This is a genomic window from Inquilinus sp. CAU 1745, from assembly GCF_039839375.1.
GTDB lineage: Bacteria > Pseudomonadota > Alphaproteobacteria > DSM-16000 > Inquilinaceae > JBDOQU01.
The window spans coordinates 1-56,612 of sequence record NZ_JBDOQU010000014.1; the positions used below are offsets into that span (position 1 = coordinate 1).

54 protein-coding genes and 1 tRNA gene (1 of these 55 running past the window's edge) are annotated in these 56,612 nt (G+C 62.9%); 44 read left to right on the plus strand and 11 right to left on the minus strand.

Features of this window, described 5'->3' with window-relative positions:
• Window positions 1–46 precede the first annotated feature (46 nt).
• Window positions 47–123 (plus strand) — tRNA-Met (locus AAFN89_RS15425).
• Here AAFN89_RS15425 and AAFN89_RS15430 read toward each other — a convergent pair.
• The 4 genes from AAFN89_RS15430 to AAFN89_RS15445 all read right to left on the minus strand — a co-directional run bounded on the left by AAFN89_RS15430 (window position 80) and on the right by AAFN89_RS15445 (window position 3,082).
• A complete protein-coding gene (locus tag AAFN89_RS15430; RefSeq protein ID WP_347540138.1) occupies window positions 80–1,777 on the minus strand; it encodes a recombinase family protein in 1,698 nt (565 codons plus the stop codon). The two genes, AAFN89_RS15425 and AAFN89_RS15430, sit on opposite strands and share 44 nt — an antisense overlap.
• A 40-nt stretch (window positions 1,778–1,817) precedes the next feature.
• Window positions 1,818–2,006 carry a type II toxin-antitoxin system prevent-host-death family antitoxin gene (locus tag AAFN89_RS15435; RefSeq protein WP_347540000.1) on the minus strand — a complete coding sequence of 63 codons (189 nt, stop codon included), beginning with the start codon at window positions 2,004–2,006 and terminating at the stop codon, window positions 1,818–1,820.
• Between the two features lie 70 nt (window positions 2,007–2,076).
• Window positions 2,077–2,271, minus strand: a complete 195-nt coding sequence (locus AAFN89_RS15440; RefSeq protein WP_347540001.1) for a hypothetical protein — start codon at window positions 2,269–2,271, stop codon at window positions 2,077–2,079.
• A 196-nt stretch (window positions 2,272–2,467) separates the two neighbouring features.
• Window positions 2,468–3,082: a hypothetical protein gene (locus AAFN89_RS15445; RefSeq protein ID WP_347540002.1), complete on the minus strand. Its 615-nt coding sequence runs from the start codon at window positions 3,080–3,082 to the stop codon at window positions 2,468–2,470.
• A gap of 364 nt (window positions 3,083–3,446) precedes the next feature.
• On the opposite strand from AAFN89_RS15445, the gene AAFN89_RS15450 reads away from it, so the two are divergent.
• The 3 genes from AAFN89_RS15450 (at window position 3,447) to AAFN89_RS15460 (ending at window position 10,014) form a co-directional block, all read left to right on the plus strand.
• Window positions 3,447–6,029: a PD-(D/E)XK nuclease family protein gene (locus AAFN89_RS15450; protein WP_347540004.1), complete on the plus strand. Its 2,583-nt coding sequence runs from the start codon at window positions 3,447–3,449 to the stop codon at window positions 6,027–6,029.
• A 1-nt stretch (window position 6,030) separates the two neighbouring features.
• Window positions 6,031–9,486: a UvrD-helicase domain-containing protein gene (locus AAFN89_RS15455; RefSeq protein ID WP_347540005.1), complete on the plus strand. Its 3,456-nt coding sequence runs from the start codon at window positions 6,031–6,033 to the stop codon at window positions 9,484–9,486.
• Window positions 9,487–9,783: 297 nt separating this feature from the next.
• Window positions 9,784–10,014 carry a hypothetical protein gene (locus AAFN89_RS15460; RefSeq protein WP_347540006.1) on the plus strand — a complete coding sequence of 77 codons (231 nt, stop codon included), beginning with the start codon at window positions 9,784–9,786 and terminating at the stop codon, window positions 10,012–10,014.
• A 64-nt stretch (window positions 10,015–10,078) separates the two neighbouring features.
• On the opposite strand, the gene AAFN89_RS15465 is transcribed toward AAFN89_RS15460, so the two are convergent.
• The 4 genes from AAFN89_RS15465 to AAFN89_RS15480 all read right to left on the minus strand — a co-directional run bounded on the left by AAFN89_RS15465 (window position 10,079) and on the right by AAFN89_RS15480 (window position 16,648).
• Window positions 10,079–12,241: a hypothetical protein gene (locus AAFN89_RS15465; protein ID WP_347540007.1), complete on the minus strand. Its 2,163-nt coding sequence runs from the start codon at window positions 12,239–12,241 to the stop codon at window positions 10,079–10,081.
• A 324-nt stretch (window positions 12,242–12,565) separates the two neighbouring features.
• On the minus strand, window positions 12,566–15,274 hold the full coding sequence (locus AAFN89_RS15470; RefSeq protein ID WP_347540008.1) for an AAA family ATPase: 2,709 nt from the start codon (window positions 15,272–15,274) through the stop codon (window positions 12,566–12,568).
• Entirely contained in the window at window positions 15,271–16,413 is a 1,143-nt protein-coding gene (locus AAFN89_RS15475; protein ID WP_347540010.1) for a metallophosphoesterase, read from the minus strand. Before AAFN89_RS15475 ends, AAFN89_RS15470 begins: the two co-directional genes overlap by 4 nt.
• 31 nt (window positions 16,414–16,444) lie before the next feature.
• Window positions 16,445–16,648, minus strand: a complete 204-nt coding sequence (locus AAFN89_RS15480) for a type II toxin-antitoxin system Phd/YefM family antitoxin (protein ID WP_347540011.1) — start codon at window positions 16,646–16,648, stop codon at window positions 16,445–16,447.
• Between the two features lie 455 nt (window positions 16,649–17,103).
• Here AAFN89_RS15480 and AAFN89_RS15485 point away from each other — a divergent pair, with 455 nt between their 5' ends.
• From AAFN89_RS15485 to AAFN89_RS15550, 14 genes are all read left to right on the plus strand, one after another.
• The gene (locus tag AAFN89_RS15485; protein ID WP_347540013.1) at window positions 17,104–18,066 is read left to right on the plus strand and encodes a zincin-like metallopeptidase domain-containing protein; all 963 of its coding nucleotides are present in this window, start codon (window positions 17,104–17,106) and stop codon (window positions 18,064–18,066) included.
• Window positions 18,063–18,458, plus strand: coding sequence for a DUF2958 domain-containing protein (locus AAFN89_RS15490; RefSeq protein ID WP_347540015.1), 396 nt, complete (start codon window positions 18,063–18,065; stop codon window positions 18,456–18,458). The genes AAFN89_RS15485 and AAFN89_RS15490 overlap by 4 nt, the downstream gene beginning before the upstream one ends.
• A 125-nt stretch (window positions 18,459–18,583) precedes the next feature.
• Entirely contained in the window at window positions 18,584–20,713 is a 2,130-nt protein-coding gene (locus tag AAFN89_RS15495; RefSeq protein WP_347540016.1) for a ParB/RepB/Spo0J family partition protein, read from the plus strand.
• Between the two features lie 59 nt (window positions 20,714–20,772).
• Window positions 20,773–20,994: a hypothetical protein gene (locus AAFN89_RS15500; RefSeq protein WP_347540017.1), complete on the plus strand. Its 222-nt coding sequence runs from the start codon at window positions 20,773–20,775 to the stop codon at window positions 20,992–20,994.
• 64 nt (window positions 20,995–21,058) lie between these two features.
• On the plus strand, window positions 21,059–21,358 hold the full coding sequence (locus tag AAFN89_RS15505; protein ID WP_347540018.1) for a hypothetical protein: 300 nt from the start codon (window positions 21,059–21,061) through the stop codon (window positions 21,356–21,358).
• A gap of 416 nt (window positions 21,359–21,774) precedes the next feature.
• A complete protein-coding gene (locus AAFN89_RS15510) occupies window positions 21,775–21,939 on the plus strand; it encodes a hypothetical protein (RefSeq protein ID WP_347540019.1) in 165 nt (54 codons plus the stop codon).
• 197 nt (window positions 21,940–22,136) lie between these two features.
• On the plus strand, window positions 22,137–22,685 hold the full coding sequence (locus tag AAFN89_RS15515) for a hypothetical protein (RefSeq protein ID WP_347540020.1): 549 nt from the start codon (window positions 22,137–22,139) through the stop codon (window positions 22,683–22,685).
• 66 nt (window positions 22,686–22,751) lie between these two features.
• A complete protein-coding gene (locus AAFN89_RS15520) occupies window positions 22,752–23,396 on the plus strand; it encodes an antitoxin of toxin-antitoxin stability system (protein ID WP_347540021.1) in 645 nt (214 codons plus the stop codon).
• 147 nt (window positions 23,397–23,543) lie between these two features.
• The gene (locus AAFN89_RS15525; protein WP_347540022.1) at window positions 23,544–27,854 is read left to right on the plus strand and encodes a strawberry notch-like NTP hydrolase domain-containing protein; all 4,311 of its coding nucleotides are present in this window, start codon (window positions 23,544–23,546) and stop codon (window positions 27,852–27,854) included.
• Window positions 27,854–28,900, plus strand: a complete 1,047-nt coding sequence (locus AAFN89_RS15530) for a toprim domain-containing protein (protein ID WP_347540023.1) — start codon at window positions 27,854–27,856, stop codon at window positions 28,898–28,900. Before AAFN89_RS15525 ends, AAFN89_RS15530 begins: the two co-directional genes overlap by 1 nt.
• 304 nt (window positions 28,901–29,204) lie before the next feature.
• On the plus strand, window positions 29,205–30,131 hold the full coding sequence (locus AAFN89_RS15535; protein WP_347540024.1) for a DUF2493 domain-containing protein: 927 nt from the start codon (window positions 29,205–29,207) through the stop codon (window positions 30,129–30,131).
• Between the two features lie 147 nt (window positions 30,132–30,278).
• Window positions 30,279–30,716, plus strand: coding sequence for a hypothetical protein (locus AAFN89_RS15540; protein WP_347540025.1), 438 nt, complete (start codon window positions 30,279–30,281; stop codon window positions 30,714–30,716).
• Window positions 30,717–31,266: 550 nt separating this feature from the next.
• Window positions 31,267–31,590: a DUF736 domain-containing protein gene (locus AAFN89_RS15545; protein ID WP_137387915.1), complete on the plus strand. Its 324-nt coding sequence runs from the start codon at window positions 31,267–31,269 to the stop codon at window positions 31,588–31,590.
• Window positions 31,591–32,159: 569 nt separating this feature from the next.
• Window positions 32,160–32,834, plus strand: a complete 675-nt coding sequence (locus AAFN89_RS15550; RefSeq protein WP_347540026.1) for a DUF2285 domain-containing protein — start codon at window positions 32,160–32,162, stop codon at window positions 32,832–32,834.
• A gap of 165 nt (window positions 32,835–32,999) precedes the next feature.
• Here AAFN89_RS15550 and AAFN89_RS15555 read toward each other — a convergent pair whose 3' ends face one another.
• Entirely contained in the window at window positions 33,000–33,767 is a 768-nt protein-coding gene (locus AAFN89_RS15555) for a VOC family protein (protein ID WP_347540027.1), read from the minus strand.
• A gap of 280 nt (window positions 33,768–34,047) precedes the next feature.
• Complete coding sequence (locus AAFN89_RS15560; RefSeq protein WP_347540028.1) at window positions 34,048–34,335, minus strand: DUF2285 domain-containing protein; 288 nt, start codon at window positions 34,333–34,335, stop codon at window positions 34,048–34,050.
• Window positions 34,336–34,804: 469 nt separating this feature from the next.
• Here AAFN89_RS15560 and AAFN89_RS15565 point away from each other — a divergent pair, with 469 nt between their 5' ends.
• The 10 genes from AAFN89_RS15565 (at window position 34,805) to AAFN89_RS15610 (ending at window position 41,573) form a co-directional block, all read left to right on the plus strand.
• Window positions 34,805–35,077, plus strand: coding sequence for a helix-turn-helix domain-containing protein (locus AAFN89_RS15565; protein WP_347540029.1), 273 nt, complete (start codon window positions 34,805–34,807; stop codon window positions 35,075–35,077).
• The gene (locus tag AAFN89_RS15570) at window positions 35,078–36,106 is read left to right on the plus strand and encodes a replication initiator protein A (RefSeq protein ID WP_347540030.1); all 1,029 of its coding nucleotides are present in this window, start codon (window positions 35,078–35,080) and stop codon (window positions 36,104–36,106) included.
• Window positions 36,103–36,753: a ParA family partition ATPase gene (gene parA, locus AAFN89_RS15575; RefSeq protein WP_347540031.1), complete on the plus strand. Its 651-nt coding sequence runs from the start codon at window positions 36,103–36,105 to the stop codon at window positions 36,751–36,753. Before AAFN89_RS15570 ends, parA begins: the two co-directional genes overlap by 4 nt.
• Window positions 36,750–37,004: a hypothetical protein gene (locus tag AAFN89_RS15580; RefSeq protein ID WP_137387923.1), complete on the plus strand. Its 255-nt coding sequence runs from the start codon at window positions 36,750–36,752 to the stop codon at window positions 37,002–37,004. Before parA ends, AAFN89_RS15580 begins: the two co-directional genes overlap by 4 nt.
• A complete protein-coding gene (locus tag AAFN89_RS15585; RefSeq protein ID WP_347540032.1) occupies window positions 37,001–37,519 on the plus strand; it encodes a DUF2840 domain-containing protein in 519 nt (172 codons plus the stop codon). Before AAFN89_RS15580 ends, AAFN89_RS15585 begins: the two co-directional genes overlap by 4 nt.
• Complete coding sequence (gene traF, locus AAFN89_RS15590; protein ID WP_347540033.1) at window positions 37,516–38,061, plus strand: conjugative transfer signal peptidase TraF; 546 nt, start codon at window positions 37,516–37,518, stop codon at window positions 38,059–38,061. The genes AAFN89_RS15585 and traF overlap by 4 nt, the downstream gene beginning before the upstream one ends.
• Before the next feature lie 37 nt (window positions 38,062–38,098).
• Window positions 38,099–38,434: a DUF736 domain-containing protein gene (locus AAFN89_RS15595; RefSeq protein ID WP_347540034.1), complete on the plus strand. Its 336-nt coding sequence runs from the start codon at window positions 38,099–38,101 to the stop codon at window positions 38,432–38,434.
• Between the two features lie 12 nt (window positions 38,435–38,446).
• Window positions 38,447–39,205, plus strand: a complete 759-nt coding sequence (locus AAFN89_RS15600; RefSeq protein WP_347540035.1) for a lytic transglycosylase domain-containing protein — start codon at window positions 38,447–38,449, stop codon at window positions 39,203–39,205.
• Window positions 39,202–39,522 carry a hypothetical protein gene (locus AAFN89_RS15605; protein ID WP_347540036.1) on the plus strand — a complete coding sequence of 107 codons (321 nt, stop codon included), beginning with the start codon at window positions 39,202–39,204 and terminating at the stop codon, window positions 39,520–39,522. The genes AAFN89_RS15600 and AAFN89_RS15605 overlap by 4 nt, the downstream gene beginning before the upstream one ends.
• 929 nt (window positions 39,523–40,451) lie before the next feature.
• Window positions 40,452–41,573 carry a DUF3363 domain-containing protein gene (locus tag AAFN89_RS15610; protein WP_347540139.1) on the plus strand — a complete coding sequence of 374 codons (1,122 nt, stop codon included), beginning with the start codon at window positions 40,452–40,454 and terminating at the stop codon, window positions 41,571–41,573.
• A gap of 50 nt (window positions 41,574–41,623) precedes the next feature.
• Here the strand turns inward: AAFN89_RS15610 and AAFN89_RS15615 are convergent, their stop codons facing one another.
• Window positions 41,624–42,232 carry a TetR family transcriptional regulator gene (locus tag AAFN89_RS15615; protein ID WP_347540038.1) on the minus strand — a complete coding sequence of 203 codons (609 nt, stop codon included), beginning with the start codon at window positions 42,230–42,232 and terminating at the stop codon, window positions 41,624–41,626.
• A gap of 95 nt (window positions 42,233–42,327) precedes the next feature.
• On the opposite strand from AAFN89_RS15615, the gene AAFN89_RS15620 reads away from it, so the two are divergent.
• The 16 genes from AAFN89_RS15620 to trbG all read left to right on the plus strand — a co-directional run.
• Entirely contained in the window at window positions 42,328–43,074 is a 747-nt protein-coding gene (locus AAFN89_RS15620) for a glucose 1-dehydrogenase (protein WP_347540039.1), read from the plus strand.
• An 11-nt stretch (window positions 43,075–43,085) separates the two neighbouring features.
• Complete coding sequence (locus tag AAFN89_RS15625) at window positions 43,086–44,258, plus strand: MFS transporter (RefSeq protein ID WP_347540040.1); 1,173 nt, start codon at window positions 43,086–43,088, stop codon at window positions 44,256–44,258.
• A 219-nt stretch (window positions 44,259–44,477) separates the two neighbouring features.
• A complete protein-coding gene (locus AAFN89_RS15630) occupies window positions 44,478–45,458 on the plus strand; it encodes a LysR family transcriptional regulator (RefSeq protein ID WP_347540041.1) in 981 nt (326 codons plus the stop codon).
• 145 nt (window positions 45,459–45,603) lie between these two features.
• On the plus strand, window positions 45,604–47,589 hold the full coding sequence (locus tag AAFN89_RS15635) for a conjugal transfer protein TraG (RefSeq protein ID WP_347540042.1): 1,986 nt from the start codon (window positions 45,604–45,606) through the stop codon (window positions 47,587–47,589).
• A gap of 10 nt (window positions 47,590–47,599) precedes the next feature.
• Entirely contained in the window at window positions 47,600–48,073 is a 474-nt protein-coding gene (locus tag AAFN89_RS15640; protein ID WP_347540043.1) for a CopG family transcriptional regulator, read from the plus strand.
• Between the two features lie 15 nt (window positions 48,074–48,088).
• A complete protein-coding gene (locus AAFN89_RS15645) occupies window positions 48,089–48,328 on the plus strand; it encodes a DUF4160 domain-containing protein (RefSeq protein WP_347540045.1) in 240 nt (79 codons plus the stop codon).
• A complete protein-coding gene (locus AAFN89_RS15650) occupies window positions 48,321–48,728 on the plus strand; it encodes a DUF2442 domain-containing protein (RefSeq protein ID WP_347540046.1) in 408 nt (135 codons plus the stop codon). The genes AAFN89_RS15645 and AAFN89_RS15650 overlap by 8 nt, the downstream gene beginning before the upstream one ends.
• A 190-nt stretch (window positions 48,729–48,918) precedes the next feature.
• The gene (gene trbB / locus AAFN89_RS15655) at window positions 48,919–49,899 is read left to right on the plus strand and encodes a P-type conjugative transfer ATPase TrbB (protein WP_347540048.1); all 981 of its coding nucleotides are present in this window, start codon (window positions 48,919–48,921) and stop codon (window positions 49,897–49,899) included.
• Window positions 49,896–50,228 (plus strand): TrbC/VirB2 family protein, encoded by a 333-nt coding sequence (locus AAFN89_RS15660; protein ID WP_347540049.1) that lies wholly within the window; start codon window positions 49,896–49,898, stop codon window positions 50,226–50,228. Before trbB ends, AAFN89_RS15660 begins: the two co-directional genes overlap by 4 nt.
• Window positions 50,228–50,509, plus strand: coding sequence for a VirB3 family type IV secretion system protein (locus tag AAFN89_RS15665; protein ID WP_347540051.1), 282 nt, complete (start codon window positions 50,228–50,230; stop codon window positions 50,507–50,509). Before AAFN89_RS15660 ends, AAFN89_RS15665 begins: the two co-directional genes overlap by 1 nt.
• 10 nt (window positions 50,510–50,519) lie before the next feature.
• Window positions 50,520–53,072 carry a conjugal transfer protein TrbE gene (trbE, locus tag AAFN89_RS15670; RefSeq protein WP_347540052.1) on the plus strand — a complete coding sequence of 851 codons (2,553 nt, stop codon included), beginning with the start codon at window positions 50,520–50,522 and terminating at the stop codon, window positions 53,070–53,072.
• A complete protein-coding gene (gene trbJ / locus AAFN89_RS15675; RefSeq protein WP_347540053.1) occupies window positions 53,069–53,851 on the plus strand; it encodes a P-type conjugative transfer protein TrbJ in 783 nt (260 codons plus the stop codon). Before trbE ends, trbJ begins: the two co-directional genes overlap by 4 nt.
• Window positions 53,852–53,880: 29 nt before the next feature.
• A complete protein-coding gene (gene trbK-alt, locus AAFN89_RS15680) occupies window positions 53,881–54,168 on the plus strand; it encodes a putative entry exclusion protein TrbK-alt (protein ID WP_347540054.1) in 288 nt (95 codons plus the stop codon).
• A gap of 3 nt (window positions 54,169–54,171) precedes the next feature.
• On the plus strand, window positions 54,172–55,545 hold the full coding sequence (gene trbL / locus AAFN89_RS15685; protein ID WP_347540055.1) for a P-type conjugative transfer protein TrbL: 1,374 nt from the start codon (window positions 54,172–54,174) through the stop codon (window positions 55,543–55,545).
• Entirely contained in the window at window positions 55,542–56,231 is a 690-nt protein-coding gene (trbF, locus tag AAFN89_RS15690) for a conjugal transfer protein TrbF (RefSeq protein ID WP_347540056.1), read from the plus strand. The genes trbL and trbF overlap by 4 nt, the downstream gene beginning before the upstream one ends.
• On the plus strand, window positions 56,228–56,612 hold the 5' end (the start) of the coding sequence (gene trbG, locus AAFN89_RS15695; RefSeq protein ID WP_347540057.1) for a P-type conjugative transfer protein TrbG. It continues 647 nt past the right edge of the window; the window shows 385 of its 1,032 coding nt (coding positions 1–385); the start codon lies at window positions 56,228–56,230; the stop codon falls past the right edge of the window. Before trbF ends, trbG begins: the two co-directional genes overlap by 4 nt.

Below are 56,612 nucleotides of genomic sequence, written 5' to 3' on the forward strand. Positions count from 1 at the left end.
GACGTTACACCCCGGCGAAAGCCGGGGCCCATGCCAAGAGCACCAACGCGGGGTGGAGCAGCCCGGTAGCTCGTCAGGCTCATAACCTGAAGGTCACAGGTTCAAATCCTGTCCCCGCAACCACCGATACCAACACTCCCGAGGAAGCCCCTCCGGGGGTGTTTGTTTTTGAAGCCTTTCCAACGGCTTGCCGTTCCGTCCACGCCAGGATCTGACCCAGTTCGCCATGAAGCGTCGCGTCGATCTCGCCACGTCCTGGGCCGGGAGTGAGCACGATCTTCTCGATCAACAGCCGCAAAGCCTCAGCCGCTTCCTGGCGCTCGGCAGGGCGATTTAGGGCTTGTGTGAGCTTTGCGACCTTCTTCGCATAGATCGCCGACGCCGTCGGCAGCAGGTCTGGTTTGTCTTCCGGCGCATCCGCCAAGAGTGAGGTCAATTCGGCCTTCCGGGTTTCCAGGCCGGTCATCTTCTCCTTCATCGACGGGTGATACATTCCGTCGGCAATGGCCTCGACAATCTGGGTGATCTGTTTCTCGACTTTCGCCAACTCCACCTGCCAGGCATCGCCATTGGACCGCCGCTCGCGGTTTAGCCGGTTGGTCTCTTCCGCATAGGCGCGCATCGCCTCGGCGGCGATCTCCGGTGCCATCATGCGGTCCCTGAGACCAGAGAGCACACGGCTCTCCAGTTCATCCTGCCGGATGGTTCGGCTGTTGGCGCAGGTTCCCTTGCTGATGTGGTTGGAGCAGGCGAAGCGGCCTGCACCGCGCAGCGAATAGGGACCGCCGCAGCAGCCGCAGAAGACCAGGCCGGACAGAAGAGACCGAGGCCGGCGCTTGCCGTTGAGCTGGTTCTTCTTGTGGTGCTTGCGCACCGCCTCTGTGACATTCGTGTATTTGTCCGCGATCGCGGCCTGCCGCTCACGCACCGCCTGCCAAAGCGCATCATCGACGATGCGCAACTCAGGCACCTCGCGGGTGAGCCATTCGCTCTCAGGGTTGAGGCGCGACACGCGCTTTCCGGTCGATGGATCCTTGATGTAGCGCAGCCGGTTCCAGATCAGGCGACCAATATAGAGCTCGTTGTTGATGAGGCCGGTTCCGCGTTTCACATGGCCCCGGATCGTGGTGTCACCCCATGGTTTGCCGTTTGGACCGGGAATGCCCTCTTCGTTCAGGGTGCGAGCGATCGTACGCGGGCCCACACCAGAGGCAAATTCCCGGAAGATACGCCGGACGATGTTCGCCTCCGCTTCATCGATCTCGCGAGCGCCGCGGATCGGATCGCCGCGTGCGTCGAGCTGTTTGACGACCTTGTAGCCATAGCAAAGTCCGCCGCCCGATTTGCCCTCCTCGACACGGCCACGAATGCCACGATGGGTCTTTGCAGCGAGGTCCTTGAGGAACAGGGCGTTCATCGTGCCCTTGAGCCCGACATGCAACTCGCTGATCTCACCTTCCGACAGGGTGACGATGGGTACGCCGGCGAACTTCAGATGTTTGTAGAAGGTGGCGACATCGGCCTGGTCGCGGCTGACCCGGTCCAGCGCTTCGGCCAGCACCATGTCGAACTTCCCGGCCTGCGCGTCCTGAAGCAGTGACTGGATGCCGGGACGCAGGATCATGCTGGCTCCGGAGATTCCCGCATCCTTGTAGGTCCCGACGATTTTCCACTTCTCCCGCTTCGCCTGTTCCCGGCAAATCCGGAACTGGTCCTCGATCGACGCTTCGCGCTGGTTGTCGGAGGAGTAGCGGGCATAGAGAGCAACGCGGGTCATCGGGGCAGTCCTTTCAAAACTCCGTAGTTCGGGGCAGCATTCATTTCCGTTCAGGCGAAGCAGTCTCGCGCCCGCGCTGCGCCGCCGTCAGCAACTCATCGTATTGCGCGGCTGACATCAGCACGAACTCTCGTCGACCATGGCGCGTGATCTCCACCGGCTCACGGTGGGATTCGTTCAGATACTGTCCGAACTTGCGCTGGAATTCGAGTGAGGTTGCAGTCGGCATGACAGGCTCCATTGGGATGCTTCTGTCAAAGAATACGTGTTACACGTATAAACGCAAGAGAAACTGAATATCAGGGGCGGCGCTGGCGCTGCGCCTTGCGTTCCGCTGCCAGCTTCCGCTCGAATTGCTCGCGCGCAATCTGGCGACCGATCAGGCGTGCGAGAGACCGCAGGGCGGCGTCGGCGCGCGGGGGATCATTCTGGTCCGTTCCCGGACCAGTCGAGGGTGTGACCTCGATAGTGATCCTGTTCTGTTTGACTGCCATCGTCTCCAAAATCCCGCGCCCGGAACGGGGCAGGAATGATGGAAGCGCGGAATGTCATAGCTGGGAAGGTCTCGTGGCCTTTCGTGCGGTGAATAGGATGCCCTGGCGTAGAAAAGGGACAAATTGCTGGGGGCAATCGCGGCCGACAGTATCCTTCATCTTTGGCCGAGTTCGAATCCTGCGTGCTCCGCCGTCGTCATCCCGCGTTCTTGACCGCCTCCATTGGGTCTTCAGGCGCGGGAAACCATGGCTCGATCTGGAGTGCTCGCCGAAGGTCGGTTTGAACGAAATCCGGGGCGCGCCATACATAGGCCGCAGCCATGGACTTGCCCTCAGGCGTCAGTGACTGGAGGTGGCTGATTGCGTTGGGGATCGAGAAATCCTTGCCGGTCTCTTTTTTGAAATTGCTCGGTAGTCCGGTCCAGACCACGACATCAAATCCCTTCTCTGCGGCCCAGGGCGCAATCGTGTCGGGAATGTCTGGCTGGCATGTGCGGCTGCCGTCGCGAAAGTAATATCCCATCCGTCTGATGACTGTGCCTTCCCGGCAGCGCAGGTCGGCGATGGCGTCATCCGGGTTCCTTCGGACGCTGAGTGCATAGGAGGTTTTGCATTCCGAGCCCGTCACGGCGTCAACGACCAGTGTGAGGGCGCCTTTACGGCTTTCGGATATTCGCGAGAATTCGAGTTTCAGGACCGGGCCGTCCGGCAGCCATTCTTCATGATGCTTGTCGAAGTCGGGCCATTTGTCCCAAATGAGTGATCCCCAACCTAGAATCGCGATCTTCGACGCATTCTTCTTTCCGGCCATCCCGTTCCCTTTCGTTAGGAGACCGGTAGTATAGACGGTGTTCGTCTCCAGATCAGCAGCAACGTGTGAGGTGCGCGAAGCCATCGTGCACCAGGGCATCGGTGGATCTGGCTCGTCGCACAAACATCGCCTGCACGGGCTTCAAGCGCGGCGGAAAAGCGCAGACCTTCAACCGCTCGCCGCTCTGTATACCGGGAACTAAATTGTTGGTTGAAGGCAGCTATTCACAAACGTACCATCTATGGGCGAGGTATAATCGTTGCGAAAAACACTTATTGTACATAGCGCTTACGCTTGGCGCAGTCACCGTACCCGCGCCGCGTTGGGCAGGGAACAAGGCACTCAACTGCTCACCGTTGATCAAATGGCTGCGCGTCTCGCCGGCGGTTTCCTGCAACCGGTCGATCAGGAAGATTTCAAGGCAGCCGTATCCGAGACCCTTCAGGAATCACTTGGCGAACTTGATGCCATAAAGGCGTTGCCTGGATTTCAGCGCGCGGCTTGCACCTCTCTGGCGAAGGCATGGTCGGCGGGCCTTAACCTTGACGACGAAGCGCGCAGCGCAACCGAGGAAACGGCCAAGTCGCGTCTTGCGGCATTGGCACTGCTCGAAAACGGAGTGCTCGGCCGTCTGCCGGCGAGTCAGCGCCGCCCCGCCGATCTTGTTGCTGAAGCGATCCCGCACGTGAATGCGGCGAAGTCTATTTTCGGCCAGATAGAGGTTCACGGGCGGACGGAGATGTCGCCGGTTTGGCGCCCGCTATTTGAGGCACTCGCTGCGGAAGCGGAAATCGTCTGGATCGCACAGGCACGACACGTCCCGGATTGGGTAGGTGCCATGGGTGCGAAGGTCGAAAGAAGTGAAGATGCGAACCCTGCAACACGCACGGTTTCCTGCGCAAGCCCGCGGCACGAAATCCTTGAGGCGATGCGGTGGGCGCGCGAACATTTGGCGCGCGGGGCGAAGCCTCATGACATCGCCATCGCTGCGGCCTCACCGGAGGCTTGGGACGATCATATGCTGGCGAGCAGCGAGGCCGCAAACCTGCCTGTGCATTTCGTTCATGGCCGGGCGGCGCTAAGCACGGCCGATGGTCAGCTCGCAGCCGCCCTAGCGGAAATCCTGTTGCGTGGCCTGTCACGCTCACGCGTGATGCGTCTGGTCGCGCTGCTGCGCGTTGGCGCCGTGCGCTTTGGATCATTGCCCGGCAACTGGTGGCGGGCGTTGCCGGAAGACGCGCCCTTGCTCGACGCCGAACGCTGGAAGCAAGTCATCGACGGGCTTGACGCACAGAGCTTTTCCGACGGGATCGACCACAGGCCCCTGCTAACAGAAATCATTGGGGCGATAAGCAAGGGGCTGAATGCAGCCGGCGAGGTCGGCGAGCAATTATTTGAGGCCCGGACGCGCGCGATCTGGCTGAAAGCGTTGACCGAGGGGCCTCCGGCTGCGCTCGACGTGACGCTTGCCGGTTTGCGCGTCGATGATGGTTTGGAGCCTGAGGCCGCCATTGTGTGGGCGCCGGCATCAGCGATCGCGGCTGTTCCGCGTCCGCTGACATGGCTGGTGGGTCTCAGCTCACGCTCGTGGCCACGGCGTGCCGGCGAAGATCCGTTGCTGCCGGATCACGTCATTGAACCGGCGCGGATCGACCCGTTGCCGGTTCACCAAGCGGACAGGCGTGATTTTCATTCCATCCGGGCGATGACGGGAGGCGAGCTGGTGTGTTCTCGCGCACGCCGTGATAGCGGCGGCCGTTTGAACGGCGTTTCGCCATTGTATCCGCGCGACGTTCAGGAGACCTACCTCGCACAGAGCCGCGAGCCTGCACATGCGGCGAGCGCGAGCGATCGTTTGCTGGCGCGCCCGGATGAATTCGAGACACTGCCGCTTGCGCGCGCGACCGTGCGGACATGGATCGACTGGCATAGCGAAGCGATCACTGCTCACGACGGATTGGTTCGCAGAGACCACCCGTTGCTTCTGCGGGCGTTGAACCGCCGCCAATCGGCGTCATCTCTGGTCAAGCTGCTGCGCGATCCGCTTGGCTATCTGTGGACGTATGGATTCGGCTGGACCGAACCAGAGGAAACGGACGAGCCTCTGACACTGGACCCTCTCGCATTCGGCAATTTGCTGCATGAAGTTCTCCAGGAAACGGTCACATTGCTTGAAGGATCGCATAAAGACGGGTTGGCGGGCGCGCCTGCGGAGGCAATCGGGCGGGCGATAAGCGCCGCGACGGACAATGTCGCCGGGCGCTGGGCAGACTCGCTCCCGGTGCCGCCGCCGGTCATTTGGGAGCGCAAATGCGCCGAAGTCGCCGAACTTGCGGGGATTGCGCTCTCGCATCGCGATGAACCGCTCCCGGACCAGCGAAGCTGGGCGGAAATTCCCTTCGGCGGCGATCGCAGGGCCGAAGCCCTGGATGATGAAGTACGTGCGATGTTGCCCTGGGACGCAATGGCGACCGTCAGGATACCGGGCACAGAAATCGAGATCGGCGGTTCGATTGACCGGCTTGATCTTTCAGGCGACCGGCTCAAGGCGCGCGTGACGGACTATAAGTCCGGCAAGCTGCGCGGACGACCGCCTCAGCTCAAGGGCGGTGCGGAGCTGCAACGGTGTCTTTACGCCTATGCCGTCAAGGCGCTGATTGGCGAAGGCCCTGAAGTGGAAGCGAGCTTGCTGTATCCGCGCCGGGATGGCCGGGGATTGCCTCTCGAAAACCCGGAAGACACCTTAGCGAAGCTCACGGGCTTCCTGAGTGAGGCAAACACGTCGTTCAGGGCCGGCAACGCGTTGCCGGGACCCGCCGCCGAAGAGCAGTGGTACGATCTTGCGTTCGCGCTGCCGGGAGGCGCCAGTGAAGCGTATCTGGCGACGATGAAGCCGCTGGTTGCGCAAAGCCTGAGCGCGATCGCGCCGCTGTGGGATGAGGTCTGAGATGACGGAGAGCTCAGCCGCAGCCCCCGGTGCAGATGCTGCAGCGCCCTTGCCGGACGCCGGGGGGCGCCTTGCGGCCCTGACCGAGCATGAGCGCACGCTTCTCGTCGAAGCGGGAGCCGGAAGCGGGAAGACAGCGTTGATGGCAGGCCGGGTTGCGCTTCTGATCGCGGCCGGCGTCGCCCCAAAGGAAATTGTCGCCATCACCTTCACGGAAGCGGCAGCTGCCGAATTGCTTGAACGTATCGAGAAATTCGTCGGCGCTCTTCTTGACGGCGCTATTCCTGCCGAGTTGCAGGACGCGTTGCCTGAAGGACTGACACCGGAGCAGCGGATCGGGCTGCGCGCTGGTGCAGCCGCGCTGGACGAGATTACCTGCACGACGATCCACGGCTTTTGCCAGCAACTCATAAAGCCCTACCCGGTGGAAGCCGGGATCGATCCAGGCGCGGCGATCATCGATCCGGCCGCAGCGGAAATCGCTTATCAGGATTTGATGGAGGCCTGGCTTTCGGCCCGCTTCGGGCGCGACCGCGGCGCCGAGGGTCTGGGAAGAATACCGCCGATTGAAGGCGCGGGCGGTGAAGAGGATTTTTTCACCGAGCTTTTGCTGAAGGCACCGGATGCTACTCTGGATTTGATCAACAAGACCGCCGCCTTCCTCAAACTCCACCGGACGGCGGGCTTGGGCGCTCAGACGGTGGATCGGGCGACATTGGCCGATCTGGCGCAGTCCGTTGACGAGATGGTGACTTGGTACAACGGATGCGGGGTTGCGGAAACGACGACAGGCGACCTCGTTGAAGACCTACAGCGCGTGGCGGCGCTGGCGCGTGAAGCGGCTGCAGAGCCGCTGAGCGGACGCCGTATTGCCGACCTGCTCTTCCATACGGCACCCCAGGCCTGCAAGAAAGACGACACGGCATTCAAGCAATGGGGTCGCAAAGGGAAATGGAAAGATGCGGCGAAGGAGGCTGGCCGGAGCACCGCGCAGGGCGAACAGCTCAGCACGGCCGGTGAGACGCACTACCGGGCGTGTGAGGCGGCGTATGAAAGTTTCTGCGCGGCAATCGGCGCACTCGCCTTCCAGCGCTTCGTCGCGGAATTCGATACCCTGCGCAGCCTGTACGCCGACTATAAACGCAATGCGGCGCTGCTTGATTTTGACGATCTGCTTCACCTCGCACGCGACCTCCTGACGGGCAATGAAGCCGTTCGCCAGGCGCTCGCGGTTCGCTACAGGCGCATCTTGGTTGACGAATTTCAGGACACCGATCCTTTGCAGGCGGAGATACTGTGGCGGCTGGCGGGAGATGGTGATGGCGCCGCGCCGTGGCATGAGCAAGTCATCCGGCCCGGGGCGCTGTTCCTCGTCGGCGATCCCAAACAGGCGATCTATCGCTTTCGCGGCGCCGATGTCGAAACCTATCTGGCCGCCAAGCAGGCGCTGGCCGCGCATGACCCTGACGCGGTGTTGGAGATCACTGCGAACTTTCGCTCCCAGCCAGGCGTCCTGAATTTCGTGAATACGCACTTTTCCTCGCTGCTGGACAGCGCACAGGACCAGCCGGGTTTTGCCGCGCTGGCGCCAGTGAGAACTCAGGGCGATAGGCCGAGCGTTGCCGCCTTCGAGATCGCGATTGACGACCAGCACCGCAACGCCAAGGGCAATCTGGCCGTCGACCTCGTGCGCCGCGAAGAGGCATCGATCGTCGCCGACATCGTGAACGGTCTCATTGGCGCATATCCGGTATGGGACAAGGGGTTGAAGGCGTTCCGCCCGGCAAAAGCGGGAGACATCGCACTGCTGGCACCGACCGGAACGAGCCTGTGGATTTATGAACGGGCGCTGGAAACCCGTGGCATCCCCATCGCAACGCAGGCCGGCAAAGGATTCTTCCGCCGGCAGGAGGTGCAGGATTTGATTGCGGTCGCGCGCGCGATTGCTGATCGCCGCGACACACTGGCGCTCGGGGCACTATTGCGCGGCCCGCTCGTCGGGCTGAGCGAGGAAGCGATCGCCGATGAGCTCGAAACGCTGCAAAGCGCTGGCGATGGGCCGCACAGGCTGCACCTGTGGACGGACCTGACGCGCATAAGCAATCCAATTCTGAAGGAGGCGTTGACCGTTCTGCAAAATCTTGCGCGCAAGGTGCGCCGCGCAACGCCCTACCAGCTCATGGCTGAAGCGGTCGAAGAGTTGCAGGTCCGGCCAATCCTCAAGGCGCGCCATCCGCAGGGCGCCGAACGCGCGCTGGCGAATGTTGAACTCGTACTGGAAATGGCACGTGCCTACGCGGCGCGGGGCATGGCAGATTTTTCCCGCGCGCTCTGGCAGCGGTGGGAGGACGGGGATGCGCAGGCCGAAGGCCGGCCGGATGCCGAAGCGAACGCAGTATCAATCACGACGATGCACTCCGCGAAGGGGCTTGAATGGCCCGTCGTGATCCCGATCAACTCCACAACAAAGCTCTGGTCGGACGCAAGCTTCCTCTACCGTCGCCAAGACGACAGCGTTCATTTCCGGGTCTTCGGCTTTCCGAGCGCCGATTACAATGTGGTGGCGCAGGCCGAACAAGCCGAACTGATACGCGAGCGCGTGCGTCTTTGGTATGTCGCCCTTACCCGGGCGCGCGATCTGATGCTGCTGCCGCGGCAAAGCGAACGGCTCGCCGATGACTGGTTCAGTCTGATTGCGCTCGACCTCGACGCAATAGCGGCCCTCGATCTGAGCGGGCTGACGGCCGTACTGCCGTCGGGCGCAGCGCCGGTCGGCAACAACCAGGACTTGGCAACATGGGAGCGCGAAGCCGCTGTCATCGCAGCGTCGGAGCGCAAGATCGACTGGCATCAGCCCAGCCGCCATGAAGGAACCGAAGCGCCGTCAGAATCCGGCCAAGAGGTTTTCGTGGGCATAGAGTCCTTTGTGGAGTCCATGCCGGCCTCTTCCGGCGAAATTGCGATACAAGGCGGAAGAGAGCGCGGTCTGCTGTTGCACAAGCTCATGGAAGAGATCCTGAGCGGGGAGACATCTGACGATGAACCCGCGCTCATATCCCGGGCCGAGGTCCTGCTAGGACAGCTCGGACTGGAAGATAACGGCGATGCGGCGGCGGGACCATCGATTGCGGAACTTGCGTCGACGGTGAGGCGGACGTTGACTCTTCCCGAGATAGCGGAGTTTCGCCCGCGTCTTGAACCGGAATTCTGGATTTACGCGGGAACGGAAAGTGACAATTTGGCCGCTTTGACGGCAGGCATCGCGGACGCCGTCGCGTTCGACGCGTCCGGCCGTTTGGAACTCGTGATAGACTGGAAAAGCGACGTCAATCCGGGAGACGCCGTCGTTGAGCAATATCGCGATCAGGTCCGTGACTATCTATCGGCAACCGGTGCGACAAAGGGCATGATCGTGTTCATGAGTTCAGGGCGCATTGAGCGTGTGTCTGGCGCGTGAACGTCAGCGGCACTCGGACCTAGGCGCTACAAAGGTACGTTTATTGAGCCGAGTCAGGCGCCTGGAGCGGTTGACGCACCTCAGTTCGTGTCATCCGCCGGATGCTGACACATCTTCCAGCTTCTCGTGTAATAGCGTACAGATTGCTAGTAGCCCGGAAGTCAAAGGGGCGTCACCTGGTTCCAAGCTGCTCGACAGTTGACCAGAATCAAGCACAGGTGCTTTCATCTCAGCGAACAGCTAAGCAGGCGTAGGAGAAAAGCACAATCAACCTATTGAGAAAGTGGAGAAACAGCCATGCCCATTTACAAGAACATAGACGGCGACTCTGGAATACTGAGCTACGAATGCGGCTCAGATTGGATAGAAGTTGAATTTGAAAGCGGTCGCTCCCGTTTCTATCGATACACCTACGCAAGCGCGGGTTCGGCGAATGTTGAGGAAATGAAGCGACTTGCAGAAATGGGAGATGGATTGAATTCTTTTATTATGCATAATGTTCGGACAAGGTACGCTTCAAAACGCTAGTTTTGGCGTATTCTTCCGCTATCTGGGCCGTTTAGCGCAAGATTTTGGTCCAGATAGTTCGCACTCAAAGCGCCTTCACGTCGCCATAGATTTTGCGGAGGTGCTCATCCGACATGTCGAGGATAGGCTCGTACATGAAGGAGTTTAGATGGATGTTTTCCGGTGTCATGAGGACCACTCGATCCATAGTGGGGATTGCGGGGTCACCAGGAAAATCCTTGCGGAAGCGCTTTAGAAGCTCCGTCGTCTGATTTCCGGTTACTTTTTCCGGTAACGTCGGATCATTGATCCGCCTCAGCATGTATTGTTCAGCACGAAGGCGCGTAGCGATCGAGAGAACGATCTTGTTCTCGAAATTTGCGGCATCACCAGCTTGTATGCAGCCGTCGGCTTCCTGATAGACAAGATCGAGCACGGTGTCTCCCGATGGAGCGGCATTTGCCGGGGCCGAGCTGAAAATCCCCTTGTAGATGTTGAAAAGGTCCGTATCCAGAATGGCCGTCGTACCGTCTTTGATATGAAGCAGAGACGTCAGAGTCTTATAGTCCGGATCGTCTTCTCCCTTCGTGAACTCGACGAGATTTCGCATGAAAGGTATTGCGGCAATTCGCTTTTTTGGATCGCATCCGAAATGAACCTTCCAGTCATTGACGAAAATATTCTTGATTCCAACGGCTTTGTTGATCTCGATGCCGTCTTCTCTCCGCGCAACCATGAAGCATGATTTGTAGTTGACGAAGCGACTCTGAATCGTCCTAAAGAAATCGAAATTGTGGGTTAGTATGACTTGTCGAAAATTTTCGTCTTCCGCAATGTCCTTGAGATACTGTATAATCGCATACTTGTTTTTATAATCGAACGAGTCTGCAACGTCATCAACGATAATCAATGTTTTCTGACTGGCCTTCCTACGCGCCTCAATCTCGAAGATAATATTTAGTATGTAGAATGCTCTACGCTCACCAGTGCTCAGGACATCAAGCAGCTCAGCCTTCTCAACATCCTTCCGATCATCTCCTTCCTTGAAGGTAAAGCCAAGTTTCGGGACCTTATCCTCGTTGAGCACTACAGAGACAAGGTTTTTCACTTTTAGCTCGAAAGGGACGAAGAAGCGCTCATTGAAGATCTCGATAACCTCTTGCCATGCTGTCCGTTCATTACGGGCAGCCTCCTCGATCTCTTTCCTCCTATCCGCCGCAGCGCGGATTTCCATCACGAGGCGATCGAAAGCGTCTCGATGCTTCACGAAGTAACTCTTCCAGACCTGTTCTTTAAAATCCGCTACGTTTTCCAAAGCAGGAAGAATATCTTCATGATTTCCTAAAAATGAATTGAACTCTCTGACATTGGCATTCTTGTTAAGAAGTTTTTCCACGGTATCGAATTTTTTACGCAGATCTGCATCTGACGTAATGCCCTCTTTCTCATTCTTGACCAGATCCTCTAGTTGCTTCTTCGACGTAATTTCGATCTTTTCGCCAGCGTTTAAGCTTACGCTGTGCGCGGCATCGAAGAAACCGTTGTCAGCGAGAGCTTTCGCAATGACGCCAGCATTGTAGTAGGTGAACGTCCCACGCTTGAAATATGTGGACTGATCGATCAACTCATTGAAGCGCTTGATGTAATCCTCAAGCGCCTCCCGCACTTGGTCCTGCTGGAGCATCTCGATGACTTTCGGATCGAAGACGAGATCATAGGGGATTTCCGCGAAGGGTGCCTCTAACTGTTCGCCTACTTCCTCGGCGACTCGAGTGATCGCCAGAAGGAACTGTTCAGAGGTTTTTGTGAAGGTCGAGGAAATCTCGGCCGCAAGATCCTTCTTGGAGCCTGATTGCTCCTTTAGCGCTGAGAGAAGCGTCTTCTTTGCGTCTTCGATGCCCTCGTTGAGCTTCTCATGTTCCTTTCGAAGAGCCGCATTTACGAGCAGCGTCGAGGTTTTTTCGCTGTTGCCGAAATCCTCATCATATGGCCGAATGATAAAAACCGATTCCGGATCGAGCTCGGCGTCGTTTTCATCGAGCACTAACCTTTTGGTCGGACGGTCCGGGAACATACGGTCCGACGTATTATTCTTGTCCGCGATGTCTTGAAATGTCTTTGCAAGTGAGGATTTCATGGCGCCGTTCGGGGCATAAAGGGCCACAGCATTGCATTTCTGGAAATCGAAATCGTGTACGAGCTTCCGAATTCCGTAGCAATACTCCAAGTCCAGTTTCAGCGCCTGCATGATTCTTTCCTACACTGTTAGTGGTGAGGTTGTAGCATGTCTGAGGACACCGACAAAAGGATGCCGAACGCGCGCGTGGCGGTGCCAAAGCGTATGTCTATCTGCTTGCGGTGGAGGTCACGGCGGCCGCTCAAAGGCGTCGAAACAAGACGGACGGTGTCGATAAAATTGCTCTTGCCTCCCATGCTTCTCGATCAAACAATGGCAGGCGGCGCTCGAACGAAAATTTGTGAGTTGAAGTTGGCTTAAGTGCATATCCCCCCGCCGCGCTATTCCGTTGTTATGATTCCTTATATCTACGCGTGTTCGGTGATCCTTTTGTCATCATGCCGATACCAGTTCCTCCGCGCTCCCGGCCTGCAATGAGAGCTGCTGTCCACCCAGTTCCTCGAAGAGCTGCTCGCGGCATGTGAATATGACGACCTGAACGTTGCGCGCGGCCATATTCAGTATGTCGAACATTCGGTTCATGCGGTGGTCGTCGGAGAACACGAGCGCATCATCTAGTATGACGGTTGCCGGATGGCCCTGTTCGACCAACATTTCGGCAAAAGCGAGCCGAATCAGAACCGCGATCTGCTCCTGGGTCCCCATACTTAGATGATGGAAGGCTTCCTCGTATCCGGCCTCCCTGGTGACGCCGACAATACGCAGGTCTTCATCAATTGTGATTTCGGCGCCCGGAAAAAGGAGCTGCAAATACGGCCGCACGCGGTTGAGCACGGGAGACAGGTAACGCTCCTTCGCCTCCTGTTCGGCAGCCCGCAGGGTGGTCAGCAACAAGTTTAATACCTGGACTTCTCGGTCGGCGCGGTGGCGCTCGTCCGTCGCGCGTTCCAGCTCACGGGCTTTTTGTTCTATGGCCTCGTCCAAACCGGCGCCTTCGAGGACTTCGATATGAGAGCGCAGACCGGCGATGGCTTCCTTGAGGTTGCCACGTTTTTCACGGCGATCCTTTATCGCCTGTTCGAGACGGCCGATGCGGGCTTCGAGTTGCGGGAGCGTTTCGTCCGTGCGCTGATCCTTGAGACTGGCAACGGCGTCTTCTTGGTCTGACACTGCCTTTTCGGCGGCTTCGACCGCGGCTTGCAGGGCGGTGTCCGCCTGATTTTCTTCGGCAGCCGCCAACTCTGCGCGCCGCTTTTCCAACCGGACGCCGCTGTCGTCATATCGCGTTCTGACGGTTCCGAGTTCAGTCTGAAGTGCGCCCAACGCATCTTCGGGACCGCTGAGGGCTGCCCTGGCCGCGTCCACGGCGCTTCGGGCCTCTTCGGCCTGTTCAAGGGCGGCGCGCAGCGCCGTGTCGGCCTCCTGCTTTGCGGGAAGCGTATCGATTTCAAGATCGGCGAGATCGCGCGTCAGGATGAGTTGCAAACTCTCTATATAACCCGCCAGCGCCTCGGCCCCGGCGTCGTGATCGTCCGTGGCGGGCGCATGCAGCACGGCTTCCTGACGGGCGAGTTCTCCATCCTGCACCAGCCTCTGCCGTCTCCTGTGCTGCTCTTCGGCGTCATCGACGGTCTTAACGCTCCCAGTCTGCAAGGCGGTCTCAAGAGCGGTTCTCGCTTCGCGTTGCTGATCGCGCAGCTTGTCCCGGTCCTTGACCGCCGGTTCGACCGTGATGCGGCCCTGGCCGGGTATCGTAATCGTCGTCGGACCGATTGCCTGAACGGGCGGGTCGTCGATGGCCACCTTGCGGCCATCAACTTCAATTCCCGACAAGGCATCGGCTGCCATATCGAACGTAATGCGCGTGGCGGCGGCGCTTAGGCGGCTGTCGATGGTCTCGAGAGCTTTCGCGGCATCGCGGATTTCCGTCAGGGTTTCGTCTGTGACAAGAATGGCGGCAGCCTCTTGCCGGGCCTTGCGTTGCCGTTCTTCCGCCGCCGCCGCTTTTTCGTGCCGTCCTTCGAGTTCACGAATGCGGCCCTGGCGTTCGACGGCTGCCAATATACGCCGCTGATGGGATACCGCGTCATCTGCCGTGGTAACGCCGGCCTCGGCTTCACGGACCGCGGTCCGCAACTGGTCGAGCCGCGCACGGGCCTCTTTTTCCCGGCCACGTACATCATCTAGCCCCTTGCGGACCGTTTCCACGGCCTCCTCTTCGTCAGCAATAGCCTGTCTTAACGCGGTGCGCGCGACCAGGGCCTGGTTGGCCTGCTCAAGATTGCGCTGTTTCAGAGCAAGATCGCTGTCCGCTGCGGCGATACGCGCTTCCAGTTCCGCTAAATGACCGTGGCGCTTCCGGGCATCCGCCAGTTCCGTCTCATCGGCTTCGTCGCGATTGCCGGTGGACAGGCGCGCCAACGTCTCCTGCGCCTGCTCAAGCTGATCGAGTGTTCTGGACAGCTCTTCGCGGCGGCCCTGCAAATCCGCAAGATCGGATGCCAACGTTTCGGTATTGTCGATCAGTTCCTTGTACGCGCCGCGTGGCTTGCCGCCGCTCGTGACCAGTTCGCCAAGCTGCTTTTCGATGGCCTGCGGAAGCGCCCGGCCGCGACGGCCGCCGAGCACCGTGCCAACCTCGGATTCCAGGGCACTATGCAGATTGGCTCTGGCGCTTTGCGGCAGGTCGAGCGCACCGAACGAGTGGCCCTGTTGAACCCACAGCACATTCCACATGCCAAGCGTTTCCGCTTTGGCGCCAGTTTTTCCCGGCTCATCGAACCCTAGCAAATCGCGCAGAACATCTTCGGCAGCATCGCCTTCCAGCGTTCGCCCATCGGGGCACGACAATCGGGCATAGGGCTTTTTGACGAAGCGTTTCGTTATGCGGTACACGCCGTCATCCAGCTCAAAGGCAAGCTCGACAACCGGCCCGGCCTGGTTGCGATCGTTCTGCAACGCCGTAATCGGCTGAGCCTTCGAGCTGTATTTCTCAAACAGCGCCGCCCGGAGCGCTTCAAGCAGCGTCGATTTACCCATCTCATTGGGACCGACGATGACATTCAGCCCGTCCTCAATGCCATCGAGCCGCACCGGGCTGGTGAATTTCTTGAACTGATTCAGCGCAAGCGACCGCAGTTTCATTGGCGGCCTGCCTGGAGCTTCATGTGCTCGATATAAAGACGCTGCAACGCCTCGGCGGCAATGGCCCGTTCGTCGTCGCTGCCTTCCTCGGATTTGCGTTTCAGCTCTTCCGCCGCCGCACGGACGAAGCCGCCGCGATCGATCTGGTCAAGGTCCTCCGCCGTCGGGCGCGGGAACAGGCGCCGGTCATCAACGCGCATGAAACAGAACGCGGCGGATACGCCATCCACCACTTCGTTCTCGAAATATTGGCGGTCATCAAGCGACACGGCGCCTTCAATCGCCAAACGGATGAGCACGCGATCCAGGTCATCGGCGACCGTCCGCAGAGTTCCAGCGAGGCGGTCTATGTCCTCGCGGCTGTTGATCTGCTCCGATTGCGTGAGCCATTCGTAGTGGCCGGTCGGCAGCGGTGTGACTTCCGGTGCGCGATTATGGGCGTCGATTTCCACCAGCAGCGCTTGGCCACCGCCAGTCACATCGAAGGCGTCGGTCTCCGGCGTACCGCTGTACCAGCAGCGCTCGTTGATCTTTTTTTGCCCATGCCAGTCGCCCATTGCGAGATATGATAGGCCGGCACGGGCCGGGCGGTCTGGCGCAATGAAGTTGGGAACGTCGCGATCCTCCGATCCGAAACCGGTCACCGTGCCGTGGGCAATCCCGACACGGAACAATCCGTCCGGCAGCGCCGCATCGTTCATATAGGCCGTCGGATCATCAAGCCGCCGGCGGTGATAGAGAGGGGCCGGAAGGATCGAGAGCGAATCCTCCTCAAAGGTGACAGGTGCCGGTTTCGTATAGACATGGACGTTCGCGGGAAGCCCCTTGCGCAAGAGCTGATCCCAAAGCCCGTTGGGGCGGTGCGGATCGTGATTGCCGGGCAGCAGGTGCCAATGCGTGTCAGGGAAGCTGCGCATCCGCTCCAGCGGCTGGTTAAGCGAACGCGGCGACAGGGCTTCCAAATCGTAGACATCACCAGCGACCAGGATATGCCGCGCCCCGTGCTTGACGGCCAGTTCGCCGAGGCTGGTAACGGCCCGCAGGCGCGCGCCCTGGAGCAAACCCATCGTCGCGCTGTCAACAAACCGGAAAACCTTCCCGATCTGCCAGTCTGACGTATGGATCAGTCGGAGTGTCATTCGGACTTACCTTTTTTGTATCCTGTTCGCGTCACCGCTCGTCTCCTTTATCGTCGCCAACTGGTGTGACCCTTCTATTCTCACCTTTGCGGGCGACAAGCCGTTCATACGCCTCGGTTGAAAGCACGACTGCCACAGAACGCCCGTGCTTTGTAATAATCACTGGCTCCGCCCGTGCGGTATCCAAGAGCAGGCCGAAACCATTCTTGGCTTCTTTTGCAGACATCGTTTTCATCTGGGTTCCAACCACAGCATTTGATCTATTTTGGCTACTTTGTTCCCCTTGAGCAAGGGTCACGACCCAGCACGGACAATTCATTGCGCCGAATGCATCAATAGTCACCCCGTCCGCATTTCAAAGCTCCATATCTTGATCTGGTTCAGACACCTGGGCTCCGCTCCGCTTTGGCCGGACCGGTCGCTCAGGGGCGCTGCCCCTGGTGCGGCACAAGGGTGCCGTGCTTGCGGGCCAGCCAATCCTGCAATGATCGCCAGATGAGACAGTGCGGGAGCGCGTGCAACGACCCTGTTGGGGAAAGCCTTCCCCCTGGCCGGCACTGCGTTGCCGCCACACCCCCATCTGCGGGGAGACCCCGCAACGCCCCCGAGAGGAAGAGTGCGGACGGGTTTTCCGTGACGGGATGAGGACCGGAGGAGAGGCCTCCGGCGCCCGTCGCGGAGATCATTCCAATGGCCAGGGAGCATCGAGCTGCCCGCAAGAGCGGCACGCGCACGAGCCTTTACGACGACATCACCGACAAGATCATCGCCGAGTTGGAGGAAGGCCGGGTGCCCTGGGTTCAGCCCTGGGGAACGGCGGCAGCGAAAGCGCCGCTCGCCATGCCCAGGAACGCGGCCACTTCCCGGCAGTATTTGGGGATCAACATTCTGATCCTCTGGGGCGCCGTGGTCCAGCATGGCTATCCGACTCAGCATTGGCTCACCTTTCGTCAGGCGTTGTCGCTCGGTGGCAATGTCAGGAAGGGCGAGCGCGGCACCACGGTCGTCTACGCCGACCGCTTCACCCCGGAGGATGAAAAGTGCCGTGCACGGGAGACAGGCGAAGAGGCTGCCAGCATTCCGTTCCTGAAGCGCTTCTCCGTGTTCAATGCCGCGCAATGCGAGGGCTTGCCCGAGGACATCGCCGTCGAGGCGCCGCCGCCCCCTCCCGGCACGGTCGAACCACAGGCGGAGGCGCTCATCCGGGCGACCGGCATTGATTTCCGTATCGGCGGGAACCGCGCCTATTACGTCCCGGCACATGACTATGTGCAGGTGCCGCCGCCGCAGGCCTATTTCGAACCGATCAACTGGCATCGGACGGCCCTGCATGAACTTGGACACGCCACGGGGCATGCTTCGCGGCTCGGCCGCGATTTCTCGGGCAGCTTCGGCACCAGGAAATACGCCTTCGAGGAACTCGTCGCGGAGATGAACGCCGCCTTCTGCTGCGCCTCGCTCTGTATCGTGCCGACGGTGCGCCATGCCGATTATATTGGCTCCTGGCTTGAGGTAATGCGCGAGGATTCCCGGGCCATCGTGCGTGCGGCCAGCCAAGCGAGCAAGGCGGCCGACTGGCTGTTGTCCCATCTGCCGGAGGGCGACGTCGATGCGCGACAGCAAACTGCGATCGAAGGGAGGGCTGCGGCATGATCCTCCTGACTGATACACAGCGCACGCAACTTCTCGCCAATGGTCGCCAACCGGATGTCGACCACGTCCCCATCGTGAAGTTCTTCAATCCGTTCGGCGCCGGCGTCTGGCTCGCGACCGAACTGGAGGCGAACGGCGACACCATGTTCGGCCTTGCCGATATCGGCTATCCCGAGCTGGGCTCTTGGAGTTTCGAGGAATTGCGCTTTATCCGGCTGCCCTTCGGCACGGGGATCGAGCGGGATCTTCTCTTTACCGGCGACTTCCCGATCTCGGTCTGGGCCGACGTAGCACGGCAGACCGGCAGCATCCGCGATGCCGAGCGCCTGCTTTACCGCTTGGGTCGCCCCTTGACCCGGAAATCCTCCGACACGGAGACCCGGCGTTCCTGATTTCCGGGTTTCAGGCTTTACGGTCCTGCGTCGCTCTCTTCAGAGGAAGAGGGCGGCGCTTCGCTTCGTGACGGGCTGGTTGCCGGAGAGAGAGGCTCCCCGGCGTCCGTCATGGAGTAACTGACATGGCCACTGCCACTCAGAAGATCACCCTGTCGTCCTCGCGCGACATTCCCTTCAGCAAGCTGGTGCTCAGCCAGTCCAATGTCCGGCGCGTGAAGGCCGGCATCTCGGTCGAGGAACTGGCCGAGTCCATCGTCCGCCGCGGCCTAATCCAGTCGCTGCATGTCCGGCCCGAACTTGATGCCGAAGGCAAGGAGACCGGCCTCTTCGAAGTCCCTGCCGGCGGCCGCCGCTACCGGGCGCTGGAACTGCTGGTCAAGCAGAAGCGCCTCAACAAGACCGCGCCGGTGCCCTGCATCGTCTCGGAAGCCGGAGACGACATTCTGATCGACGAGGTCTCGCTCGCCGAGAACATCGAGCGCGCGCCGCTCCATCCTCTCGACCAGTTCCGCGCCTTCCACGCGCTTCGCGAAAAGGGCATGAGCGAGGGAGAGATCGCCGCGGCGTTCTTCGTCGACGCCAAGGTGGTGAAGCAGCGTCTGCGCCTGGTCTCCGTCTCGCCCGCGCTGCTCGAGGTCTATGCCGAGGACGGCATGACGCTCGAACAGCTAATGGCCTTCACCATCTCCGAGGACCACGCACGGCAGGAACAGGTCTGGGAGACGATCAAGGATAGCTGGCAGAAGGAGCCCTATACCATCCGGCGCCTCCTGACCGAAACCACGGTGCGCGCCTCCGATAAGCGGGCGCTCTTCGTCGGCATCGAGGCGTACGAGGCGGCGGGCGGCCATGTGCTGCGCGATCTCTTCCAGCAGGACGATGGCGGCTGGCTCCAGGATCCTGTGCTGCTCGACCGGCTGGCGGGCGAGAAGCTGAAGGTCGAGGCGGAGACGATCGCCGCCGAGGGCTGGAAGTGGATCGAGATCGCGGCGGATTTCCCCTATGGCCATACCAGCGGGATGCGGCGTCTGAGTGGCGCCACCGTCGACCTGACCGATGACGAACGCGCCGAGCGGGAGAAGCTGCGGGACGAGTTCGACGAGTTGGAGGCTCAGTATGCCGAGGCTGACGAACTGCCCGACGAGGTGGATGCACGGCTTGGTGAGATCGAAGAGGCGCTGGAGGCATGCGAAACCCGGCCGATGCGCTATGACGCGGACCAGATGGCCAAGGCCGGCGTTTTCGTCAGCATCCGCCACGACGGGCAGCTTGCCGTCGAGCGTGGCTATGTCCGTCCCGAAGACGAGGTGGTGGAAGGCCAGGAGGGCGATGATGCCGATGGCACGTCTCCCGAAGGCGGCGAGGACGGTAACGTCCAGCGGGCCGTCATCACCGTCGGTGGCACCTCGGCGGAGACTGATGAGGAGGATGAGGTCGAAACCATCCGGCCACTACCCGACCGCCTCGTCAGCGAGTTGACCGCACATCGCACCCTGGCGCTCCGGGATGCCGTGGCGACGAACCCGCATGTAGCGATAACGGCTCTGCTGCATCGGCTGGTCACCGATTGCTTCCTGCCGCACTCCACCAGGGGGTGCATTGAGGCCCATGTCCGGGAGGTTCATTTCCCGGCGCAGGCAGAGGATCTGGGCGAGAGCGCTTCAGCCCTTTCTATCGCCGACCGGCACGAACGCTGGGGTGATCACATCCCGGCCGACGATGCGGCGCTCTGGGACTGGCTCGCCGATCAGGACGACGACACCCGCATGGAGCTGCTCGCCCATTGCGTCAGCTTCGGCGTCAACGCGCTGCACGAGAAGCCCAACCCCTTTAGCGGTATGGGCGTCAGCCAACATGGTCTCGACGTGCGTCTGTCCCAGGCCGACCGGCTGGCGCGAGCGACCGGTCTCGACATGGTGGCCGTGGGCTGGCGGCCAACCGTCTCCAACTATCTCGGCCGCGTGACCAAGCCCCGGATCATCGAGGCGGTGCGCGAAGGCGCCGGCGAACGGGCGGCTCAGCTCATCGATCACCTGAAGAAGGGCGATATGGCCAAGGAGGCCGAGCGGCTGCTGGCCGAAACCGGCTGGCTGCCGGAGCCGCTGCGTATGGTGGATCCCGATGCCGAGGTTGATGCGGCTACCGAGACCGAGACGGAGGCGGACGATCTGCCCGAGTTCCTCGCCGGGGATAGCGAGGACGACGATGTCACCGAGGACGAAGACACGCAGAGCATGGTCGCGGCGGAATGACGTCCACGCGGAGTGGCCAGCGTCGCCCCGCATTTTTTCCTCAACTTCAGGAGGCCAACATGACCCTGAAACGCGACACGCCGAACCGGCGCATCGTCTTTTCCTATCTCGTCCCGGTTCATGTCGAGGTCGAGGACGGCATCGTCGCCGATGTCGTCGTCATCGACGAAACCCCGATCCGCGATCCCACGCTGATCGAAGGTGACGGTGACCTGTTTGCCCAGGCCGTAACCGACGCCAATGACGGACAGGCATGGCCGTCCTGGCGCTTCGGCTACTGATCCCATTTCCGTTTCCGCAACTCGCCCGGTCCCTGTGACCGGGCTTTTTCTTTGGAGATACCTCATGCCGGCAAACCTAGACATCGACCAGATACTCAGGGAGGACCGTGCCAACCCGCCATCCGAACGCACGCTGCCCTGGGAGGAAACGCGCGACGGCGTCATGGTGGTCGTGGAACCGAAGCCGCATTGGGCGGAAGACAGGCGCGCCTTCCGTCTACGCGAATACTGCCGCTATGCCGATTGGGCCGCATACGGCAGTCGTGCCCGGTTCTACGGTCATATCGACACCTGTGGCGATGACGTGATGATGAAGGCCCGCGTCATGATCGCCCGCGAAATCGCCGATGGGCTTTGGGGCTGAAGGTCAGTCGAGGCGGTCCGGCTCCATGCGGATGACCTAGCATCGAACGATATGGGTCCAGTTCCAGCTTCACCATGATGCCGCTAAACTTGTCGGGGGTAGCGGGTTCCAATCCGACCTGAGCGAACACACTCCTGATGCCAGCATAGCGACAGGCTGGCGCGGTGAAGCATCTGCGACGGGATATCCGGCACCTGCCAGAGGCAAAGCACCACCCCCGCTTCCATTCGCAAACCTTGGTCTGATCCGTCTCTTGGGCATTCAACCCCGGAGGGGTCGGCTTACGCACGCGTGCCGCCCTCGCGGATTCGGGACAAGCCCGAACGCACGAGGGTGAGTGCAGGTCCGGTCAGACACTTCGGGCGCCTGTCGCGCGGGGGATGGTCCCCCGCCTCCAGAGACAGGAGCCAATCCCGATGTCCTATGCAGATGCCACCGCCTTCGCCGCCAGTCTCGCCGCCACGCTGATGGTCTCGATCGTCGTGTTCCAGGCCGGGGACGGAACCCACGGCGCCATGCCCGCCAACGAGTTCGATGGCGACGACGATATGGTGGAGTTGGAACTGGACCCATGGGCCTGAGGCGCGAAAGCGCCTCATCCCCCACGGCCCGGCGCGCGGCAAACCCGCGACCGGGCCTTCAGCGCTGCGAGGAGGCCCATCGCCGGCAGCGGAACCGGGGCGTGCCCCGGTCAGAGAGGAAGAGTTCGGCCGTTCGGTCGTGACGGGTTGGTTGCCGGAGGGAGAGGCTCACCGGCGCCCGTCATGGAGCGATCCCGATGACCTTTTCCCACCCTGACGCCTTCCGCCCGATTGGTCAGATTCTTGCGACCGAAATGCTGCCCGCGCTGCACCGCGCCCAGAAGCTGCCGTTGCGCATCTCCTGCATCGGTACAGCCAGCTACGTGGGTGGTGACGAGGCCGGCAGTTTCGACCGCACTATTGTGCTTGAAGAATGCCCGACGCCAGAAGAGGCCATGCGTGTCGCATCGCTGCGCCTGTCTCGGGGCGACATCTGCACCGGGCCGGGCAGCTTTCCGCATTTCCGCCCGCGCATCATGCTCATCCAGGATCGTGATCACGGCCTAGTCCTCTCAGGCGCCGTCCGTGCCGGTGTCATCTTCTGGCAGCAACCCGTCGCCACCGACGCCGAAGCTCGCCGGGTCGTGACCGAGGCCAGCGCTCTGCGCGGAATGGCCTTCCGCACACCCGACCCCGCCGAGGCCCGCACCCTGCGCTATCGCGCTGCCACGCTTGAAACCAGGCTGGTCGATCCATTCTGGCGCGAGACCGCCGCCGAGCTGCTGCGCCTGCCACAGGCGGCCTGATCTCTCGCCAACTTTTCATCCATCTCGCCCGGTCACGCGCCGGGCCTGCCATGCCCGGAGATTTCCATGCCTGACATCATTGAAACCACCGTCTACCGCCTTGACGAACTCTCAGATGCGGCGAAAGAGAAAGCCCGCGCCTGGTATCGCGAGGGCGGCTTCGACTACGACTGGTACAGTGCGGTCTATGAGGATTTCCAGCGCATCGCGGAGATCCTCGGCCTGGACTTCAAAACCCGCCCCGTCCAGCTCATGGGCGGCGGCACCCGCCACGAGCCCTGCATCTGGTTCCGAGGCTTATGGAGCCAGGGCGACGGCGCTTGTTTCGAAACCCGGTATTCCTACCAGAAAGGTGCGAACCGCCGGATCAGGGAATACGCGCCGCAGGACACCGAACTGCACTGCATCGCCGATGCCTTGCAGGCGATCCAGCGACGCAATTTCTACCAGCTTCGCGCCGAGGCCAGCCATCGCAGTCACTATTATCACGAATATTGCATGGCGATCTCGGTCGAGCGCGACAGTCCGACATATCAGGACATGACGGCAGACGCCAAGGATACCGTTGTCGAGGCGCTGCGCGATCTCGCGCGCTTGCTCTATCGCCAGCTTGAGCGCGAATACGACTACCTGTCTTCGGACGAGGCGGTGGATGAAACCATCATCGCCAACGACTATACCTTTACCGGGTCCGGTCGCCGCTTCGGGTGATCGGAAAGCGCCCCACCGTCAGGTCGGGGCGCTTTATTCATGTCGCCATATCCAGAGGAAGAGGCCCGCCGGGACGAGGTGAGTCCGGGCGGTTGAGAGAGAGCGCCGTCCAGGCTTGTCCGTTCCCGCTCTCCCGAGGTTCCCGACATGAACATCGTGTCTCCCGTGGCCGAGCCGGCCACGCCGCTAGCGGCTGCGCCCGCGATCCTCGCTGCGGCCAATCTCCTGCTTCCCCATCTCGAACGCGGCCAGCGCGTCGATACCGCGACTCTGCGCGGTGCGATGGAGACCGCCTTCGGCGTTTCCGATGCGACCGGCGCATGGGACTGGAAGCTGGCCTATGAGGCTTGCGAGGTCGCCACGGTCCTCTTCCTGCGCAAATACGGAAAGGCGCTTTTCCGTAAAGCCGTATCTCCAACTACACGGCTCGATCCGTTGGCGAAGATCGCGGGATTGCTGCCGACGCAAACCCGGCGCTCCGAGGAAAGCCAGAGCTTCCAGCAATTCAGCACGCCGATCCCGATGGGCCTCGCGGCTTTGTCGGCGGCTGCGATCATGCCGGACGATGTGGTGCTGGAACCCTCGGCCGGCACCGGCCTCATGGCGATACTGGCGCAGATCGCCGGCAGCTCGCTGATCCTCAACGAATTGGCTGAGACCCGCGCCGATCTTCTATCCTCCCTCTTTCCGGCCTTTACCGTCACCAAGTTCGACGCCGCGCAGATCGACGACCATCTGGCGCCGGGTACTGTCCCGTCTGTGGTGCTGATGAACCCGCCATTCTCGGTCATGGCCAATATCAGCGGCCGTGCCGCCGATGCCGCATACCGACATGTCGCCTCGGCGCTGACCCGTCTTACTCCCGGCGGGCGGTTGGTCACGATCACCGGGGCCAACTTCGGTCCCGAGACCCTGGCCTGGCGCGATGCCTTCATCCGCTTGCAGGAACGCGGGCGCGTGATCTTCACCGCCGCCGTCGATGGCGCGGTCTATGCGAAACACGGCACCGCCATCGACACGCGGCTGACCGTCATCGACAAGCTGCCCGCCGATGATCCGCCCGTCTTCCCGGCATCGCCGGGCATCGCACCCGATGTCGCCACGCTGCTGGGGTGGATAGAGGCACAGGTGCCGCCGCGTCTCCCGGTGTCTCTGCCGAAGGAACCAAGCTCCGTTCCGGCGACTGCGCCGAAGACGGTGCGCGGCTATCTCGCCCGGGCGGTTACCACGCGGCCGGTTGCGGCTCCGGACAGTGACCCCGATGGCGTGGAACTGGCTTACGAGACGGTGGACTGGACGCCGCCCGAGGGCGCGCGCCTCTCGGATGCGATCTACGAGGAGTATGCGCTGCAATCGCTGCGCATTCCGGGCGCTAAGCCGCATCCGACGAAGCTGGTGCAATCCGCCGCCATGGCCTCGGTCGCGCCGCCCAAGCCCTCCTACCGACCCATGCTACCCGCCGACATCCGCGAGCGCCTGTCGGACGCCCAGATTGAGACGGTGATCTATGCCGGGGAAGCCCATGCCGATCACCTCGCCGGCGCATGGACCGTGGACGAGCATTTCGACAATGTGAGTGTTGCACCCGAAGATGCGGCAGGCGCTGCCCGGTTCCGTCGGGGATTCATGCTCGGTGACGGCACCGGCGCGGGCAAGGGCCGCCAATCGGCCGGGATCATCCTCGACAACTGGCTGCGCGGACGCCGCAAGGCGGTCTGGATCTCCAAATCCGACAAGCTGATCGAGGATGCGCAACGCGACTGGTCGGCGCTTGGCATGGAGCGACTGCTGGTCACGCCGTTGTCGCGCTTCCCTCAGGGCAAGCCGATTACGCTCACGGAAGGCATCCTTTTTACCACCTATGCCACGCTACGCTCCGATGACTGTGGCGAGAAGGTTTCGCGCGTCAAACAGATCGTCGATTGGTTGGGCAAGGACTTCGATGGGGTCATCATCTTCGATGAGAGCCACGCGATGCAGAATGCCGGTGGCGGCAAGGGGGACCGCGGCGATATCGCCGCCTCGCAACAGGGACGTGCGGGCCTGCGACTCCAGCACGCTCTGCCGGACGCGCGCGTGGTCTATGTCTCGGCGACCGGGGCGACCACGGTTCACAATCTCGCCTATGCCCAGCGGCTCGGCCTCTGGGGCGGCGAGGATTTCCCTTTCCAGACCCGCGCCGAGTTCGTCGAGGCAATCGAGGCCGGCGGCGTGGCGGCCATGGAGGTGCTGGCCCGCGATCTGCGTTCCCTCGGTCTCTATACCGCGCGCTCGCTCTCCTATGATGGCGTCGAATATGAACTGGTCGAGCATCCGCTCAGCGACGAGCAGCGCCGCATCTACGATGCTTACGCGGCCGCGTTCGCCGTGATCCATGGGAACCTGGACGCGGCAATGGAGGCCGCCAATATCACTGGCAGCGAGGGCACGCTGAACCGGCAGGCCAAATCCGCGGCCCACTCCGCCTTCGAGAGTACCAAGCAGCGCTTCTTCGGCCACCTGCTGACCAGTATGAAGACGCCGACCCTGATCCGGTCCATCGACGCTGATCTGGAGGCGGGCCACGCCGCCGTGATCCAGATCGTTTCCACCGGTGAGGCGCTAATGGAGCGCCGGCTCGCCGAGATCCCGACCGACGAATGGAACGATATTTCCGTCGATGTCACGCCGAGGGAGTATGTAGGCTCGTATTTGCAGCATTCCTTCCCGGTGCAGCTCTACGAGCCTTTCACCGATGGCGAGGGCAACCTGTCGTCACGGCCGGTTTTCCGGGACGGTCAACCGGTCGAAAGCCGCGAAGCCGTGGCGCGGCGCGACGAAATGCTCGAACAGCTCGGCTCGCTGCCGCCGGTTCCGGGGGCGCTCGACCAGATCGTGCAGCGCTTCGGCACCGATCTGGTGGCAGAGGTCACGGGTCGCTCGCGCCGTATCGTACGCAAAAGTGATCGGCTTGCGGTCGAGAACCGCGCGCCCTCGGCAAATCTCGCCGAGACCTCGGCCTTTATGGACAACCAGAAGCGCATCCTGATCTTCTCGGATGCGGGTGGAACCGGGCGCAGTTATCATGCAGACCTCTCGGCGCGGAACCAGCGCCTGCGGGTGCATTACCTGCTGGAACCCGGCTGGAAAGCCGATGCCGCCATTCAGGGGCTCGGGCGCACCAACCGCACCAATCAGGCGCAGCCGCCGCTGTTCCGACCCATCGCCACGGATGTGAAGGCCGAGAAACGGTTTCTTTCGACCATCGCCCGCCGCCTCGATACGTTGGGCGCGATCACGCGCGGCCAGCGCCAGACCGGCGGTCAGGGCCTGTTTCGGCCCGAGGACAATCTTGAGTCGAGCTATGCCCGCGATGCGCTGCGCCAGCTCTATTTGCTGATCGTGCGCGGCAAGGTCGAGGGATGTTCGCTCGAGCGGTTTGAATCCGCCACCGGCCTGAAGCTGATGGACAGCAATGGTGTGAAGGACGATCTGCCGCCGATCACCACCTTCCTCAATCGCCTCCTGGCGCTGACCATCGAGCTTCAAGGCATCCTGTTCTCGGCCTTCGAGCACTTGCTGGAAGCCCGGATCGACGGGGCGATTGCGTCGGGCTCCTATGACATGGGCCTGGAAACGCTCAGGGCCGAAAGCTTCATCGTCACCGATCGTCAGGTGATCCACACCCATCCGGGCACCGGCGCGGAAACGCGGCTGCTGACCCTCACCGAGCGCAGGCGCAACCAGCCGGTGACGCTGGATGCCGCGCTGGTGGAACTCGACGATCCGCGCGCAAAGCTGCTGGTCAATGAGCGGTCCGGTCGGGCGGCGGTGCAGATCCCGACCACCAGCATCATGCTGGACGATGGTGAGATCGAACGGCGCATCCGGCTGATCCGCCCGATGGAGGCCCAGAACATGCCCGTCCGCATAATGGACGAGACCCATTGGGTCGAGGCTGATCGCGCCGCGTTCGCCTCGGCCTGGACGGCGGAACTGGTTGAAGTGCCGGAGTTCACTGACAGCATCCTGCATATGGTGACGGGGTTGCTCCTGCCGATCTGGAAGCGCCTGCCGCAGGAGTCGTCCCGCGTCTATCGGCTCCAGACCGATGAAGGCGAACGGATCATCGGTCGCCGCGTCTCGCCCGCATGGGCGGACAATGCCTCGGCCAGTGGGGGCACCGCCAGCATTGCGCCGGACGCCGCCTATGCCGCGCTGCTCGAAGGCCGGACGATCCTCGATCTCGCCGAGGGGCTGCAATTGCGCCGCTCCCGCGTCATGGGCGCAAACCGGATCGAGCTTTCCGGGTTTTCCGACACGATGCGCGATCGGCTTCGCGCCTATGGGCTCTTCAGCGAGATCATCTCGTGGAAGCTGCGCTTCTTCGTGCCGGTGGGGGCATCCGGGCCGGAGATTACGGCCAAGCTCCTCGACCGTTTCCCGGTCGAGCGCATCGGTGAGCGGGAGGCAGCGTAATGGCGCGTCTCAATGCTTCGGAGCTGGCGCAGCGTCTCGGTCAACAAGCCGAGGCGGTGTGCCGCCGCTATCTCTCGAACGGGCGCAAGCAGGGCAACTACTGGCAGGTCGGCGATGTGCAGAACAATCCGGGCCGCTCCATGTTCGTGCGCCTGACCGGGCCGGAATCAGGCAAGGGCGCGGCTGGCAAATGGACCGATGCACAGAGCGGGGAGCATGGCGATCTGCTTGACGTGATCGGCGAAAGCCTCGGTCTCATCGACTTTGCGGACGTTGCCGAGGAAGCCCGACGCTTCCTCAGTCTGCCGCATCCCGAACCGGAGCCACAGTCCCGCAAGCCCCGAACACCGCCAGCACCATCCGGATCGTCCGCGGCGGCCCGCCGCCTCTGGCGCATCACGCACCCGCTTATCGGCAGTCTCGCAGAGACGTATTTACGCGGTCGCGGCATTGCGGATTTACGCGGAACAGCAAATCTGCGTTTCCACCCGAACTGCTACTGGCGGCCCGAGGGCCATGGGCCGACCGAGACATGGCCTGCCATAATCGCGGCCGTCACCGACCTCAATGGCAAGATCACCGGCGCGCACCGCACCTGGCTGACCCGCGACGGCTCCGGTAAGGCGCCTGTCGATCCGCCGAGGAAGGCGATGGGAGACCTACTCGGACACGCCGTTCGTTTCGGGGAAGCGCAGGATGTCATGGCGGCAGGAGAAGGCATCGAGACCATATTGTCCCTGCGACAGGCTTTGACAATAATGCCAATGATCTCCGCACTCTCGGCCGTGCATCTCGCCGCCATCCTGTTCCCGCCGAATTTGCGCAGGCTCTATATCGTCCGCGACAACGATCCGGCTGGCGACGTCGCGCGGGATAGCCTGGTGGACCGGGCCATCGAGGCCGGCATCGAGGCGATCACGCTCTCGCCCATGATGGGGGACTTCAACGACGATCTCGTCGCTCGAGGACTGGAAACACTTCGGGCACAAATCCGGGTGCAGATCGTCCCCGAGGACGTCAGCCGCTTCATGGCCCTGACGCCATAGCCAGCACTGGGGCCGCGATCGGGCAGGATCAATCCTGTCATGCGCAGAGGGAGGCACCTCCATCGGCAGATGGGCCGCGCCTTGGCCTTCTCAGAGGGCGAGCGGCCCACAAACGCTCCGGTCAGGCAATGGCCGCGTCCGGCTAATTTCCGTCGCCCCTTCGGGGCTTTACAGCGCGAAACAAATTAGCCGGACCCGTCCATCAAGGCCCTCGCAAAGGGCTCGGGCTGCCAGACCGAACCGCCCGTGGGCTTTCGTCGCCATGAAGGCCGCGACGGTCGCGGTCCAGCCGACGGAGCATCCCATGTACGCCCATGACGATTTTGAACCCGATCACAGCACGTCCCCGACCGGCCATGTCATCGAAGACCTCGAACTCTATGGCTACCGTCCCGCCGAGGATGAGGCCGATCCCCGGATCATGCCCGAAGATACCGCCATCCAGACCGCGGTAGCCGACATCTTCGACGCCTTGATTTCCACCATGGCCGATACCAGCCTGGATTCCGACCTTGATGAGATCATGTGGTCCACCGTTAACACCTTCCACCGCGCCGTGGAGCGGATCGAGCGCAAACTCGACGACAACGAGCAGACACAGAGGCGCCTTCAGCGCGAACAGGATGGCAGCGAGGTCAAATCCGTCCAGCTCGAAACCCTGATCGGCATCGGCCAGAGCCTGATCGAGCGCCGCGACAGCATGGAGACTTTCAGGGACACCGCCGCCGAATTCTACCTGCGCACCACCGGCACGCCCTGGTCGCCGCGCTCCGGTTCACGGGTCAACCATCGCCAGATGACATCGGCCATGATCGACAGCCGCGATTTCATCGCCGCCAAACGCCGCGCCGAAAACGAGGTGCTGCTGCCCGCCGGGCCCAAGATCGCCTTCTCGGGCGGGGACACCACCGAACACCGGACGATCTGGGCCAAGCTCGATCAGGTCCATGCCAAGCACCCGGACATGGTGCTCTTGCATGGCGGATCGTCGAAAGGCGCCGAGCGCATTGCCGTCACCTGGGCCAATAACCGCAAGGTGCCGCAGGTCGCCTTCAAGCCCGACTGGACGAAGCACGCCAAGGCCGCGCCCTTCAAACGCAACGACCAGATGCTAAGCACCATGCCGATCGGGGTCATCATCTTTCCCGGCACCGGCATCCAGGACAACCTGGCCGACAAGGCCCGCAAGATGGGCATTCCGGTCTATCGTCTGGCGGAGGGCAGCGCGTGAGCGCTGCCAGCCAGCAATCGACAAATTGGCCCGCGCGCCAACGCGCATGGCGTCTCGCCATTCCGGGCAATTTCATGCTATGTTCCGCCTTGCGCCATGGTGGTGGTGGCAGGCGCGACCGTTCCACGTCAAACGGGAGTCACCACCATGTTCGTTCTCGGAATCCTTGCATCTTTTGCCGCCATCGCAGCCATGTGCTGGTTGCTGTTCAACCTGGCCGTCTTCGCGCTGCCGTTCCTCGTCGGACTTCATGCCGGTATTTGGGCCTATGGCACCGGTGCAGGCTGGCTCAGAGCAATCCTCGTCGGTGGCTTTGCCGCCGGCCTGACTCTGGCCATCGGCCAGGCGCTGATCATGCTCGTCCGCCCGCTCTGGGCGCGCTTTGTAATCGCGCTGATCTTCGTGGTGCCGGCGGCGCTGGCCGGGTTCTACGCGACCCTCGGGATCACCAGGGCCATGATGCCTTCGGAGACATGGCAGATGATCTTCGCCGTCATTAGCGCTGGCGCCGTGGGCGTTTCCGCCTTCCTCCGCATTGCCGGCATGGCCGCCGACTCCTCGGACGGATCTCCCGTGCGCGCCTGACACTGCCGATGATCCGATAAGGCGGGACCGGAACAGCGCAGGCATGCCATCCCGATCGTCAGGATGCCGGTATGGGGTGGTGTGCGGATCGGCATGAGGTCCCCGTCGCGGCAGTGGTCGTACGGTGGAGGACCAACCGTTCGCGCGGCAGACCACAGCTGTGATCGGGGGAGGCGTCGGCGGGGGCGCATGGAGAAAGATGCGCGCGGCCTGTCGCGGGTGAGCGAGCCCGCCGGTGAACAGTCGGTCAGGTTGCGGGGCATCCGCGGCCGCCATCGTCTCCGTTCCTTGCCCGTCCCGTGTCCGCTCCATACGGCCCTTTCAATGGCCTGATCTGGCCGAAGACCGGCTACCCCTCGACCGCCTTGGCGCAACAGCGCCGTCACAACTTTCTTCCCCTGGGCTGCGCCCATTCCGCGCGGAACAAGAAAGTTCTGCCTTTGCTGTCCACCCCCGGCATGCCGGGGGTGCGCCGCCGGTCGTCTCCGGCCTGTCGATCGCCATCGGGCCGCAATGGTGCGGACCCGGAAACGGAAAACGGAGACTCAAAATGGCTACCATCGGCACCTTCAAGAAGACCGGCAACGAATTCACCGGCGAAATCGTCACCCTCAGCGTCCAGGCCAAGGGCGTGCGCATCGTCCCCGACACCCGCGCCACCGGCGAGAACGCCCCCAGCCACCGCGTCCTGGTGGGCCGTGCCGAGATCGGTGCCGCCTGGTCGAAGCGCTCCAACGAGGGCCGCGACTATCTGGGCCTCAAGCTCGACGATCCGAGCTTCACCGCCCCGATCTACGCCAACCTCTTCGACGAGGAGGACGGCGAGACCTACGCGCTGATCTGGTCCCGCCCCACCCGCCGAAACGGCGAGTGAAACGCACGAAGGCTCCGGCCGCAAGGTCGGAGCCTTTCCCATGCCTGTGGGAAGCCTTTACGCCCATGGCGCCCCTATACCCGGTTTTCCGCCCGGACCCGTCCTTTCGCCGCGAACCTCATTCAGTAGAGCAAATGGCCAAGGAACCGGCCATGGGGACGCGCCGCCTGAAACAAAGAGATCGCGCGAAAGGTCGATCTACGCGCGATCCTTGGGATCGTCTAAATGCAGGGCGGGTTACCAAGAATAGCAGCATAGCTGATTATTGACCGACATTTATATATAGATCGCGGGATCACGGAAACATAGTTAAGAAGAAAATAACTATACGTGATCTGGTTACGCGAACGACGTTTCAGGTTATTCTGTCTACCTTCAGTATAGGCGCCGGCCGAAACTCTTTAGTCCGGGCGCTGTCCCGTGCGTCCGTGAGTAGGGAGGATGCGCCATGCTGAAGATCGATTGGAGGGCGCCAGCGGCTTACGTGCATACGAAGACCATCCCCGCCGCCGGTTTCGCCTGGGAATATCTCCGTCGCAATCACGACTACCGGCAGGACTTCCAGCTTCTTGTGCGGGCTAAACGGCCGAACGCAAGCGAACTGGAAGCCTTCGCTCGGCGCTGGGGGTTGCGATTTCCCGCACGACCCCGACGATCCGCCTGATCGCGATCCGCTGTTCTGGTCGCCCCGATTCCAGCCGCAGGCCATCAAACTGGTCCCGGCCGAACCGGTGGACGCGAGGAGCGACCCGACCATCGATCTCGCACATCTCGACGGTCTCGTCCTGCGCCGCGCAGCCGATGGCTGGCACGGCATCTGGCAGGTGAACGGCGTCGAACATCAATTCTGGCTGCCCGAACCCGTCCCGCATGCGGCGGCATTCTATGCTGTCACGCTGCCCCTCGACGACTTCATGGAGCTTCGCGCACATGCGGCGCGGCGCTTCTGGCGGTCCCTCAAAGGTCGCTCGCCCGGGCGGGATTTTCGCGATATCCCCGACCAGCTTCGGCAGTGGCACATTCTGTCCTTGCGTGCGCTCGACGCACGCTTGCGAGGCGAGAGCTATCGTACCATCGCCGAAGTCCTGCTCGGTTTTCGCGGCACGAAGGAGGATTTCGAGAGCGACCCGAGAAAGAGCAAGGCGCGTCGCCTTGTCGCCCACGGCAAAAAGATGATGCGGGGCGGCTACCGGCTGTTGCTGCATTATCCAATCAAGATCGGTTCTCAGGGCAACGACGGTTAGGATGAAAAAGGAGTTCTTCACAGACGACAACCGAAGCTGCGGACCTTCGCGCTCCGCGCAGCGGAGGTTCGTTTCGAGCCCTTAGCGCCCAACAATGCAGCTCCAACGCCGCAGTGCCGCGGCAACAAGGCGGCGATCACTCTTCCGGATCCTCACCGGCTACCCTTACATGCGCTGGCCCATGAACATCACTTTGGCACCCTGAGGATCGGTCGCCTGCAGAACCCATTCCCCGCTCGGCTTTTCGGTTGGGCCCATGCGAACCAAACCGCCGCCGTTTTCAACCGTCGACTTTGCGGCATCAATATCGGTGACCCAGAAAGCGAAGTTCCAGAAAGATCCGGCGTTGGTCGGCGCGTCCATCATCGCGCCCAGATCCGCATCACCATTCTTGATGAACACATACTCACCCATGTCTCCGCTCAGCGTCACCGAACCGGCCCGCTCCCAACCGAACAGCTTGCCGTAGAATTCGAGCGCCGCGTCCTGATCCGAGGTGACGAGTTCGTTCCATGAGCAGTGACCGGCCCTCCTCGGTTCAAAGGCTGTGCTGTTCCCGTCACTGTCGCCGCGCATCAGGTAAAACACCGCACCCTGCGGGTCGGCCACGAAGGCGAAGCGGCCGACACCGGGAATGTCCTGCGGTTCCATGTGGACGGTGCCGCCGAGGGCTTTCACCTTCTCGGCGGCGGCATCGACGTCCGAGACGCCGAAATAGGCTGCCCAGGCCGGCGCGAAGCAAGCGCCGTCAGGTGCCTTCATCACGCCGCCGACATCTTCGCCATCGGCTCTGAACACCCGATAGTCGCGTTCCAAGCCGCCAGGCGGCTTCGTGAAGCTCCAACCCATAATTGCACCGTAGAAATCCTGCGCCGGGTCGGGCGCGTCGGTCATAAGCTCATACCAGATTGGTGTGCCGTGGTGATTGGTCACTGAATGCTCCTTCGGATTTTCTGTGGTTCACTCAAATGTTCCTATTTTGTTCTTACCTGTCAAGGGCATGTCGGCAGTCAGCAGCCCAATCGAACATCACCGAGCAGAGTACTTTCCAAGTGCATACGCTGCGAAAGCAAAAGTCCGCTTCGTCCCGCACAGCTGACCCTAGAGGTAGCCGCAACGAATGTCGGCTTACTATCCGATCGGTCGGGCATTCGGCGCTATCGCTGTCATGTCGAATGGCTTCGGGCCAGCGAAGCGGCCATAATTTGTCGTTTCACGCCTTATTCGCCGCAGCCTGTTCCAATATTCGCTTGTATCCCTCGCGCGAAAGCCATTGCGCACGTTCAAGATGACTTAGCCAACATCGACGGGTTCGCAGTTCCTCAGCGACAGGATCGCGGTGTAGTACGATCTCGGCCACTTCCTTCCAGTCCGCACCTTCCGCCTTCGCGTCGAGCAGGCGCATATAGGTTACGAAATGCTGCTCGTCATAGGGCGTGATGACGTTTCCAGTCGGTGCTTCGTCCTCCACATCGGGATCGAGTTCGACGGGCGTTTGCATTGTCATTCCCCTTCTGCCGGGAGGAGCCTGGCTTGCGGTGCGCCCCCGCAAATGGCCCCTCTGACCTGGTGATCGGGGAGTTCGAAACCGTGACTAGACGGCCCCATGACCTTTAGGCGAGAAGCCCTGGACATGCGCCATGGGCTCCCCGACCATAAGGTCCGAGGATCGTGGTGCCGTTGCGGCCGACACCGACCGCTAGTCAGGGGTTTCGACGCCCCAGAGCAGCGCGTCTGCTCCGCGTCCAGTCTTAACCGACGCGCACCGAATTGTCTTCGCCGAATTGGCGCGAAAGGCTACGACGCGCTGAATTTCCTCATCTTTTCAATCTGATCCCCGCCCGGAAGGGGTGCCGCCAGCGCATGGGTGCAAATGCGGCACGCTACGGGCCGCCGATCCCTCGCCATGGTTCGCGATAGCCCGCCGCCGTCATCGGCAACGGAATCGATCTACGAACCGGAGGTGATCCATGGCCAACCGCCATAACGCGGACCTGCCGCCGCGCCTGCTACGCACACAGGAAGCCGCGCGCTTCCTCGGCATATCACTGCGCACCCTTGAAAAACACCGGACGTACGGAACCGGCCCGGTCTACCGCAAGATCGGTGGCCGTGTCCTTTACGCCCTCCGGGATCTGGAAGCCTGGACCGAGATCGGGGCCCGCAAGTCCACCAGCGACGAGAATGCCGGGACGGTCTTTCCCGCCCGCCCGCTGACGCCCGAAGAACGGGGCGAGCGCTGAATGCTGCGCGAGGACAACCATAACTGCACGCAGCCCGCCGGGGACAGCGAACGCAGCCGTCTCGATCCCTTCGTGGTTGCGACCGGCGACGCCGCGCCACGCGACCAGCGCGATCTGATGGAGCGGCCCTTCTTTTCGCTGGCCAAGCGGCCGCGCACGAAGCCGATCCGGTATCGAGCTGCCGATGTCGAGGTGCAGGTTTTTGCCATGCCCGAGCATGGCATGGCGACAATCTGGGATGCCGATGTCCTGATCTGGGCCGCCTCGCAGATCGTCGCGGCCGAGAACAGCGGTTTCACCACGTCGCGCTTCTTCCGCTTCATGCCCTACCAGCTCCTGCGCGCCGTCGGGCGGGCCACCGGCAACCGAGACTATCTGCTGCTCAAGGCCGCGCTTGCCCGCCTGCAATCGACCGTCATCGCCACCACCATCCGGGGCGGCCGGCATTGGCGGCGGCGGCAATTCTCCTGGATCAACGAATGGGAAGAAATGACGACCGGCAAGGGCCGCGTCGAAGGCATGGAATTCGTGCTGCCCGAATGGTTCTACAACAGCGTTGTCGACCGCTCGCTGGTGCTCACGATCGATCCGGCCTATTTCCGCCTGACCGGCGGCATCGAGCGCTGGCTCTATCGCGTCGCCCGCAAGCACGCCGGACGCCAGCCCGAAGGCTGGGCGTTCGAGTTTTCCCACCTCCATCAGAAGTCCGGCAGCCTGGCGCGACCGTCCGACTTCGCGCTCGATCTGCGCCGGCTGACAGCCCGCCAGTCATTGCCCGGCTATCGGCTCCAGATCGAATGGGAGGACGGGCGGGAACTGCTGCGTTTTCTGCCCGAAAACCTGTCCACAGTGCCTGTGGAAACGCCTGTGAATCCTATCGGGACATTAGGCGCACACAGTATCGGGACATTAGGCGCAAATCGCGCGCCAGACTCTATAGAAGAATCTAACAGAGAATCTAACTCTTCTTCTTTGACGCGCGCGCACGCGATCCGTGGTGCCGGTGCCACCCGGCGAGGTGCGCCATGATCGTCGCGTTCCTCAACCAGAAAGGCGGCGTCGGCAAGACCACGCTGGCGCTGCATCTCGCCGGTGAATGGGCCGGGAAGGGAAAGCGGGTCGCGCTGATCGATGCCGATCCGCAAGGCTCGGCTCTGGACTGGTCGGAGCGCCGCAGCCATGAGGGCTTGCCGCGCGCCTTTGGCGTCGTCGGTCTGGCCCGCGACACATTGCACCGCGAAGCGCCAGAGCTGGCCCGCGACGCCGATCATGTTGTCATCGACGGGCCGCCGCGTGTCGCCGGCCTCATGCGCTCCGCGCTGCTCGCCGCCGACCTGGTGCTGATCCCGGTGCAGCCTTCGCCGTTCGACGGTTGGGCCTCGGCCGAGATGCTGTCGCTTCTGAACGAAGCCCGCATCTACCGGCCCGAGCTGGCCGCACGGTTCATTCTCAACCGTTGCGGCGCGCGCACCGTCATCGCCCGCGAGACGGCCGAAACATTGGCCGATCACGACCCGCCGGTACTCGCGGCCACCATTGGCCAGCGCGTCGTCTTCGCCGACGCCGCGCAATCCGGCCGGCTCGCATCCGAAATCGACGCCGACTGCCCGGCCGCGCGCGAGGTCGAGGCACTGACCGACGAAATCGACCAGCTTCACATCGGGAGGGCCCCATGACCGGACGCACAGGCAAACGCGGTTTCGCATCCCGGCCGGGCGATCCCGAAAACTGGATCAAGGCGGCCGAGACGCCGCCGCACGGCAAGGCTACCGGCGAAGCGTTCACCGCGCGCCTGACCATCGACATCACGCCCGAGCTGCGCGGGCGCATCAAAGTTGCTGCATTCCGGCGCGGCATCACCGTCACCGACATGCTGCGCGATCTGCTCGCCCGCGAGTTTCCGCCGACCGATGGAGATCCGACATGACCGGCAAAGCGGCCCGCCGCATGCACGGCCGTCCGCTGCCAGACGAGCCGCCACCCTTCACCACATTGGTCGAGCTGACCTTCCAAAAGCAGAAGGTCGAGCACTGGATACGCTTCGGCGGGAAGAGCTACGAACGGATCATCGACCGCCGCCGCAGCGTTGTCGGCTTCGCGCCGAACAGCATTTTCGCCTTCGTCAGATGGGCGGCCGGCGAGCACGGCACGATCGTCTCGCGCATCGACATCGTGCGGGCCACCGACTGCGGCGAGCCGTTCCAGACGCTGCCCTTCGTTCGTCCCGGTGGTGAGATCCTGTTGCGCCTCCACAGCTGGGCGAAAGTCCAGCGCGCCCTTGCGGCCATCGACGCCGTTGAAGCGCTCGGCCTCAATGCCGTCGACGTTTCGCCAGAGCATTGGCGGCATGTCCACAACCGTCTGACCGCCGGTCTGGAGCCGCACGCCTATTCGCCCGAGCGGCATGCCGCCTGGCTTCACCGCCGGAGGATCGCCCCATGACGCGCCGCCGCATCCTCACGGTGGCGACGGTGGCCGTCATCGGCGTCGCCGCCGCAAGCGCCGCCGATTGGCCGACGAAACTCATCTGGAACGCCACGACGAGCGCACCCGTCGGCTTCTACACCATCGCGCCAGCGGACCCGATCGAGGTAACCAAACTGGTCGCCGTGATGCCGCCCAAGCGGTTCGCCCGCTTCGTGGTGCAGCGCGGCTATATCGGGCGCGGCGTGCCGCTCCTGAAGCGCGTTCTTGGCCTGCCGGGCCAGCGCGTATGCCGTATCGGCCTCACGATCACGGTTGACGGAATCGAGATGGGCGCGGCCTTGGACCGCGACCGCGCGGGCCGCGAACTGCCCGCCTGGCAGGGCTGCCGCGTGATCCGCGACGGCGAACTCTTCCTCATGAACTGGGACGTCCCAGACAGCCTCGACGGCCGTTACTTCGGACCCATTCCCGCAAGTTCCGTCATCGGCCGGGCGCAGCCGCTCTGGACCGATGAAGACGGCGACGGGCGCTTCGTATGGCGCGCCCCATCGCACTGAGCCCGCACATCCACCCCCAAGCCACGGGAGATTTACCATGCCCCAGATCGGTCAATTCACGCGCGAGGAAACGCACTTCGTCGGGCGTGTCCATACGCTTACCCTCTATCGCGAACTCACCATCGTTCCCGCCGAACAGTCGGACGCGGAGAACGCGCCGGACTATCGCGTTCATCACGGCGCGGACGATGGACCGGAGATCGGCGCAGCCTGGAAGCGGACCGGCGAGAAGGCCGGCGAATATCTTTCGGTCCTGATCGACGACCCCGCCTTGCCGCAGGCGATCCGAGCCAATCTCTTTCAAGATGGCGACGACAAAGCAGCGTGGTCGTTGCAGTGGAACCGTCCGCCTCGGCGTGGCGGAAAGGACTGAGCGATGCCGCCCTTGCGCATCCAGCTGCGTCACCGGCATGCGTTCGGGCGTCGTCGCGCCGCCCGGCGCATTGCGCTGCTTCTCCTTTCCGGCTTTCCGCTTTCGGTAGCGCCGGAAGCACCCACTTTCGCTCAGCCAGCACCGTCCATCGCCACACCCGCCAGCAATCCCTATGCGACGCATATTGCCGAGGCATCGCAGCGCTTCGGCATACCCGAGCGCTGGATTCGCGCCGTGCTGCGTGCCGAAAGCGCTGGCGACATGCGTGCGATCTCGTCGGCCGGAGCGATGGGATTGATGCAGGTCATGCCCGACACTTGGGCGGGCCTGCGCGTCCGTTATCGCCTTGGTCGCGATCCTTACGAACCGCGCGACAACATCCTCGCGGGGACGGCCTATCTGCGCGAGATGTTCGACCGCTACGGCAATGTTTCGGCGATGCTGGCGGCCTATAATGCCGGTCCCGCGCGCTACGACGACCACCTTGCGACCGGCCGCCCATTGCCCCCCGAAACGCGCGCCTATGTGTCTACCCTCGTTCCGGTTCTGGACGGTATGGCTGCCCCCGACGCGCCGCCACCACCGCCCGACTGGCGTGAAGCTCCGCTCTTCGTCACGCGCCCGACCGACGCGCGAACTGCCGCCACGCCGCCGTCCGCGGCGCGTTCGGCTGGCGCCCGTGCATCCGTTCCTGCGCACAATCCTGACGATACGGAGCCGGAAACCGACAGCCTTTTCGTGGCCCGCGCCAGCGAAGGAGAAGCCCCATGAGGATCGCGTTTCCGCGCTCGGTGTGCGCCGTTCCAGTGTCCAGTCAGGCAGGTTTGCACCTGGCTGAAATCCCTGCAGGAAAAGCGGAAAGGGCGAAAAGGAGGGAGGGCAAGATTGAAGGAACCGGCACCATGTCGGGCCGAGTTCCGAAATTGTTGTTGTCTGCACACTGGTTAGGCGGCCGTTTCCGGCACTGTTGCTTTGAGGCGGGGAGTGCCGCGATTTCGCGCAACACTTTGGCGTTGCTGGATTTTGTCCGGCACCATATCCGCCGATTGTCCGATTCTCCGCGATTTGGGCCGGAGGCGCATCCATGAGCGCCGACGACGAAAACCGCTTCCGGCCGAAGCCCGGCCGCATCCGCTCGGACACGCCGCGCGCGGGCAAGACAAAGAGCTTCCTCACGCAAGCCAAGAAGATCGCCCGGCAACAGCGCCACACCGCGCCCCGCGTCAGTTTCGGAACGGCGGTGTTCACGCCCGCAACCCCTTCCGGTTCGCATGTGGTCCTGTCGAGCGGCAAGGGCGTGAAGCGTGGGCGCGGCGCAGTCTTCGTCCGCACCCGCAATCTCGGCGGCGGCTGGCATCACCGGCAACCCGGCGCGCGCCGCGTCATGGTGCAGCAGCGCTACATCCTCCATCCCGGAAAGGGCCGGAAGGCGCAATCCCATCTGCGCTATATCCAGCGCGACGGCACCTCGCGCGACGGCGAGCGCGGTCAAGTTTATTCGCGCGGCGAGACCCAAGCCGATGGCGACGCCTTCCTTGAATGCGGCCAGGAGGACCGCCACCAGTTCCGCTTCATCGTCTCGCCCGAGGACGGGTCAGAGTTGTCGGACCTCACGGCCTATACCCGCGACCTCATGGGCCGGATGGAAGCTGATCTTGGCACGCAGCTCGATTGGGTGGCGGTCAATCACTACAACACCGGCCATCCCCATGTGCATGTCATCGTCCGGGGCAAGGACGATCTGGGGCAGGATCTGGTCATCAACGGCGACTACATCGTTCATGGTGTCCGCGAACGGGCCAGCGAGTTGGCGACGCTGGAACTCGGCCACGTCAGCGAGATCGAGCAGACCCGCAAGCTCACCACCGAGATAGATCAGGATCGTTTCACCCGCATCGACCGGGCCATTGCCGAGGAAGCCGACGGACGGTTCCTCGACCTGCGCCACGAGCCGGGGGAGCGGAAGCGGCAGTTCGAGCGCACGCTTCGCCTGCGCCGGCTGTCCAAGCTGGGGCGGATGGGCCTCGCCTCCGAACACGCCCCCGGCGTCTGGGAATTGAACGAAAAGCTGGAACCAACCCTGCGCGAACTGGGCGAACGCGGCGACATCATCCGCACCATGCAAAGATCGCTCGCCGCCGATGGGCTGGAGCGCGATCCCATGACCTTCCGCATCTATGAGGGCGCACCCGCAACACCTGTTACCGGCCGCGTTCTCGACAAATATCTCGCCAACGAGTTGGGCGACAATCTCACCGTCGTCGTGGACGGGATCGACGGGCGGACACACCACATCGCCAATATCGACCCCATGCAGTTGGAGGATGCCCGGATTGGCAGCGTCATCGAGATCGGCCGCGCCGAGGCGAATGCCCGGCCGTCCGACCGCGCCATTGTCGCCATTGCCGAGGACGGCATCTATCGACCGAGCCGCCATCTGGAGCAGGCGAAGTTCGAGGGCTGCGTTCCGGGCGGCGACTATGAGGGCTATGTCGATGCTCATGTCCGGCGGCTGGAGGCATTGCGCCGCGCCGGGATCGTCGAGCGGATCGACGCCAACCAATGGCGCATCCCCGACGATTTCGAGAGCCGCGCCGCCGCCTATGACGCCGGCCGCACCCGACAGGGCAGCGTTCGAGCCCTGTCGGCCTTCGACCTTGAAAAGCAGATCGGCGCGGACGGCGCCACCTGGCTCGACAGGCAGCTGCTATCCGCCGACGCATCGGATCTCGCCCCGGCCGGTTTCGGCCAGCAGGTGCGCGAGGCGATGGACCAGCGCCGCGAACATCACATCGACCACGGCGACGCCGTGCGCCAGCAGGACGGCCGAACCTTCTATCGGCGCAATCTTCTCGCGACGCTGCGCGAGCGCGAGGTTGCCAGCGTTGGCGCGGAGATCGCCGCGAACAAGGCGCTGCCGTTCCGGGCGGCCACGGACGGCGAGAGCGTCAGCGGCAAGTTCACCGGGACCGTGCAGCTATCGAGCGGCAAGTTCGCCATTGTCGAGAAGGCGCACGAGTTCACCCTTGTCCCGTGGCGGCCGGTCATCGACCGCCAACTCGGCCGCGAGGTCATGGGCGTCGTGCACGGCGGTTCGGTGTCGTGGCAATTGGGGCGGCAGCGAGGTCTGGGGCGGTAACCTGCTTCACTGTTCAGTCGTCTAGAAAGCCTGGTGCTTCATCAACGCCGTCACTGAGCAAGGTGTGGCATCACCGCCTCGAAAATCAGCATGGCGCTATCGATCGTCTTCATAATCCGTTTTCTCGGGAAACCATCTCGTGCCTGGATCGAGAGGCCCTGCAGGAAAGTCGTGTAGAAATCCGCGAGCATCTCCGGGTCTGCATCCGGTCTGATCTCACCACTCTCTCGGGCCTTTTGGAGACGGCGCAGGATGACCGCGTGCCGGGCACGCCTTTGCGACGACAGCCATTCAGCGACCGCCTCATTCTGTTTCGCGCACTTGGGCGCCGACAGCACGACCATACAGCCACGCGGGTTTCCTCGCTGCGTGAACAGGGTTGCAGCATCCACGAGCATACGTCGGATGGCATCGCGCGCCGTGGGTTCCTCCGCTAGGGCACGCGCGGCAAAACCGCCTTCATGGGCGTCATAATCAGCGACGGCCTCGTGGAACAGAGCTTCCTTTGACCCGAAGGCGGCATAGATGCTCGCCGAGGCTATCCCCATCGCCTCGACCAAGTCTGACATCGACGTGCCTTCGTAGCCGCGCGCCCAAAAGGCGTCGCGCGCCCTGCGCAACACCTGCTCACGATCGAAGGCTCTTGGTCTTCCTGCCATGCGCACTCTTTCTGGAATGATCAACCAATAACCCTCTTGACAGCGAAAGGCAAGCACCTATTCTTTGACGATCATTCCAGAATCGAGGTGCAAAAATGAGTGCGTATGAAGGAAAGATCGCTTTAGTCACAGGCGGCTCGCGCGGGATCGGCGAGGCTGTCGTCCGACGCTTCGCTGAGTCCGGCGCGCGGGTTGCTTTCACTTATCGAACCGAAGCCGACAAAGCAGCCGCTATAGTCCGTGATCTGCAAGCCGCTGGTGCAACGGTGAAAGCATTCAAGGCTGATGTCACGGACGCAGCCGCCGTTGCGGCTCTGATTGAGGAAGTCGCAGCTACCTTCGGCCACATCGACATTCTGGTAAACAACGCGGGGACTTTCGGTGTCCGCGCCATCGGTGACATCGATTTCGCCTTCTACGCAGAGCAGTTCAACGTCAATTTCTGGGGGACGCTTCAGGTCACCCAGGCGGCGCTCGCCCTGTTCCCGGAAAGCGGCGGCCGTATCATCAATCTTTCCTCGCAAAGGGCGTTCTCGCCCAAAGATCGCACGGGCGTTTATGCCGCCTCTAAAGCGGCTGTCTCTACTCTTACCCAGGCCCTTGCGATCGAGCTTGGACCGAAGGGAATTACGGTTAATGCGGTCGCGCCCGCCGTCACACGGACGGACATGACGGCGGGCATACCCGCCGAAAAGCGCGAACTCCTGGCGAACGCGACACCGCTCCGTCGCCTTGCCGAGCCGGACGATATTGCTGCGTCGATCGCGTTTTTGGCTTCGGACGACGCCCGATGGATCACGGGTCGTACAATCCTGACCGATGGCGGAATCACCGGCGCGTGAGGAGCGAATCGATGCCGATCGCGGTTTACATCCTTGGCCTAAGCATCTTCTGCCTCGGCACGACCGAATTCATGATCTCGGGCCTTCTGCCGTTGCTTGCGCAGGAGTTCGCGGTGTCAATCCCCAAGGCTGCCTTGCTCGTCTCGGGGTTTGCGGTCGCGGTCGCGATCGGCGGGCCGCCGTTGACGCTCGCCAGTCTGCGGACCAGCCAGAAAGCAGCACTGATCAGCCTTTTGATCCTGTTCACAATCGGGCAGACCTTGGGCGCTCTCGCGCCCACCTATGCGATATTGATGGTAGCCCGCATAACTACGGCTCTGTCAGTAGGCGCGTTCTTCGGCATAGGAGCGGTCGTAGCTGTAAACCTTGCCGGCACGGAAAAACATGGCAAGGCTATTGCCGTCATGTTTGGTGGCCTGACCGTTGCCAACATCGTCGGCGTTCCCCTTGGTGCGTTCGTCGGCCAACATTGGGGCTGGCGAGCCAGCTTCTGGATCGTTGCCGTTCTTGCCTGCGTGAGTCTTGTCGGCGTCATTGCATTTGTTCCTGGCAGCGCGCGCTCATCCACTGTTGATGTCATGGCGGAATTGCGTCCGCTGAGACGACCGGCGATGTGGTCGGCGCTGGCGACAACAGCGCTTAGCCAAGCGGCTCTGTTCGCCGTGTACAGCTACATCGCTCCGATCCTGACAAGCGTGGCAGGCTTCTCGCCTGGAGCAGTGCCACCAATATTGGTGCTTTTCGGGTTGGGCACTTTTGCAGGCAGCTACATCGGTGGCCACTTCGCCGATCGCCATCTGAGCCTCAACCTCTACATTGGTCTCACGATGCTTGCCGTCGTTTTTGCGTTGTTCCCGATAGCCCTTCTTTCGAAAGTAACTGCAATCGCAATTGTGTTCGCGTTCGGGATCGCAGCGTTTGCGATCAATCCAGCGCTCCAGACGCAAGTCATGCGCGTTGCAACGGAGGCTCCAACGGTTGCGAGCACCGTCAATATATCCGCTTTCAACATTGGCAATACCCTTGGTCCCTGGTTCGGCGGTATCACGATTTCGGCTGGTTACGGCTACACGTCACCGGCAATCCTTGCCGTTGTGCTCGCATTCGCAAGCGCCATCGCAGCCGTTGTGACCGCGAAGCTCCGCCAAGCTCATCATGGCAGCAACACGGGTATGAGCAATTGACGGCGATGGAGAACAATTCCTCGCTGCCTGCGCGGTGCGCCGCTCGTCAGTCTGGTAGCATTCGCTTCTGTCCCACTTGTCTGGCGATACCTCATCACACCGTAGCGTTAGTCGTCATCGTTGTGACAATTCTGAGCGCCCTCGCCAGCCTTCTCACCCTCAAAACCATTACCGAATGACGGAAAGCGGATAGCAATGCGCCGGAGGCGATCCGCACCCATGATTGATCGTCAATGGGGAATGCCAACCTCGCTAGGGTCGCGCATTCCCCTTGCATCCCTGATTCAAACGCTCGCCGTCGCCGAACATCTGAACTTCCGTCATGCTTCCAATGCGCTCGGCGTCAGCCTGTCGAGTGTCAGCGCCCGCGTGAAGACGCTGGAGGAAGACCTTGGCATCCTCCTGTTCGAGCGCCATGCTCGCGGCGTCCGGCTGACGGAGGCCGGCAAGCAGTTCGTTGAGCAGATCGCGGTTGGCATTGATCAACTCGATCATGCCGTGAAAACGGCCGGCATGGCAGCGGCGGGCGAATGCGGCCGTTTGCGTATCGGCGTCCACGCTCTCATTCCTGGCAGCTTCCTCGCAGAGTTGATCGAGCGATACCGAAACGAGCATCAAGGTATCAACGTCGAGATCACGGAGGGCACGGCCCGCGATGCGATCATGCAGCTTCGCGCCGACCAACTGGACGTGGCGTTCGTCGCCGGAACGCCTGAGCTGCCCGACTGCCATAGCCGCCCGATCTGGACCGAACCGCTTGTGGCCGTTCTGCCGGAGCGGCATCAACTCGCCACGCAGCCGGTCCTTACCTGGGCTGATCTGGTGGGCGAGACGTTCCTTGTGCGCCAGGGCGGCACCGGTCCGCAGGTTCAGGACCATATCGTGCTGCGCCTCGCCGGGCGCTGGCCCGCACCGTCCATCCTGCGCTTCGACGTGGGGCGCGGCACGCTACTGTCTATGGTCGGTCAAGGCTTCGGCATCACCATCTTTGGTGCCGCTACGGCGCTGCTCCCAACTTCCGGCGTGGTTTTCCTACCCATCGCAGATGAACCCGAGCCAGCGGCGTTTTCGGCCGTGTGGTCGCCATTCAATCAAGGCGCGGCACTCCGAAACTTGCTCACTCTCGCCAACGAAATAGGCCGGGTCAATCCGGCCGGATTAAGTCGTTGCGTTTCGAAACAGCCAGTTGCACAGCAGTAACAGCGTGGACAATAGCGTAAGTGCAACCCTTCCTATTTGCCGCCGATAGTATCCTACAGCCCTCCCGCATCCGTTTTCCTGTTGCCTGTCGTGGATTTGCCTATTCTCTGATTGGCTCCGTTCCTATTTGCCGACTGGAGTCCGTATGCGCGGAGGCCGAATCCTTTGGGGTCAGATCGCCGTGGTCTTCACCATTGTTCTGGTGACGACCTGGACGGCGACGCAATGGACGGCCTGGCGGCTCGGCTTCCAACCGCTGCTTGGAGCACCATGGTTCGAACTGGGAAACTGGCCGGTCTATTATCCGCCGGCCTTCTTCTGGTGGTGGTTTTCCTTTGACGCCTATGCGCCGGCAATCTTCGTCGAGGGCGCGATCATCGCCGCGTCGGGCGGCTTCATCGCCATCGCTGCAGCCATTCTCATGTCCATCATCCGCGCGCGGGAAGCGAAGAACGTGGCGACCTACGGCTCAGCACGATGGGCCGAAGATCGCGAAATCCATGCTGCCGGCCTTCTCGACCCCGATGGCGTCGTGCTCGGCCGATATGAGCGCGACTATTTGCGTCATGACGGGCCTGAGCATGTCTTGTGTTTCGCGCCCACCCGTAGCGGCAAGGGCGTCGGCCTCGTGGTGCCGACACTGCTGACCTGGCCGGGAAGCTGCATCGTTCATGACATCAAAGGGGAGAACTGGACGCTGACCGCCGGCTTCCGCGGAAAGCATGGCCGCGTCCTGCTGTTCGACCCGACCGATACGAACTCCTCGGCCTACAACCCGTTGCTGGAGGTCCGGCAGGGGGAATGGGAAGTCCGTGATGTGCAGAACATCGCGGACATCCTGGTCGATCCGGAAGGCAGTCTCGAACGGCGCAACCACTGGGAGAAGACCTCCCACGCACTGCTGGTCGGCGCGATCCTGCACGTCCTCTACGCGGAGCCCGACAAGACGCTGGCGGGCGTCGCCAATTTCCTGTCCGATACAATGCGGCCGATCGAGGTGACACTGCGCGCGATGATGGACACGTCGCATCTGGGCGAGGCCGGCGTTCATCCCGTTGTCGCCTCCGCCGCGCGTGAGCTGTTGAATAAGGCCGACAACGAACGATCGGGGGTACTCAGCACGGCCATGTCGTTCCTGGGCCTCTACCGCGATCCCGTCGTTGCCAAGGTGACGCGACGCTGCGACTGGCGCATCGCCGATCTTGTCGGAAGCAAGGAGCCGGTCAGCCTCTACCTCGTCGTGCCGCCATCCGACATCAACCGCACCAAGCCGCTGATCCGGCTAATCCTCAATCAGATCGGTAGGCGGTTGACCGAGGAACTGGAAACATCCGGCGAGCGGCATCGCCTGCTGTTGATGCTGGACGAGTTTCCAGCCCTTGGCAGGCTGGATTTCTTCGAGTCAGCCCTTGCGTTCATGGCTGGCTACGGTCTCAAGAGTTTCCTGATCGCGCAGTCGCTCAATCAGATCGAGCGCGCCTACGGCCAGAACAATTCGATCCTCGACAATTGCCATGTTCGCGTTGCCTTCGCCACCAACGACGAACGCACGGCCAAGCGCGTGTCGGACTCGCTCGGTACCGCGACCGAGTTGCGTGACTCCACAAACTACGCCGGCCATCGCCTCGCGCCCTGGCTCGGGCATCTGATGGTTTCTCGGCAGGAGACGGCCCGGCCGCTGATGACGCCGGGCGAGATCATGCAGCTTCCGCCCACCGAAGAAATCGTGATGGTGGCGGGCACGCCGCCGATCCGCGCCACTAAGGCCAGATACTTCGAGGACGCCCGGTTTCAGGAACGCATCCTGACGCCTCCCGATCCGGCTTCCACTCCGTCCGGTCCCAATCCGTCTTCCGACGATTGGTCGAACCGTCTGGTCTCGGCGACGAGCCATACCTCGACGGATATCGACGGGACCGACGGTGACCCGGCCAATGCCGGCATCCGCCGTGAACCGGAATTGCCCGAGCACGAGGACATCGTTCCACCACCACCATCGCCCGCCCGCGAGTTCGATATCCTCGACGACGAACCGGAGGTAGATGCCGCAAAGGCGCGTGCCCTTCGTCAGCGTGTTCGGGTGGTAGCGCGGCAGGCATCGATGAATCCCGACGACGGCATTGAGCTTTGAGGACCTACCGATGGCCACACGAACCCGCATGAATGTTTACTTCGACCCGGAATTGCTCAAGCAGGTCGAAATGCTGGCGCTGCGCCGCAACGTCTCGAAATCCGCCATCGTGGAGGCGTCCGTCGCCTCTTTCCTCTCCGGCGATACGGCGGATCGTCTGGAGGCGGCCATGTCGCGGCGCCTCGACAGGCTTGGTCGCCAGATCGACGGGCTCGACGAAGATCTTGCTGTGCTGGGCGAAACCCTTTCGCTGTTCATCCGCTTCTGGCTGACGGTTACACCGCCGTTATCGGAAAACGCTCAATCCTCCGCGCGAGCGAAAGGCGCGGAACGGTTCGACGGCTTTATGCAGTCCCTTGGCAGACGCCTCGCCACAGGAGACAGGTTCCTCAAGGAGTTGTCGCGCGACATGCCGGCTCCATCCATGCCGGATGAACCGGCCGGCGAAATGGCGGCCGATGATTCCTTGAAAAACCCATCATGATAGGTTATTTACTCGATGGTTACGATCCACCGCGCGCACGGGCTGCGTATCGTCATTTTCACCGACGACCATGAGCCTGCCCATGTGCATGTGTTCGGCGATGGTCACGCCAAGATCAATCTAATCGGCCCCGATGGCGGGCCGGCGCTGGTCTGGGCGGAAGGCATGAAGCGGAACGAGGTGCGCCGCGCGATGGCTGTCGTGATCGAGCACAGGGAAGCGTTTCTGGCGCGATGGAGAGACATACATGGCTGACCTGACCGATGCCGCAATCGACGCCGCCCTTGAGCGGGGTCGGACCGCGCACGCCAGCGAACCGCGCGCGGCCGCAGCGCGCTATGATCGCACGTCAGGCCGGGTGATTGTCGACCTGGAGAACGGCTGCACCTTCGCCTTTCCGCCGCGACTGGCGCAGGGGCTTGAGGGGGCGTCCGATGACCAGCTTGCCGCCGTCGAGCTCCTTGGTCAGGGCTATGGTCTGCATTGGGAGGACCTGGACGTTGATCTTTCGCTACCGGGCCTGATGGCGGGCATCTTCGGCACCAAGGCCTGGATGGCCCGCCGCGCCGGACAGACCACCTCGGCGGCCAAGGCGGCCGCCTCGCGCGCCAACGGGGCGAAGGGCGGACGTCCACGCAAATCCGCGAATCGATAGGCCCGCGCCTGGCCTTGGTTTCGCACCGGTCGCCCCCGGGCACGCGATGCGGACCCATCCTACTTGCCGCCGATCACCGCCGACGCCCGCACGCGCGTAAATATCTGTTGAACCAGCCAAAAATCAGGTTCTTTTAATCGACCCCGATGGGGGACCGTCTGTTGCGCGCCCCGTCGAAAGCGGGGCCGAGATGACTGCCACACACCACAAACCGGAGGCGATCGCACGCGGCGCGCGCATGCTGCGCACCGCGCTCGGCCCCGCCATCGGCCGCTTCCTTGAAGACCCCGCCGTCATCGAGGTCATGCTGAACCCGGACGGCCGTCTCTGGCTGGACCGGCTGTCCGAAGGTCTGGCCGACACGGGCGAGATCGTGTCACCTGCCGATGGTGAGCGCATCATCCGACTTGTCGCCCATCATGTCGGCGTCGAGGTGCATACGCGGTCCCCACGCGTCTCGGCCGAGTTGCCTGAGACCGGCGAACGGTTCGAGGGGCTTTTGCCGCCCGTCGTCGCCGCGCCCACCTTTGCCATCCGCAAACCCGCCGTCGCGGTGTTCACGCTCGACGATTACGTGACCGCCGGCATCATGATCGCCGGCCAGGCGACAACGCTACGCGAGGCCGTTACCACCCGCGCCAACATCCTTGTCGCAGGCGGCACGTCCACCGGCAAGACCACGCTGACCAACGCGCTGCTCGCCGAGGTGGCGAAGACCGACGATCGCGTCGTCATCATCGAGGATACGCGCGAGTTGCAATGCGCCGCGCCCAACCTGGTGGCCATGCGCACCAAGGACGGCGTGGCGACGCTTTCCGATCTGGTGCGCTCCTCTTTGCGCCTGCGCCCCGACCGCATTCCCATCGGGGAGGTGCGCGGATCGGAGGCCCTCGACCTGCTCAAAGCCTGGGGCACCGGCCATCCCGGCGGTATCGGCACCATCCATGCCGGTTCCGGTATCGGCGCGCTGCGCCGCCTTGAACAGCTTATCCAGGAAGCCGTCGTCACCGTCCCGCGCGCGCTGATCGCCGAGACCATCGACCTTGTGGCCGTTCTGTCCGGTCGCGGCACCGCGCGCCGGCTCGTCGAACTTGCCCGCGTTGAGGGGCTCGGGCGGGACGGCGACTACCGCATCACACCAGCCATCCCGAACACAGGAGCACCCGAATGATCCATCACGCATTCCACATCCGCCGTCACATCGCCACGGCCGCCGCCTTCACCACGATCAGCCTGTTCATGGCGCCCGCAGCGCATGCGTCCGGCTCCTCGATGCCCTGGGAGGCGCCGCTGCAGTCGATCCTCGAATCCATCGAAGGACCGGTCGCCAAGATCATCGCCGTGATCATCATCATCGTCACCGGCCTGACGCTGGCCTTCGGCGACACCGGCGGCGGTTTCCGCCGACTGATCCAGATCGTGTTTGGTCTGTCGATCGCCTTTGCGGCGTCGAGCTTCTTTCTCTCCTTCTTCTCCTTCGGCGGCGGGGCGCTCGTTTGATGGCGGAGGGTCTCGAGCAGCTCGACGCGGTGCCGGGATTTTCCGTTCCGGTCCACCGCGCGCTGACCGAGCACATTCTGCTCGGCGGCGCCCCGAGAAGCATCGCCATCATGAACGGCACGCTTGCCGGAGCTCTGGGCCTCGGACTGCGCCTCTGGCTGGTCGGCCTCGGTATCTGGGCAATCGGCCACTTCCTGGCGGTCTGGGCGGCGAAGCGCGATCCGCTGTTCGTGGAGGTCGGTCGCCGGCATCTGCGCATCCCCGGTCATCTGTCGGTGTGAGGGTGTGGCCATGATGAACCTTGCCGAATATCGCCGCACCGCCGCGCAACTCGCCGACTATCTGCCCTGGGCCGCGTTGGTCGGCCAGGGTGTCGTGCTCAACAAAGACGGGAGTTTCCAGAGGACGGCAAAGTTTCGCGGTCCCGATCTGGACTCCGCCGTTGCGGCCGAACTGGTCGCAGTTGCCGCCCGCATCAACAACGCATTCCGCCGTCTCGGATCGGGCTGGAGCATCTTCGTCGAGGCGCAGCGCAGCGAGGCCGCGACCTATCCCGACAGCACCTTTCCCGACGCCGCATCGGCTCTCGTCGATGCCGAACGCAAAGCCGGGTTCGAGGAAGCGGGCACGCATTTCATATCTGGCTATTTCCTGACCTTCCTCTGGCTGCCGCCCGCCGAGGACGCGGCCCGCACTGAGGCCTGGCTCTACGAGGGCCGGGACAAGTCGGGGGTCGATCCGTGGGAGTTGCTTCGCGGCTTCATCGACCGTTCCGACCGCGTGCTGGCGCTGCTCGACGGCTTCATGCCGGAATGCCGCTGGCTCGATGACGGCGAGACGCTGACCTACCTGCATTCCACCATCTCGACGAACCGCCATCGGGTGCGCGTGCCCGAGGTGCCGATGCATCTCGACGCGTTGCTGGCCGATCAGTCGCTGACCGGCGGGCTGGAACCACGTCTCGGCGGTGCGCATCTGCGTGTCCTTACGATCACCGGCTTTCCCACCGCGACAACGCCCGGCCTGCTCGACGAGATGAACCGCCTGGCGTTTCCCTATCGCTGGTCAACCCGCGCCATCCTCATGGACAAGACCGACGCCACGCGGCTGCTGACCCGGATCAGGCGGCAATGGTTCGCCAAACGGAAGTCCATCGCCGTGATCCTCAAGGAGGTGATGACCAACGAGCAATCGGCGCTGGTGGATACCGATGCGGCCAACAAGGCCGCCGACGCCGACATGGCCCTGCAGGAGCTCGGCGCGGACATGGCGGGCATGGCCTATGTCACCGCGACCGTCACCGTCTGGGACGACGATCCCCGCATTGCCGACGAGAAACTGCGCCTGGTCGAGAAGATCGTTCAGGGCCGCGACTTCACCGCCATGGCGGAAACCGTCAACGCCGTGGATGCCTGGCTCGGTTCGCTGCCCGGACACGCCTACGCGAACGTCCGCCAGCCGCCCATCAGCACTTTGAATCTCGCCCACATGATCCCGCTATCGGCGGTGTGGGCGGGGCCGGAACGGGACGAGCACTTCGATGCGCCCCCCTTGCTCTACGGCAAGACCGAAGGCTCGACCCCGTTCCGGTTTTCCCTTCATGTCGGCGACGTCGGGCACACCCTCGTCGTCGGCCCGACCGGCGCGGGCAAGTCCGTGCTGCTCGCGCTCATGGCGCTTCAGTTCCGGCGCTATGACCGAAGCCAAGTTTTCGCCTTCGACTTCGGCGGCTCGATCCGGGCCGCCGCGCTCGCCATGGGTGGCGACTGGCACGATCTTGGTGGGGGACTGACAGAGGGGAACCAGGTTTCGGTTGCGCTTCAGCCACTCGCCCGCATCCACGACACCTATGAGCGCGCCTGGGCGGCGGACTGGATTACCGCCATCCTCATGCGCGAAGGCATCGCGATCACCCCCGAGATGAAGGAGCACCTCTGGACGGCGTTGACATCGCTCGCCTCCGCGCCGGTCGAGGAACGCACCATCACCGGCCTGAGCGTGCTGCTCCAGTCGAATGACCTGAAGCAGGCATTGCGTCCGTTCTGCGTCGGCGGCGCCTATGGCCGACTGCTCGACGCCGAGACAGAACATCTCGGTTCGGCGGACGTGCAGGCGTTCGAGATCGAAGGACTGGTCGGAACAGGCGCGGCGCCCGCCGTGCTCGCCTATCTGTTCCATCGCATCGGCGACCGGCTCGACGGCCGTCCGACGCTGCTCATCATCGACGAGGGCTGGCTTGCGCTGGACGATGAAGGTTTTGCCGGCCAGCTCCGCGAGTGGCTGAAGACCCTGCGCAAGAAGAACGCCAGCGTCATATTCGCCACGCAAAGCCTGTCGGACATCGACGGCAGCAATATCGCGCCTGCGATCATCGAGAGCTGCCCGACGCGGCTGCTCCTGCCGAACGAGCGCGCCATCGAGCCGCAGATCACCGCCATCTATCGCCGCTTCGGCCTCAACGATCGGCAGGTTGAAATCCTCGCGCGGGCAACGCCCAAACGGGACTACTACTGCCAAAGCCGCCGGGGGAACCGCCTGTTCGAGTTGGGTTTGTCCGAAGTCGGCCTCGCGCTCTGCGCGGCATTCGCCAAGTCCGATCAAACCCGCATCGCCGAACTCGTCGCCGAACATGGGCGTGACGGCTTTCTCGCCGCTTGGTTGCGCCATCGCGGCGTCGATTGGGCGACCGACCTGATCCCGAACCTCACCAATCTCGCGGTCAAGGCGCCCGGAGGGGAGATCACATCGCCCCCCGATGTCCAGCCAGAGACCGAACCGGACGATTCCATCCCGGCCGGAACGGACCCCGACCCCAGTCTCAATGAAGAGGAGATCCTTCCATGACTCGTTTTCCCGTGCCCCGCATCGCCAGTGCTTCAGTGATCGCACTGACACTGGCAATGCCGATCGCGTTTTCGCCCATGCTGGCAAGCCCGGCCCATGCGCTCTTTGGCTTCGGTGACATCGTCTATGACCCGACCAATCATGCCGAAAACCTACTGACGGCGGCCCGGACGCTGGAGCAGATCAACAACCAGATCCAGCAGCTTCAGAATGAAGCGCAGATGCTGATCAACCAGGCCCGCAATCTTGCAAGCCTGCCGTATTCCTCGCTCCAGCAACTCCAGCAGAACGTCCAGCGCACCCAGCAGCTTCTGAATCAGGCGCAAAACATCGCCTTCGACGTGCAGACCGTCGACCAGGCGTTCCAACAGAAATACGGCGATATCTCGCTGTCCGCGACCGACACGCAGCTCGTCGCCGACGCCCGGTCGCGCTGGGAGAATACGGTGGGCGGCTTGCAGGACGCGATGCGCGTTCAGGCCGGCGTCGTCGGCAATATCGACGCCAACCGTACGCAGATGTCAGCGCTCGTCGGTCAGAGCCAGGGCGCGACCGGCGCATTGCAGGCCACGCAGGCCGGCAATCAGCTTCTTGCCCTCCAATCGCAGCAGCTTTCCGACCTCGTGGCACTGCTTTCCGCCAACGGCCGGTCGGAGGCACTGATCGAGGCCGAGCGCGCGACAGCCGCCGAACAGGGGCGTATCCAGCGCGAGCGGTTTCTGACCCCGGGCAGCGGCTACCAGCCTGGTAACGCGCAGATGTTCAACGGCAACAACTGAAACGGCGGGCAGCCGGAAAGGGGGAAGCGATGGAGGGCAGAAACCTCGCACGGATCGGAGCGATCGTCTTCGTCGCCTTCGCCATCACAGCGACGGTGATCGAGATGACCCGCGAGGACGACCCAGCACCGGTCAGGGCCGCGCCGACCGTTCAGCGGCCGGCCGATCCGCTCCGAGCGACGCTCCGGCGGTGCCAGCGGCTTGGTGAAGCAGCGACCCGCGATGCCGATTGCCTCGCCGCCTGGGCGGCATCCCGCGACCGCTTCCTCGGCCGCGCGCCCTCCGATCCCGCCCGAGGCGACAACCAGGGTCAGTGATCCATGGGCGGCACGGGCGTCATCGACAACTTCCTCGGGGTTTTCACCAGCTATATTGACTCCGGCTTCGGCCTGCTCGGCGGCGAGGTAGCCTTCATCGCGACGACGCTGATCGTCATCGACGTGACGCTCGCCGCGCTGTTCTGGAGCTGGGGCGCCGATGACGACATCATGGCGCGGCTGGTCAAGAAGACGCTCTTCGTCGGTGTGTTCGCCTACATCATCGGCAACTGGAACAACCTCGCCCGAATCGTCTTCGAGAGTTTCGCCGGCCTTGGCCTGCAAGCCTCGGGCACCAGCTTTTCCGCCGCCGATCTGATGCGCCCCGGCCGCGTCGCGCAAACCGGGCTCGACGCCGGACGGCCGTTGCTCGACTCCATATCGGATCTGATGGGCTATTGGGCCTTCTTCGAGAACTTCATCCAGATCGCCTGTCTGCTCTTCGCCTGGGCGCTGGTCATCCTCGCCTTCTTCATCCTGGCCGTCCAGCTCTTCGTCACGCTGATCGAGTTCAAGCTGACCACGCTCGCCGGCTTCGTCCTCATTCCCTTCGGTCTCTTCGGCAAGACCGCCTTCATGGCCGAGCGTGTGCTGGGCAACGTGGTGTCCTCCGGCATCAAGGTGCTGGTGCTCGCCGTCATCATCGGCATCGGCTCGACGTTGTTCGGCCAGTTCACCGCAGGCTTTGGTGGTGCGACACCGACCATCGACGACGCCATGGCCATCGTGCTGGCGGCGCTGTCTCTGCTCGGCCTCGGCATCTTCGGTCCCGGCATCGCATCCGGTCTCGTCTCCGGCGGTCCGCAACTCGGGGCCGGGTCCGCCGTAGGCACGGGCCTTGCCGCCGGCGGCATGGTGCTCGCGGGTGGTGCGGCGGCTAGCGGCGCGGCCATGCTTGGCGCAAAGGGTGGTGCGGCCGGGCTTTCCGGCGGCGCCGCGGCCGTTCGTGGCGGTGCGGCTGCCGCCGGAGCGACTTTCGCCGCCTACAGCCTCGGCTCGCTCGGCCAGACCGGGGCGTCCGGTGTTGCCTCCGGCCTCGGCGGCGTCGCCCGCGCGGCAGGGTCCGCCGCCGTCTCACCGTTGAAGCGCGCAGCGTCGAAAACCTCGGACAGCGTCAGATCTAGCTTTGCCGAGGGCGCGCGGGCCGGGTTCGGCGCAAGCGGCGGCGCATCCACCAGGGGTACGGTTGGCGACGCCAGCGAAACCGCGACCGCATCATCTTCCGCGCCGGCCGGCGGACCACCGGCCTGGGCGCAGCGAATGCATCGCCGGCAGGCGCTCAGTCACGGCACCACCATGGCTGCCCATGCCGTCCGTTCCGGCGACAGCCACGGTTCCGGCTCTTCCGTCAATATCTCCGAAAGCGACCGCTCATGAACCTCTTCAAACGACCATCGACCCATTACGGCAAGACGCCGGAGCCCGAGACCCCATACCAAAGGGCCGCACAGGCATGGGACGAGCGTATCGGTTCGGCCCGCGTGCAGGCCAGGAACTGGCGGCTGATGGCCTTTGGCTGTCTCTTTCTCTCAGCCGGCTTCGCCTCGGCGCTGGTCTGGCAGTCGGCACGCGGGACCGTCGTGCCCTGGGTCGTCCAGGTCGATAATCTCGGCCAGGCGCAGGCTGTCGCGCCCGCGAATGTCGACTATCGGCCGACCGACCCCCAGATCGCCTTCCATCTCGGCCGCTTCATCGAAGAGGTCCGGTCGATCCCGGCCGACGCGATCATCGTGCGCCAGAACTGGCTGCGGGCCTACGAGTTCACCACGGATCGCGGCGCGGCGGCGCTCAACGACTATGCACGCAGCAACGATCCCTTCACCAAGGTCGGCCACCAACAAATCGCCGTCGAGGTGTCTTCGGTCATCCGGGCCTCGCCGGACAGCTTTCGCGTTGCCTGGACCGAACGGCATTACGAGAACGGCCAACTCTCCACCACCGAGCGATGGACCGCGATCCTCACCATCGTCATCCAGACCCCGCGCACCGCCGAGCGCCTGCGCGCCAATCCTCTCGGCATCTATGTCAATGCGATCTCCTGGTCGCGGGAGATGGGCCAATGACTGATACGGTCTTCCGTAAACCCGTCCTTCCGGGTTTCCGTAAACCTGCCTTTGCGGCTGTGCTGCTTTCCGCGAGCGTCCTGGCCGGGTGCGCCACCAATCGCACGCCGCAATTCTCCTATGACGAGTCCGTGCCGCCATTGCCTACGGTGCAGGCGGCCGCCAACGATGACCGCCCCCGGCCATTGCACACGCCACCGGCCTGGACCGTCGCGCGTGGGGGACAGGCGGCCGGTACGCCGTCTGGCCGCGTCGAGAACGCCAATGCCGCCGCTCGCGTCGAGCCACGACGCGAGGGCTATTACAACGCCATCCAGATCTATCCCTGGAGCGAAGGCGCGCTCTATCAGGTCTATGGTTCGCCGGGACAGATCACCGATA

Excerpts from the sequence above, each read along its gene's own strand:
- AAFN89_RS15430 (WP_347540138.1), bottom strand. The coding sequence starts at position 1,777 with ATGACCCGCGTTGCTCTCTATGCCCGCTACTCCTCCGACAACCAGCGC.
- AAFN89_RS15435 (WP_347540000.1), bottom strand. The coding sequence starts at position 2,006 with ATGCCGACTGCAACCTCACTCGAATTCCAGCGCAAGTTCGGACAGTAT.
- AAFN89_RS15440 (WP_347540001.1), bottom strand. The coding sequence starts at position 2,271 with ATGGCAGTCAAACAGAACAGGATCACTATCGAGGTCACACCCTCGACT.
- AAFN89_RS15445 (WP_347540002.1), bottom strand. The coding sequence starts at position 3,082 with ATGGCCGGAAAGAAGAATGCGTCGAAGATCGCGATTCTAGGTTGGGGA.
- AAFN89_RS15450 (WP_347540004.1), top strand. The coding sequence starts at position 3,447 with ATGGCTGCGCGTCTCGCCGGCGGTTTCCTGCAACCGGTCGATCAGGAA.
- AAFN89_RS15455 (WP_347540005.1), top strand. The coding sequence starts at position 6,031 with ATGACGGAGAGCTCAGCCGCAGCCCCCGGTGCAGATGCTGCAGCGCCC.
- AAFN89_RS15460 (WP_347540006.1), top strand. The coding sequence starts at position 9,784 with ATGCCCATTTACAAGAACATAGACGGCGACTCTGGAATACTGAGCTAC.
- AAFN89_RS15465 (WP_347540007.1), bottom strand. The coding sequence starts at position 12,241 with ATGCAGGCGCTGAAACTGGACTTGGAGTATTGCTACGGAATTCGGAAG.
- AAFN89_RS15470 (WP_347540008.1), bottom strand. The coding sequence starts at position 15,274 with ATGAAACTGCGGTCGCTTGCGCTGAATCAGTTCAAGAAATTCACCAGC.
- AAFN89_RS15475 (WP_347540010.1), bottom strand. The coding sequence starts at position 16,413 with ATGACACTCCGACTGATCCATACGTCAGACTGGCAGATCGGGAAGGTT.
- AAFN89_RS15480 (WP_347540011.1), bottom strand. The coding sequence starts at position 16,648 with ATGAAAACGATGTCTGCAAAAGAAGCCAAGAATGGTTTCGGCCTGCTC.
- AAFN89_RS15485 (WP_347540013.1), top strand. The coding sequence starts at position 17,104 with ATGGCCAGGGAGCATCGAGCTGCCCGCAAGAGCGGCACGCGCACGAGC.
- AAFN89_RS15490 (WP_347540015.1), top strand. The coding sequence starts at position 18,063 with ATGATCCTCCTGACTGATACACAGCGCACGCAACTTCTCGCCAATGGT.
- AAFN89_RS15495 (WP_347540016.1), top strand. The coding sequence starts at position 18,584 with ATGGCCACTGCCACTCAGAAGATCACCCTGTCGTCCTCGCGCGACATT.
- AAFN89_RS15500 (WP_347540017.1), top strand. The coding sequence starts at position 20,773 with ATGACCCTGAAACGCGACACGCCGAACCGGCGCATCGTCTTTTCCTAT.
- AAFN89_RS15505 (WP_347540018.1), top strand. The coding sequence starts at position 21,059 with ATGCCGGCAAACCTAGACATCGACCAGATACTCAGGGAGGACCGTGCC.
- AAFN89_RS15510 (WP_347540019.1), top strand. The coding sequence starts at position 21,775 with ATGTCCTATGCAGATGCCACCGCCTTCGCCGCCAGTCTCGCCGCCACG.
- AAFN89_RS15515 (WP_347540020.1), top strand. The coding sequence starts at position 22,137 with ATGACCTTTTCCCACCCTGACGCCTTCCGCCCGATTGGTCAGATTCTT.
- AAFN89_RS15520 (WP_347540021.1), top strand. The coding sequence starts at position 22,752 with ATGCCTGACATCATTGAAACCACCGTCTACCGCCTTGACGAACTCTCA.
- AAFN89_RS15525 (WP_347540022.1), top strand. The coding sequence starts at position 23,544 with ATGAACATCGTGTCTCCCGTGGCCGAGCCGGCCACGCCGCTAGCGGCT.
- AAFN89_RS15530 (WP_347540023.1), top strand. The coding sequence starts at position 27,854 with ATGGCGCGTCTCAATGCTTCGGAGCTGGCGCAGCGTCTCGGTCAACAA.
- AAFN89_RS15535 (WP_347540024.1), top strand. The coding sequence starts at position 29,205 with ATGTACGCCCATGACGATTTTGAACCCGATCACAGCACGTCCCCGACC.
- AAFN89_RS15540 (WP_347540025.1), top strand. The coding sequence starts at position 30,279 with ATGTTCGTTCTCGGAATCCTTGCATCTTTTGCCGCCATCGCAGCCATG.
- AAFN89_RS15545 (WP_137387915.1), top strand. The coding sequence starts at position 31,267 with ATGGCTACCATCGGCACCTTCAAGAAGACCGGCAACGAATTCACCGGC.
- AAFN89_RS15560 (WP_347540028.1), bottom strand. The coding sequence starts at position 34,335 with ATGCAAACGCCCGTCGAACTCGATCCCGATGTGGAGGACGAAGCACCG.
- AAFN89_RS15565 (WP_347540029.1), top strand. The coding sequence starts at position 34,805 with ATGGCCAACCGCCATAACGCGGACCTGCCGCCGCGCCTGCTACGCACA.
- AAFN89_RS15570 (WP_347540030.1), top strand. The coding sequence starts at position 35,078 with ATGCTGCGCGAGGACAACCATAACTGCACGCAGCCCGCCGGGGACAGC.
- parA (WP_347540031.1), top strand. The coding sequence starts at position 36,103 with ATGATCGTCGCGTTCCTCAACCAGAAAGGCGGCGTCGGCAAGACCACG.
- AAFN89_RS15580 (WP_137387923.1), top strand. The coding sequence starts at position 36,750 with ATGACCGGACGCACAGGCAAACGCGGTTTCGCATCCCGGCCGGGCGAT.
- AAFN89_RS15585 (WP_347540032.1), top strand. The coding sequence starts at position 37,001 with ATGACCGGCAAAGCGGCCCGCCGCATGCACGGCCGTCCGCTGCCAGAC.
- traF (WP_347540033.1), top strand. The coding sequence starts at position 37,516 with ATGACGCGCCGCCGCATCCTCACGGTGGCGACGGTGGCCGTCATCGGC.
- AAFN89_RS15595 (WP_347540034.1), top strand. The coding sequence starts at position 38,099 with ATGCCCCAGATCGGTCAATTCACGCGCGAGGAAACGCACTTCGTCGGG.
- AAFN89_RS15605 (WP_347540036.1), top strand. The coding sequence starts at position 39,202 with ATGAGGATCGCGTTTCCGCGCTCGGTGTGCGCCGTTCCAGTGTCCAGT.
- AAFN89_RS15610 (WP_347540139.1), top strand. The coding sequence starts at position 40,452 with ATGGGCCTCGCCTCCGAACACGCCCCCGGCGTCTGGGAATTGAACGAA.
- AAFN89_RS15615 (WP_347540038.1), bottom strand. The coding sequence starts at position 42,232 with ATGGCAGGAAGACCAAGAGCCTTCGATCGTGAGCAGGTGTTGCGCAGG.
- AAFN89_RS15620 (WP_347540039.1), top strand. The coding sequence starts at position 42,328 with ATGAGTGCGTATGAAGGAAAGATCGCTTTAGTCACAGGCGGCTCGCGC.
- AAFN89_RS15625 (WP_347540040.1), top strand. The coding sequence starts at position 43,086 with ATGCCGATCGCGGTTTACATCCTTGGCCTAAGCATCTTCTGCCTCGGC.
- AAFN89_RS15630 (WP_347540041.1), top strand. The coding sequence starts at position 44,478 with ATGATTGATCGTCAATGGGGAATGCCAACCTCGCTAGGGTCGCGCATT.
- AAFN89_RS15635 (WP_347540042.1), top strand. The coding sequence starts at position 45,604 with ATGCGCGGAGGCCGAATCCTTTGGGGTCAGATCGCCGTGGTCTTCACC.
- AAFN89_RS15640 (WP_347540043.1), top strand. The coding sequence starts at position 47,600 with ATGGCCACACGAACCCGCATGAATGTTTACTTCGACCCGGAATTGCTC.
- AAFN89_RS15645 (WP_347540045.1), top strand. The coding sequence starts at position 48,089 with ATGGTTACGATCCACCGCGCGCACGGGCTGCGTATCGTCATTTTCACC.
- AAFN89_RS15650 (WP_347540046.1), top strand. The coding sequence starts at position 48,321 with ATGGCTGACCTGACCGATGCCGCAATCGACGCCGCCCTTGAGCGGGGT.
- trbB (WP_347540048.1), top strand. The coding sequence starts at position 48,919 with ATGACTGCCACACACCACAAACCGGAGGCGATCGCACGCGGCGCGCGC.
- AAFN89_RS15660 (WP_347540049.1), top strand. The coding sequence starts at position 49,896 with ATGATCCATCACGCATTCCACATCCGCCGTCACATCGCCACGGCCGCC.
- AAFN89_RS15665 (WP_347540051.1), top strand. The coding sequence starts at position 50,228 with ATGGCGGAGGGTCTCGAGCAGCTCGACGCGGTGCCGGGATTTTCCGTT.
- trbE (WP_347540052.1), top strand. The coding sequence starts at position 50,520 with ATGATGAACCTTGCCGAATATCGCCGCACCGCCGCGCAACTCGCCGAC.
- trbJ (WP_347540053.1), top strand. The coding sequence starts at position 53,069 with ATGACTCGTTTTCCCGTGCCCCGCATCGCCAGTGCTTCAGTGATCGCA.
- trbK-alt (WP_347540054.1), top strand. The coding sequence starts at position 53,881 with ATGGAGGGCAGAAACCTCGCACGGATCGGAGCGATCGTCTTCGTCGCC.
- trbL (WP_347540055.1), top strand. The coding sequence starts at position 54,172 with ATGGGCGGCACGGGCGTCATCGACAACTTCCTCGGGGTTTTCACCAGC.
- trbF (WP_347540056.1), top strand. The coding sequence starts at position 55,542 with ATGAACCTCTTCAAACGACCATCGACCCATTACGGCAAGACGCCGGAG.